We start from the raw sequence: 52,443 nt of genomic DNA, 5'->3' as shown, positions 1-52,443 counted from the left end.
GGGGGGGGCTTCGTACAGTTCAATATCGTCATCGTTAACTTGGTTTGCAGGGAAAATTCCGTAGATTCCTTTGGCTGTCAGTTTCTTTTCTTTCAAAATGACCCCTAACATTTCATTGGCATCTGCAAAAACAGAAGTCGCCTGTTCTCCAACCACTTCATCCGTCAAAATCGCTGGGTATTTACCAAACAATTCCCAAGTTCTAAAAAATGGAGTCCAGTCAATGTAAGGAACCAATACGTCTAATTCTACTTCGATCACTTGTTCACCCAATACATTTGGTTTCACAGGAGTAAAATTATCCCAATCCAATTGCAATTTATTTTTACGAGCTTGTTCAATGGTCAAGAAATTTTTGTCGCGCGAACGGTTCAAAAACGTCTCTCTAAACGCATCATATTCTGCTCTAATATCACTCGCATATATTTTTTTATCCTTGTTCAACAAACTTCCAGCAACCGTTACGGCTCTCGAAGCATCATTAACATGAATAACTGTTTCTCTATATTGAGGCGCAATTTTCACGGCAGTGTGCGCACGCGATGTTGTTGCTCCACCTATCATTATTGGAATTTTCATCCCTTTTTTATCTAATTCCTTAGCGAGATAAACCATTTCATCAAGTGAAGGAGTAATCAAACCACTTAAACCAATAATATCTACATTGTGCTCTATCGCAGCTGCAATAATTTTTTCAGGAGGCACCATAACTCCTAAATCTACGATCTCATAGTTATTGCAAGCTAACACTACAGAAACAATATTTTTACCAATATCATGTACATCTCCTTTTACAGTTGCCATCAAGATTTTACCATTCCCTTGTTTGTCACCAGCTTGTTTACTTGCTTCAATAAATGGCAATAAATACGCCACGGCTTTTTTCATCACACGTGCCGATTTCACCACTTGTGGCAAAAACATTTTCCCTGAACCAAATAAATCTCCAACTACATTCATTCCAGTCATCAAGTTAATTTCGATAACTTCGATAGGTTTTGTAGCTGCAAGTCGGGCTTCTTCAATATCTAACAGAATAAATTCATCCACTCCTTTTACCAATGAATGTGTCAATCGTTCCTGAATCGTTCCCGAGCGCCATTCTTGGATTGCCTTTTCATTACTCTTTATATCTCCTTTTACATTTTCAGCAAAATCCAATAATCTTTCAGTAGCATCGTCTCTTCTATTCAGAATTACATCTTCAACGCGTTCCAATAAATCTTTTGGAATTTCATCATAGATAGAAAGCATTTCTGGATTTACGATTCCCATCGTCATTCCGTTTTGAATTGCATGATACAAGAAAACCGAATGCATCGCTTCTCTAACTGTATCATTTCCTCTAAATGAAAATGAAACATTACTCACTCCACCACTAATATGTGCGTGAGGTAAATTTTCGCGAACCCATTTGGTTCCTCTAAAGAAATCCAAAGCATTCAAGCGATGCTCTTCCATTCCAGTCGCAACCGGAAATATATTTAAATCAAAAATAATATCCTGTGGAGGAAAACCCACTTTGTTTACCAAAATATCATACGAACGCTGGCATATTTCAACTCGACGATCGTAATTATCCGCTTGCCCCGTTTCATCAAAAGCCATAATAATTGCAGCAGCACCGTATCGCTTGATCAACTTGGCATGATGGATAAACTGTTCTTCACCTTCTTTTAACGAAATCGAATTCACAACACTTTTCCCCTGCACTACTTTAAGTCCTGCCTCGATGATATCCCATTTTGAACTATCAATCATGATAGGCACACGAGAAATATCGGGTTCAGCTGCAATCAAATTTAGGAATTTCGTCATGGCATATTCGCCATCAAGCATTCCTTCATCCATATTAATATCGATGATTTGCGCGCCGCCTTCCACTTGCTCCTTTGCGACGCTAAGTGCCTCTTCGTATTTTTCTTCCTTAATTAATCGAAGGAATTTTCTAGAACCTGTAACATTGGTACGTTCCCCAATATTCACAAATACGCTATCTGGCGTAATGATTAAAGGCTCTAATCCTGATAATACAAGGTTTCTTCTAGTTTCTGCTTGTGCCATTTTTTATTTTTATTTGTCCTGCAAGGTTTCCAAAACCATGTAGGTGTAACTATTTTTTTTTTGGGGCGTGACCCTTCGTAAAAACCACGGGTCGGGCTATTCACTTCAAGTCCTCGCACTTCCTACGTCAGGCTGTGGGCTTTCCGCTGCTATCCCTCACGTATACATTACACTTCAATTGTCTTAGCGAGGAACGAGGCAATCTGATCTAGTAACTCCTCCAATAACATCTTCATTTTTGTTATTCCTCTTTCGAATGAATGACAAAATCATACTGTATCTAATATTCTATTTGTATGCGCGGATTGCAAATACGCGCTATCTGTTTAAATACAACTTATTTAATTCAAAATAGTTCAAAGAAATAACTAACAAATCCGAAGAATCCTATAATAATAAATAATGAACCCGATAAAAACATTTTCAGTTTAGTTGCAAAAAGCATGTCATCTGCATCATACTTATAAAACTTATTTTTCAAACAAATAACTACTCCAACTAAACAGAATAAAATACCAACAATTAATTTTAATATTGGATATATCGAAAAGATGTCTTCTTTCATTTTAAATTTTCCGTCTCTTTTTATTCTCTTAAAAATAATCTATAATTAGATCATAATTTCTTCCCTTACAAAAACCTACATCGTAGCCGTCGATACTCTTGGTTTGTAATCCTTGGCAATATCAGCAATCAATTTAATATGTTCTGGGGTTGTTCCGCAACATCCACCGATGATATTAACTAAATTATCATCTAGATAAGTTTTGATTTGTGATTGCATTTCTGCTGGTGTTTCATCATATTCTCCAAATGCATTAGGCAATCCTGCATTAGGATGTGCTGAAACATTGAATGAAGTATTTTGTGATAAAGTCTGCAAATACGGTTTTAACAAATCAGCTCCAAGAGCACAATTAAACCCTACACTCAACAATGGAATATGAGAAACCGAAACCAAAAATGCTTCTACCGTTTGCCCAGAAAGTGTTCGTCCTGAAGCATCAGTAATTGTACCCGAAACCATGATGGGAATATCTATATTGCGTTCGTCTTTTACTTCTTCTATTGCAAAAAGTGCTGCTTTAGCATTTAAGGTATCGAAAATAGTTTCTACTAATAGCAAATCACTTCCTCCATCAATTAAAGCTTCTACTTGTTGCTTATAAGCAATGCGCAAATCATCAAAAGTTACTGCTCTATAACCAGGATCATTTACATCTGGTGACATACTTGCTGTACGGTTTGTTGGTCCTATTGAACCGGCTACAAAACGAGGTTTGTCTGGATTTTTAGCTGTAAATTCATCGGCTACTTCTCGAGCTAATTTAGCCGACTCGTAATTTAATTCGTAAACAATATCTTCTAGGTGGTAATCGGCCATTCCGATGGTTGTTCCTGAGAAGGTATTGGTTTCAACAATATCAGCTCCTGCCTCAAAATAAGCAGCATGCACCGCTTTTATAGCTTGTGGTTGTGTGAGTGATAATAAATCGTTATTCCCTTTTAGAGAATGTGGAAAATCCTTGAAACGTTCTCCTCTAAAATCTTCTTCGGAGAAATTGTAACGTTGCAACATGGTTCCCATGGCTCCATCGAGGATGAGTATGTTTTTTTTGATGGCTTCGTGAATGCTTGACATAACTTTTTATTTCTTGTAAATCACAATATGAATTGGGATCTATACTTTTGATTATTAATTCCAAAAGTTCACTATTGTTTCTCTTTAGCCCCGATTGCAGTGAAAATCCTTTTTATTTTTTCTTTAAAAATAAAAAGATTGCAACGCAAAGCGGGAGGGATGATGGCAAAAAAGCACCAATCATTCGCTCTAAAAAAAATATCGATATGTTGTCAAGAAAAGGTTTGAGAAATACTGTGGAAGTATTCTTGTGTTATCTATCTTAGATGCTGAAACAAGTTCAACATAAAGTAGAATGTAGCACCTTCTTTAAAGATAAAGGGTTGCTAAGGTTTCATTGGGTCATTCCCTCCGCCTTTCGTGATAACTGTCAATAAATATATGAACACTGCAAAGAAAAGACATAGCGCTAATACTTGCAAGTATTAACGCTATATTTTTCTATTACTTTATTGCTAACATGTTAAACTATTGCTTTCACAACAGCTTTTGGTGCTTCTTTACGAGTTCCATCAAATCCGTCAACACCTGAAACTGTAGTATATTTCAACACATAACGTTTCCCTGGATTGATAATTTGGTATGCTGCCTGACACATTAATGTTGCTTCGTGGAAACCACAAAGGATTAATTTCAGTTTACCTGGATAGGTATTAACATCTCCAATGGCAAAAATACCTGGAATATTAGTTTGATAATCTAAGGAGTTGTTCACTTTGATTGCGTTTTTCTCTATCTCTAATCCCCAGTTTCCTATTGGACCTAATTTTGGCGTAAGACCAAAAAGCGGAATAAAATAATCTGTAGGAATGGTTCTTTGTGCTCCATTTTCCTCGATAACGATCGACTCGATGTGCTCTGCCCCGTTTAATCCTATTACCTCAGCTGGTGTAATCATTCGGATTTTTCCTGAGTCTTTTAGCTCCTGTACTTTTTCAACAGAATCTAATGCGCCACGGAATTCGTTACGACGGTGAATCAAAGTCACCTCAGAAGCTACATCTGTTAAGAAAATACTCCAGTCAAGCGCTGAATCTCCTCCTCCTGCAATTACTACTCTTTTATCTCTAAACTCTTCTGGATCTTTGATAAAGTATTTAATCCCTTTATTTTCATAGAAAGCGATTCCATCGATCAATGGTTTTCTAGGTTCAAAACTTCCTAAACCACCTGCAATAGCTACTACTTTAGCATGAAATTCTGTTCCTTCGTTTGAAGTTACAATAAAACTTCCGTCTTCTTGTTTTACGATTGTTTCAGCACGTTCTCCTAAAGTAAATCCTGGCTCAAATTGTTTAATTTGTTCCATTAGATTATTTACTAAGTCTCCCGCTAATACTTCCGGAAATCCTGGAATATCGTATATTGGTTTTTTAGGGTATAATTCAGATAACTGCCCTCCTGCTTGTGGCAAAGCATCTAATATATGGCATTTTAATTTTAATAATCCTGCTTCAAAAACTGCAAATAAACCAGTTGGACCGGCTCCTATTATAAGGATATCTGTTTCAATCATTTTATATTCTTTATATGTATTATGCTTAACTATTTTTGATGTAAAGTAACGAACGATTCTTAGTAAATTAAATGATAAATATCATTCAAACTCTTTGATCTATATTCTATTTTTCTTTGCTCTACCTCTACTCACTTTATTATTTATTCTTCAAAGAAGCTGTAATCTCATTCATTTTTTGAACTTTTTCTTCGAAATCTCCTTTTAATGTTTTGCGATATTCGTTTAAATTTTCGACCATTGTATTAATGTCCTCTGGAATAACTTCTTCAAAAAACTCTCGCAATCTTTTGGCTGTTGTTGGTGATTTTCCATTTGTTGAAATAGCAATTTTCACATTCCCTTTGGTTACGATTCCTCCCAAATAATAATCACATAATGGCGGTGTATCGGCAATATTGCAAATCAAGTATCTTTTTCGAGACAAATCATAAATTCTTTTATTCACCTTTAAATCATCCGTACAAGCAATCACCATGTGGCGTTTGCGAAGCATCCAGCGATTAAACTTCCTATAAGTCAGTTTTACTGATGCGTGTTTTCCAGCTAAACTTTCTAATTCCGGCAAAAACCGAGGTGCTATTACCTCAACATTAGCATTAGGACTGGATTTTAATAAAAATGAAAGTTTTTCTAATCCTACATTTCCGCCTCCTACAATCATTACATTAAGATTGTTGAGTTTTAAAAATATGGGATATAATTCATTCCTTTCCATAAACTAATTCTTTATTGTGAATGGATTTTAACTCTTTGTAAAACCCTTTCCTTTTCTTGCTATCACCTACTACCGCTCCAATTACAATAATGGCTGGTGAACTTAAATTCTGATCAGCAACTACTTTTTGAATGGTATTTATTGTACCGATTCCTACTTTCTCTTCAGGAGTTGTTCCGTTTTGAATAATTGCAACGGGGATTTCTCCTTTTGACTCTTTTTGGAAAATAGCAACAATTTCTTCTAATTTACTCATTCCCATCAACACCACTACAGTAGCTGAAGATTGTGCCGCCAAGGCCACATCTGTTGATAATTGTCGGGCCGAAGTTGTTCCTGTTATTACCCAAAAACTCTCCGAAACACCTCTTTTTGTCAACGGGATACCTTGATATGCAGGAACCGCAATTGACGACGAAATTCCTGGAACAACAAATGTAGGAATTCCAAAACTTTCTACATAGTCTATTTCTTCACTTCCTCGTCCAAAAATAAAAGGATCTCCACCTTTAAGACGAACGACATGACCATAAGTCAAGGCGTTATCTACAATTAGTTGGTTGATTTGGTCTTGCGTATAAGCGTGACATCCTTTCCTTTTTCCGACAAATATTTTCAATGCTTTTTTAGGAGCATAGCTTAATAGTTCTTCATTAGCTAAAGCATCATATAAAACCACATTGGCTTCAGCAAGTACTTTTGCTCCTTTTATGGTCAACAAATCTGGATCTCCAGGACCTGCTCCTACTAAAGTTACTATGGGTTTTATTGTTTTATGCATTAGCTAAGTCTTTGGCTCTGTATGTTTCTATATTTTCAAAAAACGCAATTGCTTCTTGAATGTATTTTTGTGCAAATACTTCAGATGGTTCGTTTTGATTGATTTGGTATACCAAGTCTTTAAAATTAGTATCTAAAATAATTTTATTTGTTTCAACAAAAACAGTATCGAACAAATTGATGATACCAGCATGGTGATTTGTTTTTTGGTTTTCAGCCAATAACAATGCTTTTGCTCCATTTACAAAACCTGCATAAGCAAGGTAAATCGCATCAGCCCAATTTTTATCTTCAAAAGCTTCTTGAGCGAAAGTCAATTTATCTTTGGCTTCCAAGATTAATGTAGCAACTAAATCAATTACAACTCCAGCACATTCTCCTACTCCAACTGCTTTTACATAATTATCAGCATTTCCCCAGTCAATGAAATCCTCATCTGTTAGGTTAGTGACATCTGCCAATGGTTTCAATAATTCGTAAAAATACTTCTCTCCTTTAGCATCGTAATAATCTAAAAACGATAATCCGTTCCCATTTGTCTCAAAATCATTTAAGATATAACGCAATGCATCTGGTCCTCTTCGGCTTGGCACTTTGATTACTTTATCAGAAAAACGTCCTTTACCGTCTCCTAGAATTCCACCACCAAGCAATACTTGTAAGGCTGGAGCTACCAATTTGCCTGAATTGATAGACATTCCTTGAAAACCAATTTGAGACATATTATGTTGCCCACAAGCATTCATACAACCACTAATTTTAATAGTAATTTCGCGATTGTCTTTGTACTGAGGAAATTCTAATTTCAAAACTCTCTCTAACTCTTCCGCAATTCCAGTACTACTTGCAATACCTAAATTACAAGTATCTGTTCCTGGACATGCTGTAATATCTCCAATAGTTTCATATCCTAAGGCTACAAAATCTAATTTGGCTAATTCTTGGTAGAAGAAAGGTAAATTTTCTTCTTTTATATTTCTTAGAACAATGTTTTGCTTTAGTGAAAAACGCAATTCATTAGCTCCATAATTTTTAATTAATTCGGCCAAAGCTCTCGCCTTATCTGTATAAAAATCCCCTAAAAGAACTTTAATACCAATCGCAACATAACCTGCTTGTTTTTGAGCGATTACGTTTGAATGTTTCCAAGCTTCAAAAGCAGCGCTATCTTCGATAGTTACTTTTGGCACTTCTAATAAAGTAGCTGGAATAGCACCATCAAAATCAGTAGTGTCAATTTCATATGATTGGTAAGACAATGCTTTTTTCTCTTCGTCAACCAATCTCAAAAATTCGTCTCTTCCAATATCTTTAATTAAGAATTTCATACGTGCTTTTAAACGTTTAGCTCTTTCACCATAACGATCAAAAACTCTTAAAACACCTTCAGTTGTTGGAATAATTTGGTTCACCGGAATAAATTCTGATAATAATTCCGCATGATGTGGCTGTGAACCCAATCCTCCACCTATCATTACTTTAAATCCACGCTCACCATTCACGATTTTTGGAATAAAACCTAAATCATGCAAGTAACTCAAGGCCGTATCTTTATCAGAAGATGAAAACGACATTTTGAATTTACGTCCCATTTCTTGACAAATAGGATTTCTCAAGAAAAACTGAAACATGGCGTGTGCATACGGCGACACATCAAAAGGTTCATCAACATCAACACCAGCTAATTCACTAGCTGTAATATTTCTTACTGTATTTCCACAAGCTTCACGCAATGTGATATCATCGATTGCTAATTGTGCCCAAAGTTCCGGAGTTCTATCTAAACTCACATAGTGAATTTGGATATCTTGACGTGTTGTAATGTGTAAACGCCCCGTCGAATACTTATCAGAAACCTTGGTAATACGCACTAACTGCTCGCTACTCACTTTACCAAATGGCAACTTGATACGAATCATTTGTACCCCTTCTTGACGCTGACCGTAAACACCACGTGCTAAACGAAGACTACGAAAACGTTCGTCATCAATTTTACCGTCTTTAAATAAGGCTATTTTTCTTTCTAAATCGATTATCTCTTTTTGAACAATCGGATTCTCTATTTCGGTTCTAAAACTTTCCATTTGTATTGGCTTATTAGCTACACGCTATAATTCTTAAATGTGGATTTTTTATTGGCTAAAGCCAAAAACTAACGGATAAATCCAACTCCCGCTGTTGTATTGGTTGCCGCATCAATTAAGATAAAGGCACCATTTGATTTATTATCGTTGTAAGCATCAAAATAAATTGCTTTGCTTAACTTGATGTTTACTTCTCCTATTTCGTTAATTGCTAATTGAGTTGCTTCTGTAGTTCCTGAGAAATCAGTGGCAATTACGTTTTTCACGCTGTCAATTTTGGCCAAAACTCTGTTGGTGTTGTGTTGCACAAAATACTTTGCCCCTGGAACCAACTTTTTAGTGTCCATCCAGCATACTGTTGTATTGATGTCTTTCTCCACTTTAGGCAATTCAGATGATTTTACGATCATATCACCTCTAGTCACATTAATATCATTTTCTAATTCAATTGTAATCGATGAACCAACTGAAGCTTCATCAAATTGTTGATCAAAAAAGTGGATATTAGTTACTTTCGATTCAGTTAAAGAAGGTAATACTGTTACAGCATCTCCAACTTTAATATTGTTCCCATATAATTTTCCAGCATATCCTCTAAAATCATGGTATTCTTCTGTTTTTGGTCGGATAACAGTTTGTACCGGAAAACGTGCCTTTCCTTTTTCATAAACATCTGCTGGCTCTAAAGCTTCTAGGTGTTCTAGGATTGTTTGGCCTTCATACCAGGGCATTCCTCCTAATGATTCAACAACATTATCTCCCGTCAAAGCACTCAACGGAATGTAACTTACGTTTTGTTCTTTGAAAGTACTTTTTGCATTTAGCGCTTTAAAGTCGGCTTTGATTTTATTATAAACTTTTTCCGAATAATCAACCAAGTCCATTTTATTAACAGCAACAATTACCTCTTTAACTCTCAATAAATTATTGATAAAAAAGTGACGGTACGTTTGCTCAATTACTCCTTTACGAGCATCAATTAAAATAATAGATACTTGCGAAGTTGAAGCTCCTGTCACCATGTTACGCGTATACTCAACGTGACCTGGAGTATCAGCAATAATGTAACTTTTCTTAGCAGTCGAAAAGTAAATATGCGCTACGTCAATCGTGATTCCTTGTTCTCTCTCAGCAACTAAACCATCAGTAGCCAAAGAAAAATCTAAATAATCGTATCCTTTTTGCTTGCTACTTTTTTCTATTGCTTCCAGTTTATCTGTTGTCAAAGATTGTGTATCGTATAATAATCTCCCGATTAATGTACTTTTCCCGTCATCTACACTTCCTGCTGTTGCTATTTTTAAAACTTCCATTTGTTTTTTGTTTAAAGTTTAAAAGTTTACCGTTTCAAGTTTCATTGAATATCGCTATACAAACTTTTAAATCTGACTGTTTTATTTTTTATTTTATCTACAGATTACTTAGTCTGTATTATATCTTAACTTTATGAATGAAACTAAATCTGATGATATCTCTATTAAAATAATCTATTCCGTTTGCTCTTTCTTGAAAACTATTTAAGTAACCTAATTCTAATGCAACTGCTGGACTCACTCCTACTTGCATTGCTACATAAACTCGGTTTTGATCAAATGTGTTTTTGATAATTTTGTTTCCGCCATTAATCATTATTTCATCGGATAGAATTCCTTTTAGATATTGTTTTTCTTTTTTCCAAAAAGTATAATCTCCTTGAATACGATATCTAAATCTGAGATAAAACGTAGTTCCATCTTCAAGCATTACTTTACTCGCCTTGTGAACAAATCGTTCTTCTATCATGTACCGATGCGTCAAATTCACTTTTCCTAAAGTTTGCCTCACGGTTGCATCTTGCTGCAAACGATATTCGGGAATATGAAAACCAGTTTTAATATCAGGATCTTGTGTTGCCACTGAGAAATAAGCAAAACCTGCTCCTAACTCTACCTTATCTGTGACCTTATCTCTAACTTGAACCCGACTCACAAAAATATTTTGCGTTACTGGATTTATAAAAATCCTATTATCAACCTCAGTATGAACAGACCATTTGTTATTTAATTCCAGCTGATTGCAATATCGTGTCCAGAGTAAGCTTTGTTTGTCAATCTTTTTCTCTGTTTGTGCATTTATACCAATACTAAAAAGAAATATACCGCAAAGGATTTTCAAGAACTTCATGCTAAAAGTACCCTTGTTGTTTTCTTTTCTCCATTGCTGCCTCAGAACGTTTGTCATCAATTCTAGCACCTCTCTCTGATATAGTAGACATTCTAATTTCACCTACAACTTCTGAAATTGTTGCAGCATGTGAGTCAACTGCCGCTGTACAACTCATATCTCCAACTGTTCTAAAACGAACAATGCGTTCTTCGATTTCTTCATTTTCTTCTTGGTAAACAAATGGAGAGTGCGACCAAATCATACCATCTCTTAAAAAAACTTTACGTTTATGTGAAAAATAAATGGATGGAATCTCGATTTGTTCTTGTTCGATATAACTCCAAACATCTAATTCTGTCCAGTTTGAAATAGGAAAAACACGTACGTTTTGTCCGTTTTCAATTTTACCATTCAATAAATCAAACAATTCAGGACGTTGATTTTTTTCATCCCATTGACCAAAGTCATCACGAACCGAGAAAATACGTTCTTTAGCTCTAGCTTTTTCTTCATCTCTACGTGCACCACCAATACAAGCATCAAACTTGAATTCCTCAATCGCATCAAGTAAAGTGGTAGTTTGCAAACTATTTCTACTAGAATATTTTCCAGTTTCTTCTACTACTTTACCTTCGTCAATAGCATCTTGCACATTTCGAACGATTAACTCTAATCCTAATTCTTTAACCAATCGATCTCTAAATTCAATAGTTTCTGGAAAATTATGACCTGTATCTATGTGCAATAATGGAAAAGGAATTTTAGCAGGGAAAAATGCTTTTTGTGCTAATCTTACCAAGGTAATTGAATCTTTCCCTCCAGAAAAAAGCAATACAGGCTTATCAAATTGAGAAATAACTTCTCTGAAAATGTATATTGCTTCGCTTTCTAATGCGTTTGTTTTTAATATTGAACTCATTTTTATTATTTTAAGATTAAATGATTTAAGAATTTAAAGATTCCAACAATCATTTATAATTTATAATTCACAATTTATAATTACTTCTGGTGCAACCCACATTCTTTATGACTTGATTCCCACCACCATCTTCCTGCTCTTATATCTTCACCCTCTGCAATTGCTCTGGTACAAGGTGCACATCCAATGCTTACAAATCCTTTTTTGTGCAATGCATTTTGTGGTACATTATTTTCTTCTAAATAATCCTCAACTTCTTTCAAAGTCCATTTTAATAATGGATTGAATTTGATAATTTCGAACTTCGCATCGTATTCAAAAAGATCTAAATCATTTCTATTTTCTGATTGCTCAGCTCTTAAACCTGTAATCCAAACTGAATTTCCTTTTAAAGCTTTGGTTAATGGCGCTACTTTTCGAATAAAACAACACTCTTTTCTATTTTCAACCGACTCGTAAAAGCTATTTGGTCCTTTTGCATTCAAAAGATTTTGAACATCAGTCGCTTCAGGAAAATAAACTTCAATGTGTTTTTTATACTTCTTTAATGTTTTGTGAAAAACATCATAGGTTTCTTGAAACAAACGACCTGTATCTAAAGTAAAAATTTTAATTTCCGCATCACTTTTAGCAATTAAAGCCGTTATCACTTGGTCTTCTTGTCCAAAAGACGTCGAAAACACCACTTTATCTTTATATTCATTTGCCAAAAAAGCAAAAGTTTCTTCAATTGTGAAGTCTTTTGTTTTCTCTATTACTATTTGAACTATTGCTGTACTCATTGTATCATTTTTTTATAAAATCCATTACCCTATCGGTTTAGTAGATTACTACGCAAAAGTACTACTTATTTCCAAACTACAAAACAAAAAATTACTTTTCTGCATTAAAAGGCAACAGCAGCTTAGCGACTCGACGAAAGCACGTTAGCCCTTAAGGAAATAAAATTACTGAATACAAGAATAATCTTAATTCCGCTACTATTATTCTTAATTAAAACCTATAAACACTAATAATTATTTAATTTTTCAATTATGTTTCACTTAGTCTACCTTCCCTATAGGATAATTATAAAATAATTGTAATTTTGTCCCAAAAACTTCATTTATGGATTTTCAAATAGGATTAGTCATCGCCGGTTTAACTGTAGGTTTCATTGTTGGCTTAACTGGTGTAGGAGGCGGCTCTTTGATGACCCCTATATTGTTATGGTTTGGTATTCCGCCAACAACAGCTGTTGGTACTGATCTATTGTACGCGGCTTTTACAAAAATGGGAGGTATTTACGTGCATCACAAAAAAAAGAACATCAACTGGACCATTACTGGTTGGCTATCCTTAGGAAGTGTTCCTGCGGCATTACTAACTTTGTGGATTTTACATAGTATCAAAACAGATATCACTGCTTTAAACTCAGTAATTAAATATAGTCTGGGTTGGGCACTACTCTTAACCTCGATAGCGGTTTTGTTCAAAAAGAAACTATTGATAATTTCTCAAAAACATTCTGGTGATAAATTTCATAGCGAGAGTAAAACACAAAATGTTCTCACCGTTGCCATTGGTGTATTGCTAGGAGCAACAGTTACGCTGACTTCAATAGGCGCAGGAGCTCTAGGAACGGTCACTTTATTTTTCCTATACCCTATTTTAGCAACTCCAAGACTAGTTGGTACTGAGATTGCTCACGCTGTCCCTTTAACTCTTGTAGCAGGTTTAGGACACGCTACCATGGGGAATTTAGATTTAGGTCTTCTAGGGCAGCTATTAATAGGATCACTTCCTGGGATTTTCATAGGAAGTATGTTAAGTGGAAAAGTGCCTGATTTATTCCTTAGAAATGCAATAGCGATAATGTTGTTTTTTGTAGGCTATAAACTAGTTTTCATAGGTTAAACTTCTAATTACAAATTCAAAAAAGAGACCCTTTTATTGTTAATACAATAAAAGGGTCTCTTTTTTTATCAGCAATTTACTTTAATCGAATTGCTTAAAAAGCAATATCTGCCAGCGTATTATTTTCTAAGATTTTCAGTGTATTGTCTCGTACTTCAGTCATTAATTTACGTACTGCGCAGGCCACCTCATCTTTACAGTCATCACATTTCTCATAAAAATTATGACTGGCACAAGGTAACAAAGCAATTGGACCTTCGAGAATACGATATACTTTGGCCATATTAATATCTTTCGGGTCTTTTATCAAATAATAACCACCTCCCTTTCCTTTCTTGGCACCCAAAAAACCGGAATGACGCAAAAGGAGTAAAATACTTTCTAAAAATTTAACAGAAATATTTTCGCTTTTTGCAATATCAGCAATAGCGACCGGTGTTTGATCTTCTTGGCGAGCCAAAAAAGTCAACGCTTTAATTCCGTATTTTGTTTTCTTTGAAAGCATGGTACAAATTTTTGATTCTTGATTGAAGAATAATGATTTCTGATTTAAAAAAATCATTTAACTGTTCAATAACAACAAAAATATGCTATTTTACATCTAATTCACATAAAAAAACGATTTTTGATTTACAGAGAATCTGAAACCAAAAATCGTTAATAGAATTTCATAAATCTTTAAGCTAAAGCCTGCTCTAAATCTGCAATAACATCCGCTACTGTTTCTAATCCTACTGAAACACGTACTAAACCATCTGTAATACTTACCGCTAATCTTTCGTCAACTGATAATTTACTATGTGTTGTTGATGCTGGATGCGTCACAATAGTTCTTGTATCTCCTAAATTTGGCGACAGCGAACAAAGTTTTATTCTATCCAAAAATGCTCTTCCCGCTTCTAGTCCACCTTTTATTTCAAAAGCCACAATACTACCACCCAATTTCATTTGCTTCTGTGCAATTTCATATTGAGGATGCGATTTCAAAAACGGATATTTCACCTTATTCACATTAGGGTGCTGTTCTAAAAACTCCGCTACTTTTAATGCGTTTTCACAATGTCTGTCTAAACGAATCGCTAATGTCTCTAAACTTTTAGACAATACCCAAGCATTAAACGGAGATAAAGAAGGACCTGTAAGTCGAGAAAACAAATAGATTTTTTGGATCAATTCGGGGTCACCAACAGTTATTCCACCCAGAACTCGCCCTTGCCCGTCCATTAACTTTGTAGCAGAATGCACTACCAAATGCGCTCCCCATTTTATAGGTTGCTGTAAATAAGGTGTTGCAAAACAGTTGTCGATTATTAAAATCAAATTATGCTTTTTAGCAATATTTCCTAGCAATTCCAAATCAATAATATCGACCGCTGGATTTGTAGGCGATTCCGCAAAAAGAATCTTTGTATTAGGAGTTATAAAAGTTTCAATAGTTTCTGGCTTATTGATGTCAAAATATGAGGTTTCGATATTCCACTTTGGAAAATAATTCACAAACAACGAGTGCGTCGCCCCAAAAACACTACTAGAAGAAACGATATGATCCCCAGATTTCAATAATGCAGCCATGGTTGAATAGACGGCAGCCATTCCAGAGGCAAAGGCAAAACCAGCCGTTGCGCCTTCCATCTTACACACTTTTTCTACAAACTCATTGGTGTTTGGATTGCTGTAACGGCTATAGATATTTCGGTCTTTCTCTTCGGCAAATGAAGCACGCATGTCTTCGGCATCTTCAAATACAAAACTAGAAGTTAAGTATAATGGAACTGAATGTTCTAAGTATTGCGTACGTTCTAATTGGGTACGGATGGCTTCGGTTTCAAAACCAAATTCTTCTTCGTTCATTTTATATTTTTGTTTCAAGTTTAAGGTTTCAAGTTGTTGGAATTAATCAATTCACACAACATTTTCTTAAACAATAATTTTTATTTTTAAATTTTAGCTAATTCAACATTATTCAAAACTACTTTATAGTGTATTGTTGCCGTAGGTTCTAAAGTTTTAGAAACCGAGCAATATTTATCAAACGAAAGCTGGGCTGCTTTTGCGGCTTTGTCTTCTTTTATATTTCCTTCTAAGTAAAAAACCAAATGAATGTCCTTAAACGGTTTTGCTTCGCCTACTTGAACACGTTCTCCCTCAACCTCTGCTTTGAAAGAAGAAATTTCTTGGCGTTGTTTTTTTAGAATCGAAATCATATCAATGGCGCTACAACCCGCAACTCCCATTAATACTAATTCCATTGGGCTTGGTCCTTGATCATCGCCACCAAATTCTGGGCGGCTATCTACATTTACAATATGACCACGTTCGTTTTTTAATTCAAAATGGAAATTGTCGTTTACTCTATTTAATGTGATTTTCATTATTTGTTTTTTATTTGAACGCGGATAAAACGGATTTTAAACGCGGATTTTTATTTTTTTTAAATATGACATCAAAATAGTCATTCTACAATCTTAAATCATTAGCCTTTATCCGACAATCTCAAGATATCTCCAAAAACTCCTCTGGCAGTAACTGCTGATCCGGCTCCGGCTCCTTGAATTACAATCGGTCGGTCTCCGTATGATTCGGTGTAGATTTCGAAGAAAGAATCGGAACCTTTCAAACCACCTAAAGCGGTATCCGAAGGTACGGAAACTAATTTTACTTCCAAAATTCCTTTATCATGCTGTAAATCTCCAGACAATTCTCCGATGTATCTCAACACGTGATTGGGCTTTTGATCTTTTTTTATTTTATCATAAATAGGATCAAACTCTTTCAACTTAGTCAAGAAATCGGCTGCACTTCCTTCACGTAAGTGTTCTGGAATTAAATTTTGAATATCAATTTCTTCAAACTCATTTTGTAAGTCTAGTTCTCTTGCTAGAATCAATAGTTTTCTTCCTACGTCATTACCGCCTAAATCTTCCCTAGGATCGGGCTCAGTAAATCCGCTATCGATCGCTTCTTTCAATATTTCACTAAATGGAACATCCTTAGCTGAGAAATTATTGAATAAATAACTCAATGTCCCAGAGAAAACGCCTTTAATTTTTGTGATATTTTCACCCGAAAGATGCAGTAATTTTATCGTATCAATTAATGGTAACCCAGCTCCTACATTAGTTTCATACAAATAGTTTTTTTGATTGTCAGCCAATACTTTTCTTAACTCTTTATAAAAACCATAACTTAGCGTATTTGCCACTTTATTAGATGAGATCAAATCAAAACTACTTTCAGCAAGTGGAATATAATTCTCCACAAAAGCAGCACTAGCTGTATTGTCAATCGCAATCAAGTTCTCCAAGTGGTGCTCATTTGCGTAAGCGATAACATCATTAATAGTGTAAGAAGAGCCGTTGGTTTGAATTTCGTTTTTCCAGTTAGCCGAAACTCCATTTTTATTCAAAAGAACACTTCTAGAATTAGCAATAGCAAAAACATTCAATTTGATGTCTTTTCTTTTTTCGATGGCTTCCGCTGATTCTAAAATTTGATTGATTAAGGTTCCTCCCACTAATCCGTGCCCAAAAATGGCAATGTTGATTTTCTTTGCAACTCCAAATATCTCTCCGTGAATCACATTTAATGCTTTGTTTAGTTCTGATTTTTTCACCACTAAACTTACGTTCTTACCTGTAACCGTATTATTGAAAAGAATAGGAACAATTTTATTTTTAATCAAAGCCGTATAAGGCTTATGGAATGTGCTTAAATCTTGACCAATAATCGAAATCACCGATACATTGTCTACAACTGTAATCTTATTGACATCCTTAGAATAGAAATCATTTTCGAACTCTTTCTCTAATTCGATCATTGCTTTTGTAGCTTTATCAGCGGCGACAACAAGTCCAATTCCTCTTTCTGAAGAACCTTGAGAAATGATACTTACACTGATATCATTATCCCCCATCACTCTAAAAATACGGGCATCAACACCTGTTTTTCCTAATAGCCCTCTTCCTTCTAAGTTTACCAAAGACACATTCTCTAATACAGACAATGTTTTAATTCCGACTGCATTCGAATTTGAAGTGATTAACGTTCCATTGTTTTCGTGATTGAATGTATTCAGAATTCGAAGCGGTATATTTTTTTCCAACAACGGAACAATCGTTTTTGCATGTAAAATGGTCGCACCAAAATTAGCCATCTCGTTTGCCTCGTTATACGACAACGATTCAATTTTCTTCGCGTCTAGAACCAACTCCGGATTGGCAGTATAAATTCCGTCCACATGAGTGAAGTTCTGCAATTCCTCGGCATTGATATAATTAGCAACCAATGATGCGGTATAATTACTTCCGTTTCTTCCCAAGGTAGTGGTTTCGTGTTTCACATTCGAACCAATGAAACCAGTAATCACCAAAACAGAATCTTTGTTTTCTTTAAAAATCTGGATGATATTTTTCTTTGAAACAGCATCTAATGGTTGCGCATCTCCAAAATTAGAATCGGTAATAATTAATTCTCTGGTGTCTGCTAGTTTCGCAGAAATGCCTTTTTGATTCAACAAAAACACTAATAATTTAGCTGAAAGCAATTCACCATGTGCTAAAATCTGGTCTTGGATCTTAACGCTATAATCGCCAATCAGGCTCACTCCTTCAAAAAGTTTATCTAATTTATCAAATTCTATCGAAAAATCAACCGCATCAAAACCATCTTTTTGATAGGTTTTAAAACTTTCTAATAGTGGCTTATAGTTTCCGTTTTTGGCTGCAATAGTAAGAATGTCGTCCAGCTCATCTGTTGCTTTTCCTCTTGCCGAAACTACGATTGCAATTTTCTCTTCTTGTTTTATTTTACCCTCAATAATATCCAAAACTTTATGGATACCATCACCGTTAGCTAAAGATTTACCGCCAAATTTTACTATTTTCATTTGTTTTTTATTTTTGAAAACAACTTCTAACAAATTGTCTAATTGTTCGTATTCCATCAAGAAAGCATCGTGCCCATGTTGTGAGTCAATCTCACTATAGAATACATTATTTTTAAATTTTTTAATCTCGTTGTACGTATCTCTATTCTCCTTTGCTGTAAAAAACAAATCCGAATTGATTCCTACAATGTATATGTTTGCATCCACTTTTGAAATAACCGATTCTAAAGACTCATGATTCCTAGTTATATCAATCGTTTTCAACAATTGGTTCATCATTTTATATGCCGAAAGCTGAAACCTTTTTTCTAATTTTTCTCCATGGTAATTCAACCAACTTTCTACTTTGAACGTTTCTAGTTGTTCATTGAGATTTCTATTAAATTTTTCTTTAAAAGATTCAGGCGTTCGGTAACACAACATGGCGTGAATACGTGCGTCTTCAATAGGTTTTTTAGAATTATTAAGGATTTGTTCTTGCAAATAGCAATTAGCAATCAACCAGTCAGTCGCTTTCCAATCAGTAGCAATGGGAATAAAGTTTTGCGCGAGTTTAGGCTCTAAGGCCAAAATTTCCCAGGCAATCCCTCCACCAACAGAGCCACCAATAAGTGCAAATAAATTATCGATTTTCAAAAACCGAAGTCCTTCAATAAAAATTCTTGCAATATCTCTTGCAATAAAATCTCTGTAATTCTCGATGGTAGGTGCGTTGAAGCCATTACCGGGAACGTCAAAAGAGACGATGGTATATTTTCTAGTATCAATTGTTTTATCGACACCCACGATATCATTCCACCAACCTGATTCTCCAATAACTTGGGAATTTCCGGTCAAGGCATGATTAATTACAATAATGGGAGCGGTATGCAGTGGAGCGCCAAAAACTTGATAACTTAAGTTAATGCTAGCGTATAATGCACCATTATGAGTGGTGAAATTTTGTATGGTAATATGTTTTGGTTTATTTTCCAATGTCAAATCTTTTATTGATTTTGATTTTGATTTGGAAATATTAGAAAGAAAAAACTAGACAGATACTAGAGAAATTCTTGTTGTTATCTTTCCACTTTTGGGAGTGGTAGAATGCAGCACCTTCTTCGATTTCTCAAAGGGTTGCTAAGGCTTCATCGGGTCTAATCCCTCGTCCTTTCTTTATAACATTTCAATACGTTGATGAACTTAATACGACAAATTAACTACTATTTTTCTAAACAACCAAATATTAATACGAATTGATTTTTGTTTTTACGAAAAAACAAATCCAATAACTCTAAAAAAAATAATACCCCAAAAACAATATCGTTTTCAGGGTATTATTGTGAAACTTCAGACATATTACATTTATCATCTTCCATATAGAAATATTTTATTTTACTACGCTTACCAAATAAAACTTCTAAATCATATCTATTTGATTTAGATAAAAAGAATCTCATTTTCTTGAGAATACATTTGGACTAATAATGGATTTGAAGCTTTTTTGTGTTTAAAACTAGGGCTTGATTTTATTTCGAACCTCGGGCTAACCAATTCGCTTGTTGCTTTATTATCGTCAGCTCTTGTTTGCCTGACTAGAAGATCGGGGAGCAATTTTTTTGGTGTTTTCATGATAATTATTTTTTAGTTGTTTGTTTTCTTACGAATTAAATCTATGAACAGAACCGAAAGCACTTACAATCAAATTTATTGCCAAGAATTGAATTTTCAAAAAAAACATCAAATGTATTTTGCCTTGTTTATGAACTATGATTCTTTTATACCAGCGCACTTAATAGTCTATTATATCAACTTCTTCTATGTTGCTAAAAGTAAATCTTAACTATTTTCATATTTATATTAACCACTTTTTGAATTTGCTTCTTGGTCAATGAATTATTGCTATGCGCTTTAATAATACGTTCTTTTAGGACTTCCCATCTAGCTCTCATATATGGATATTGAGACAATGAAAATTTATCTCCATTTTGAGAGTTTTTGTAATGCTTTTTATATTCCTCAAAATAATTCTTGTAATCCGTAAGACATTTATCCCATTTATTACTTTCTGTTTTACGTTTCTTTTTATTGGTGGTTTCCAATACAAAACCGTCTTCGATTGCTTTCATAATTAAATTATTTTTTAGTTAAACAATTATTTTAACGATTTGGACACTGCTGCTTTAAAAAAGAAAATTAACCTTGAAAAACTATTTTACCATTGTTAATTTCTGTGCTTAACAAATTTAACAAAACATAGGTCTTACAATAAAACAAACTCGACTAACTAACACAATATCAGTTATAAAGCATTTTTTAAGAGATTTACTTAAGAAAAAAGTCATAAATAATAATATAATTTAATAAAAAGCTAAATTACATACAATATCAATTAATAGAAGTTTCATTTGGCAAAAGGCTTTCAAACAATAAAACTAAAACCCTCATTAAAAAAAATAGCTGTTTTCCGGTATAAATAACAGCAGCACAAAGATGTAATTACTATAAAAAATGGTCGTAACCATTTACGAATTAAATGAAATAGCTAATTATGACTTAACAAATATTTATTAGCTCTCCTCAACATTGCTCAAAAAAAAATGACAAGATTAATTTGCAATTCAAAATCGTTTCATACATTTGCACGCGAATACAAGAGGAAAAATTTGAACTGATTGCAACCTCTTCATAATGAACCAAATTCATTATGAATACTGAATATTTTCAGTAGAAAAAATGCTAAAGCAGAAACTCTCCTTTAGTATTTCTAGCAATTATTTTTTCTCACCTAATTTTAAATTTATATTTATTATGGCATATTTATTTACGTCAGAATCTGTGAGTGAAGGACATCCGGACAAAATTGCAGATCAAATTTCAGATGCATTAATTGATAACTTTTTGGCATTTGACGCCAATTCAAAGGTTGCTTGTGAAACATTAGTAACTACAGGACAGGTAATTCTGGCTGGTGAAGTAAAATCGAATACGTACTTAGATGTACAACAAATAACACGTGATGTCATCAAGAAAATTGGTTACACCAAAAGCGCATACATGTTTGAAGCAGATTCATGTGGCATTTTATCCGCCATCCACGAGCAATCTGCTGACATCAACCAAGGTGTTGATAGAGCGAATCCTGAAGACCAGGGTGCTGGGGATCAAGGAATGATGTTTGGTTACGCAACTAATGAAACTGAAAATTACATGCCATTGGCACTTGATTTATCACATAAATTATTGCAAGAACTGGCTATTCTAAGACGTGAAAACAATGAAATTACTTATTTGCGTCCAGATGCAAAATCACAAGTAACATTAGAATATAGCGACGATAACAAACCAACTCGCATTGAAGCGATTGTCATCTCTACGCAACATGATGATTTTGATGAAGAAGGCACTATGCTTGCAAAAATCAAAAAAGACATCCTCGAAATTTTGATTCCAAGAATCATTGCAAAAAACCCTTCAAGCGCACATTTATTCAACGATAAAATCAAATATCACATTAACCCTACTGGGAAATTTGTAATTGGTGGACCTCATGGAGACAGTGGTTTGACGGGAAGAAAAATCATTGTTGATACTTACGGTGGAAAAGGGGCTCACGGTGGTGGAGCTTTCTCTGGTAAGGACCCAAGTAAAGTAGACAGAAGCGCTGCTTATGCTACACGTCATATTGCTAAAAATCTTGTTGCTGCAGGTGTTGCTGAGGAAATATTAGTTCAGGTTTCATATGCTATTGGTGTAGCGAAACCAATGGGTATTTTTATTGATACTTACGGGACTTCAAAAGTAAACTTGACTAATGGTGAAATTGCTAAAAAAGTAGAAGCTATCTTTGATATGCGCCCTTACTTTATTGAGCAACGTTTAAAATTAAGAAACCCTATCTATAGCGAAACTGCTGCTTACGGGCACATGGGACGTACTCCAGAAACGGTTACAAAAACTTTCTCAGCTCCAGGTGGAAACGAAAAAACAGTTACTGTTGAATTGTTTACATGGGAGAAATTAGATTTTGTTGAGCAAGTTAAAACTGCTTTTGGATTGTAATATGCAGACGAGAATTGATCTACATAAAAAAAACCTGACTATTGATTTAGTCAGGTTTTTTTAGTTTTAGCCCCGACGGTAAAGGCATCCTTTTACTGGCTTCTTTAGACAGTAAAAGATACAGTGTACAGCGGGAAATAGCTACAAATTATATTTCAAACTAAAAATAACATATCGGGGCTGGACTGCATATTGTGAGGTTCTTGTTGCAAACTGAGAGAAATTATCATCGTTTAAAGTCTGCGTATTTAGAATATTAGTTGCCGCAACTTTATACTCCCACTTACTGTCTTTCTTTTGATAAATCAAACTCGAGCTCAAAAAATCATATTCGTTTTCAACTGTTTTCGCTTTATTGTAATAATGATAAAATTCATATTCGGTCACAAAGGAAAAACTCTTGAAGAAGTAGTAATCCAGTTTAGCAAATGGCTTCTCAGTTGTAAAAGTGGAACTGCTATATTTATTAGCAACCATATTATATCCAAGCTCTATATTAGGCATATTCTTATAATTCGTGGATGCTTTCACGGTGTAACTTTGGGTGTAACTATCGATTCTTTTAGCATCTCAAGATCACTCAAGAAATTAGTTTTCTTTTCCTTGTCCTCTGTTTTCACCGCTTCCTTTTCTTCTCTTTTAGGTCTAAAGTTTCTAAAATCAGACTTGCTTACGGCAAGAGCTACTGTTGCTTTAAAACAGTTATACCTACCAATTACGTGGGTTCCTCCTTCCATTTTAAATTTTAAATTTGGTAACGCATCTTTTACTAAAAATTCCTTTCCCATAAATTCCTTGTCAACCGTATATGCTTTCTCTTTTATGTTTTTGTAATAAGTTCCGCCACCACCCATCATAGAGCTCATCATTCTCATTCCTCCTCCACCCTGCCCAGGTGATTCTAACTTTTCTTCCTCTTTATAAATAGAGGCCGATTTATCAAAATTGAGTATCAATGTTTTTTAGAACATGGACTTCATTCTGTCCTTCATCATTTTTTTCATATCTGGAGTCATGTCTTTATTCCCGTCCATTCTGGTTTTGAAATCGGCAGTACTGGTTTTAGACTCGTATACAGCCATTCCTTGAAATTCCTGAGCATGAACACCCAAATAGGAAACAGCAGCAAATACTAAGGTAAAAATGATTTTATTCATAATAATTTTGTTTTAATTTTCAGATAATCAATTGGACAGCAAATTTGTTTTATTGTCACATCACTTAATTAAATAATTTAGTAATGACATTAGTAATTACAAAAGGTTTAAGCGTAAATTAGCCCTCTATGAAAAACATATTAACATATCTATTATTAATCTCGTTTTCAATTGCATTTGGGCAAAGTGACAGCCTAACTACTACAAAAATCAATGATATTAATTGTGAGGCTGATTTCTTTTTAGGCTTCGATCAATTTGGCTTCTATTATTCAATAACCAATAACGTTTTATATAAGATAAAAGAAGATGAAACTTTTGAATATAAAAACCCCACTTTAGGAAAAATAACCAAGATCGACTTACAGAATCCGTTAAAAATTGTCGTCTTTTACGAAAGTTTTAATTCAGTTGTCCTACTTGACAATCAACTAAATGAAGTACAGAAAATAAATTTCACAGAAAACACGACTCCCATAATTGTGGCAGCAACCGGGATAGCTTCTCAAAATCAACTGTGGGTTTACGATAGTTTGAATCAGCAAATTGGACTTTTTGATTATTTGAAAAACAATTACAGAGCCATATCGACCTCTTTCCCTGAAAGCATAAAACAATACCAATCAGATTTCAATACTTTCAATTGGATTGATGACAATAACAATTTGTTCTCCTGCGATATTTTTGGAAAAATTGCAACTAAAGGAAAGATCCCCAACTTTGATTTTATCGAGATCATTAATGATCAGCAGTATATCTTCTCCAAAAACAGTATTTTGATTTTTGAAGATCTTACAAAAAATGAAAAGTATAAAATTGAAATTTCAGAAAAAACGTTTCAAAAATTCTATTACAAAGACCAAATTTTATCTATTTTTACATCGAAGGGAATTATAAATTATAAAATCACAACACCGTAATGCACATAGCAGTAGCAGGAAACATCGGATCAGGAAAAACAACTCTAACGCGTTTATTGGCAAAACACTTTAAGTGGGAACCTCATTTTGAAGATGTCGTTGACAACCCTTATTTAGATGATTTTTATCATCAGATGGAACGTTGGTCCTTTAACTTACAGATTTATTTCTTGAACAGTCGTTTTCGTCAGGTGATACAAATTCGCGAAAGCGGTAAGAAAATTATCCAAGACAGAACCATTTACGAAGATGCACATATATTTGCTCCCAATCTTTATTCTATGGGATTGATGACCAATCGTGATTTTCAGAACTATTCCAGTCTTTTTGAATTAATGGAATCAACAGTTAAAGCCCCTGATTTATTAATCTATTTAAGGAGCTCTATTCCCAATTTAGTTGGACAAATTCACAAACGCGGTCGCGAGTATGAATCTACAATTTCTATCGATTATCTAAGTCGTCTGAACGAACGTTATGAAGCCTGGGTACATACTTACGACAGAGGAAAAATACTTATCATAGACGTAGACAATATCAACTTCGTTGATAAACCCGAAGATTTAGGGAATATTATCACTAGAATAGATGCGGAAATAAATGGATTATTTTAGCTCTCTTCCTACGGACCTATTCGAAGCAGAGGACATCAAAAACAAGATTAAAATCATTTTATAAAACAATAAAAAAAGCCTCGCAATTGCGAGGCTTTTTTTATTTATACTTTTACACTAATTACTTTAAGGCATCAATTTTTGCTTGAACCTCAGCGTCAGTTCCTTCAAAGACTTGAATCTCTACTTTACCGTTTACCTTTGTTGTGATAGTAGCTTTTACTACACCGTTCTCAGTAGACTTTTCAATCGTTACTTCCTTAGAAACTTCATGCATCATCTTATCTCCATACATCATGTGTTCACAAGCGATATTAGTACATCCTTTTGCTATGCATTCCTCTTTTGACATGGAACTACATGCTCCAGTTGTCGTACAACAAGTCGCTTGATTTTGGGAAATAGTATGACTACCACTTCCTAAAATAGGCGCCATAACTAATCCTATCAAACAAGTCAGTTTTATTAAAATATTCATTGATGGTCCAGAAGTATCTTTGAAAGGATCTCCAACAGTATCTCCAGTTACGGCTGCTTTGTGAGCTTCAGAACCTTTATACGTCATTTCTCCATTGATTAAAACTCCCGCCTCAAATGATTTCTTAGCGTTATCCCAAGCACCACCCGCATTGTTTTGGAAAACAGCCCAAAGTACACCAGAAACAGTAACTCCAGCCATATAGCCTCCTAACATCTCTGCGATTAATTGATTGTTGTCCCCGTATACTAATTTACCCAGCAATACGATTGCTATTGGGAACCCAATGGTCAAAACTCCTGGCAACATCATTTCGCGTAAAGCGGCTTTAGTAGAAATATCTACACATTTTGCATATTCAGGTTTTCCAGTTCCTTCCATAATTCCTGGAATTTCCTTGAACTGACGACGCACCTCATACACCATGTCCATAGCTGCTTTTCCAACAGAATTCATCGCCAAAGCAGAGAAAACTACAGGTATCATTCCACCCACAAAAAGCATAGCTAAAACTGGCGCTTTGAATATATTAATTCCGTCAATTCCTGTAAAAGTTACATAAGCTGCAAATAAGGCCAATGAAGTTAATGCCGCCGAAGCAATTGCAAAACCTTTTCCAGTTGCGGCAGTTGTGTTACCTACAGCATCTAAAATATCAGTTCTTGTACGTACTTCTTTTGGCAGTTCACTCATTTCGGCAATTCCACCAGCATTATCAGCAATAGGTCCGAAAGCATCAATAGCCAATTGCATCGCTGTAGTAGCCATCATAGCGGATGCAGCCAAAGCTACTCCGTAAAATCCTGCAAGGGCATATGAAGTCCAAATTGCTGCAGCAAATAATAAAACAGTTGGAAAAGTAGAAATCATTCCTGTTGCTAAACCTGCAATTACGTTTGTTCCCGCTCCTGTACTAGATTTTTGAACGATTGCCATAACAGGCTTTGTTCCCAAACCAGTATAGTATTCCGTTACTGATGAAATAACAGCTCCCACTACTAATCCAACGATTGTTGCATAGAAAACTCTCATCGATGAAATGTCTTGCATTCCTTCTCCAAAGAATTCCATTTTCATAGTTGCAGGCAACATATATTGAACCAAAAAGAAACATGCAATTGCAGTTAAGACAATTGAAACCCAGTTTCCAATATTTAATGCCTTCTGTACTTGTTGTTCCTTTGCATTAGGATCTGTAATTTTAACCAATAAGGTTCCGATGATGGAGAATAAAATTCCAAAACCAGCAATTGCCATTGGTAATAATATAGGTCCTATTCCGCCAAAAGCGTCTTCAATTCTTCCGCCCATATCTTTGATTACATAGTTCCCTAGAACCATGGCTGCCAAAACCGTTGCCACATAAGAACCGAATAAATCGGCACCCATTCCCGCAACGTCTCCTACATTATCTCCTACATTATCTGCGATTGTAGCAGGATTACGCGGGTCATCTTCTGGAATGCCCGCTTCCACTTTTCCCACTAAATCAGCGCCCACATCAGCCGCTTTTGTATAAATTCCACCACCAACTCTAGCAAACAAAGCAATAGATTCTGCTCCAAGAGAGAAACCCGTCAATGTTTCAAGAACTATGGTCATATCCTCATTAGTAGTCCAAACGCCATTCATGAAAAAATGGTAAAAGAAAATAAAGAAAGAGGTAAGACCTAACACAGCCAAACCAGCCACGCCAAGTCCCATAACAGTTCCACCACCAAAAGAAACATTGAGTGCTTGTGGTAAACTAGTACGAGCGGCTTGTGTTGTTCTAACATTTGTTTTTGTAGCAATTCTCATTCCCATATTCCCCGCCAAAGCCGAAAAAAAGGCACCAACCACAAAAGCTATTACGATGAATAGGTGGGTTGAAGTCCCCGGTATAAAAGTAATTGCAGCTAAGACTAAACTGGCGGCAATTACGAAAAAAGTCAATAACCTATATTCTGCTTTTAAAAACGCAAGCGCCCCTTCATAGATATAATCTGAAATCTCTTTCATTTTACCGTCCCCAGGGTCTTGCTTCAATACCCAAGTTCTCTTAACCGACATAAATATAAGTCCTATAATCGCCATTATAATTGGCAAATAAATCATAATTGTATTCATAGATTTGGTTTTTTGTATTTGGTTAATTAGTTAATATTTAAACAGTAACGAAACGAATTTAAACAAAAAAGCAATACTCTTGGTAGAATATTGCTTTTTTTACAAAATATGTGAAGAAAAATTATTTAATACTAAATAATCCTTCTGGTTTGTTTTCTATCGCGTTAAAACGTTCTGTGCATTTTTTTATGATATCATAAGCTTCGCCTACATCACCCCATCCACCTACATCAACTGTCTTGTTTTCAAGATCTTTATACACTTGAAAGAAATGTTCGATTTCTTTAAGTAAATGTGGATTCATGTCAGACAGGTCATTTAATGAATTCCAAATTGGATCTGAAACTGGTACACAAATCACTTTTTCATCTGGCCCTTTATCATCTGCCATATGGAAAACACCGATAGGCTTAACTTCCATTACACATCCAGGAAAAGTTGGTTCGTTTACTAAAACTAATACATCTAATGGATCTCCATCAAGCGCTAATGTTTCAGGAATAAATCCATAATCAGCTGGATACATCATTGAAGAAAATAACATTCTATCAAAACGCATTCTTTTAATTTCAAAATCGTACTCGTATTTGTTTCTACTTCCTCTTGGGATTTCGATTAATACATCGAAGGTAGTTAATTTGTCTGCAGTCATTTATTTATGTCTTAAATTCTATTTTTCGATTGCAAAAGTAGTCTAAAAACCTAATTTTTACAAGTATAATTCACCTTAAAACAGAAGAAAAAATCAGGTTTACTATTTATTAATACAAAATCGTCTTTCCTCTTTTCTCAATATAATAATGCCATAACAGAAATATAGCTACTTAGCGATAAGAACACTATCGTAAAGCATGAATTTCCATATCTTCTTTACTGTCAGTCTGAAGCAATTCTTACATAGCATTAACCGCTGCAATATCAGCTAAGAAGAAAAAAACTGGCTCTTGAAGCAAAAAAAACAAACAACTATTTTACATTTCCCTATACCCTTTGTTTTATGCGTTCTCATAAGCCTTGTAGAGTTGTTCTGGCTGAAAGACTATCAATCAATATCGCTACAACCATGCTTTGCGATAAGAAATTTTTTGTTGGCTTACGCCAAGTTGGCTCGACGGAATCTATAGCGTTTTTTGGGGATTTTTAGGACCCTGTATTTTGCTTAAAATGGATTCCTTAGTCAGACCAGTCTGCCGGATGGTCGCTGTTTACTATATCTTTTATGCCGGGGTTCGACATAAAAAATACAGTGTAAAGCTGGATATAGCTCCTAGAAATAAAACCCAAACGATCCTTTAACTGAAAAACGCTGTGCGTCTGGTGTATTTAAATAATTCCCTCTCCAAGTAAAATCGATGCGGAATACCTTGAAGATATTCCCAATTCCAGCGCTATATTCCCAATACCCTTTTTCAGGAGCACTGTAAACCAATCCTGAAGCATTGATTGCACGGTTTTCATCTGAAATAGTTCCGTAAACCCCTTTTACTCCAATAATTTCTCTCCAATTAAGTTTTCTCATAAAAGGAATCCTTGCAAAAAGTCTTCCGCTGAAGTTGTGGTTCCATTCCAAAGTCGCATATTGATCGGTCACAAATTCATAAAAATTAAGGTTACTAAATGTATTCTCAATCGTGAAATACGTTTGGTTTCCTGGAATAACACTCATCAAGCCCAAAGGAATTGTTCCAAAAGTTTTCCCCACTTCCATAATTATGTTAGTGCGTCCTAATGGCCCAATCATTATAGGCTGTTTGTAGTACAATTGTATTTTTTCATATTTGAAATCACTGTCTAAAAGTCCTTTAAAACCATGACTGTAATTGAGGTAAAAACGACTGAACGGACTGTCGACATTATCTCTTTCTACAGCATATCCAATTGTCTTTCTGTTGGGCGTATACTCGACCTGGAAATTAACTTCAGATTGCTTCACGTCACTTTTGGTAGCCGTATGCGCGTCATCCGTATAATAATCTAAACTGAAAGTCTCCGAAGCGGACTCCAAAGTCCTAAAAGAGAATCCAGACTGAAAAGTCAAATTCTTAATTGGCTCTATCTCGACACCAACGTTAGTAAGGTTGATATTCGTAAGTTTTCCATTACTGCCAGACGAAAAAACGGATGATGAAGCAAAACTCCTACCTAAGACATCATTTGTCGTGGTCAAACTAGCACCTATTTGCTCTATATCACGTCTATTTCCTCCTGATAAAATAATTCTGTTTTTCTTATCTACCATCCATTTACCAGAAATTCCATATTTGAATTTATCATCGTTAAATCCATAAGCAGTATACCCCTGTAAACGCCAAGTATCATTAGGTCCAAAATAGGTCCTTCCTCCAGCTCTTAGCCGTACACCTTCTACTTCATTATACCCAAATGATGAGAAAATAGGACCATAATCAAAATTACCTATCTGTACATAACCACTACCGAGAATTTGGACCAAATTATATATTTGCTTAAATTTATTTACGGTTTGCAGGGTATCAAGCATTTTATACACGCCCAATTCGTCTTTATTCAAGTGTTCAAAACGATTTTCTCGCCAATATTCATCTGATTTATTGTAAACTGTATTATCTATATAGCTTACTTCTTCTTTATAAAAGGCTGCAGGTTTCTCCTTATTAAATACGTGATTATCATAAAGGGTAGTTCGTTTACCATAAACCCCTTTGGATTCTTCCTTCTTATTTAAAGCAAAATCTGACATCATATAATCCCTCGTCAACAAAAAGATGGAGTCATTTTGTACATCAAACTCTTGTTCGATGTAAATATCCTTTACCCAGTTAATATTAGCACTTTTTGTAACTGCCATATTAATTTTCTTGATGGCAAATGTGCTGTCATTTACCCAAAAATCCCCCTTAAAAGTCAATTCATTTTTTCTTCTTGGATAAAAGACAATGTTATAACACCATTTATCACCTATGTAAGCACTGTCCTTTAGAACATAATTATACACATCAATCCCAGTTTTAGATAATGGACTAGTGAAGCTTTTATCAAAAAAGACCATATGATTATTATAAATATCATAATCGGAATACAAATCTTTCACGAAAGACATGATTTGTTGATTATTACTAAATCCGGAATTTTTATTCGCCGTTAACTTTTCCTTTACCTTATTCAACTTATTGTTTCCATAAACATCAGACAAGGATTCGTTTATAAATATTGGCAAATAGGTTTTTCCGGTAACTCTGGATGTGTCTACGTGGTCAAATATAAATTCCATTCCCTTGAACAGTTTACTTTTCATAAAAGCACTATCAATTGTGTTCATATCAAACTCCACTTTCTCGTACTTTTTCATCTCGTATTGGTCAAATTGACTCAAGCCGTTTTTGCGCTTTCTTTCCCAGATTTTCCTGAGAATATCAAGGGCTGGATTGTCTTTTTTAGACGTCTTTCCAGTAAAAATAACGACTTCCTTCAAGTTTTCAGCTTCGTTTAACATAATCCTAAAATTATAATTAATTGCCTTCTCCAAAGTAATTTCCCTGTCAGAAAATCCTACAGAAGTAACTACTACTGCAGTATAGGCCTTAGAGGATTCCAGGTAAAAACGACCGTCTTCATTTGCAACAGTCCCTTCATTAGATCCTTTGAAGGCTATATTTGCAAATGGAACAGGCAGGTTTGTTTTATCCACAATTATCCCGCTCACTTTAGTTTGAGCAAAGAGAGCGCTCACTTGTAGGAACAAACAAAAGAAACTGAATACTATAATCTTTTTCATAACTTACTTTAAAAAAAAACTTCATCATACTAACGCATGATGAAGCCTTTACAATATAATCAATGTATTATTTATACATTACTTTTTTAACCGCTTTTATTACATCATCAGCATTTGGCAACCATTCTTTCAACAATACTGGAGAATAAGGTGCTGGTGTATCAGCAGTCGTAATTCTTTGTATTGGCGCATCAAGAAAGTCAAAAGCACGCTCTTGAACGATATAGGTAATCTCAGAAGCGACACTTGCAAAAGGCCAAGCCTCTTCAAGAACTACTAATCTATTTGTTTTTTTAACAGAAGTTAAGATTGTTTCGTAATCCATAGGGCGTACGGTTCTTAAATCTATAATCTCACATGAAATTCCTTCCTTAGCTAATTCCTCTGCAGCAATATGAGCTTCTTTAATAATTTTTCCAAAAGAAACGATAGTTACATCTGTTCCTGGACGTTTAATATCAGCAACACCTATTGGAATTACATATTCTCCATCTGGAACTTCACCTTTGTCACCATACATTTGTTCTGATTCCATGAAAATCACAGGATCATTATCACGTATTGCCGCTTTCAAAAGTCCTTTAGCATCATAAACAGTAGAAGGAACAACTACCTTAAGACCTGGAGTGTTAGCAAACCAGTTTTCTAATGCTTGAGAGTGTGTTGCTCCCAATTGCCCCGCTGAAGCAGTTGGTCCACGAAAAACAATAGGCACATTAAATTGTCCTCCTGTCATCTGACGCATTTTCGCTGCGTTATTTATAATTTGATCAATTCCAACAAGACAGAAATTGAAAGTCATATATTCCACAATTGGTCTACAACCATTCATTGCTGAACCTACTGCAATCCCTGTAAATCCAAGCTCGGCAATAGGAGTATCAATCACTCGTTTCGCTCCAAATTCCGCAAGCATACCTTTTGATGCCTTGTAAGCGCCATTATATTCGGCAACCTCTTCACCCATTAAGTATATAGACTCATCATTGCGCATTTCTTCGCTCATCGCTTCACAAATGGCCTCTCTAAATTGTATCGTTCTCATATTTGATATTGTAAGTGTAATTTTCGAAAAGCAAAAATAAATATTTTATATCATTTAAATGCATAAAATTCCCTAAAATAATAAGAAGCCATTTCCGGCTATTCGCTATATCTTCCTGTGACTAAAGGAGCCACAAGAAGGATGCCGCTGCTATCCGGGCTACGAAATCGTAATAGCTATTAAAAATTATTATGCACGCATAGTATATTATTCAATTTATTATTTTAAATTTGTAAAAGAAATTAAGTAAAATAAAAAATATAACCATGAAAATATTAGTTTGCATCAGCCACGTTCCTGATACTACTTCGAAGATAAACTTCGTTAATGGCGACTCAGAATTTGATACTAACGGAGTACAATATGTAATCAATCCAAATGATGAATTTGGTTTGACACGAGCTATCTGGTTCCAAGAACAACAAGGAGCAACAGTTACTGTAGCCAATGTTGGTGGACCAGAAACCGAACCTACCTTAAGAAAAGCATTAGCAATTGGCGCAAATGAAGCCATCCGCGTAAACGCAAATCCAACTGATGGTTTTTTTGTAGCAACACAACTTGCCGAAGTAATTAAAAACGGTGGATATGATCTTGTCATCGCAGGAAAAGAATCATTAGATTATAATGGCGGAATGGTTCCCGGAATGATTGCTGCAATTTTAGGCAACAACTTCGTAAATTCCTGTACTGCAATCACGGTGGAAGGAACAGCTGTAAAAGCGGTTCGTGAAATTGATGGTGGTAAAGAAACCGTTTCAACTACTTTACCATTAATTATTGGTGGTCAAAAAGGTTTAGTCGAAGAAAAAGATCTGCGTATCCCAAACATGAGAGGAATTATGACTGCAAGATCTAAAGCCTTAACTATTGTAGAGCCTGTTGCAGCTCCTGTAAATACAAAAGCGGTGAAATTTGAGAAACCAGCAGCTAAATCTGCAGTGAAATTAATTTCTCCAGATAATTTAGATGAGTTAATCGATCTTTTACACAACGAAGCTAAAGTAATATAACCGTCGTAAAGTCAAATGTCGAAAGTCGCGGGGAAAGAAGTTAACAGTAATTTCTCTTTATGACTTTAGACTTTAAAACTTGAAGACTAAAATAAAAAAATTATGTCAATATTAATATATGCAGAATCTGCTGAAGGAAAATTCAAGAAAGTAGCTTTCGAATTGGCTTCATATGCAAAAAAAGTAGCCGAATCATTAGGAACCACTGTAACAGCAGTAACAGTTAATGCTGGAGATGTTTCTGAATTATCAAAATACGGAGTTGATAAAGTATTAAAAGTAAACAACGACAAATTAGCAGGCTTTACCGCTAAAGCATATGCTGATGTCATCAAACAAGCAGCACAAAAAGAAAATGCTAAATTAGTTTTACTTTCTTCGACTACAGACAGCATTTATCTTTCTTCATTAGTAGCAGTAGCTCTAGAAGCAGGTTTTACTTCAAATGTGGTAGGATTGCCTGTTAGCACTTCTCCATTTCAAGTAAGAAGAAATGCTTTCTCAAACAAAGCTTTTAATATAACAGAAATATCAACTGATGTAAAAGTACTTGGTCTTGCCAAAAACTCTTACGGACTTGTCGAAACTGCATCTGCATTAACCGAAGAAGATTTCGATCCATCAATTGGAGAAAGTGATTTTGGAGTAAAAGTAGAATCAGTAGAAAAAGTATCTGGAAAAGTATCCATAGCTGATGCTGATATCGTAGTTTCTGCAGGTCGCGGATTAAAAGGACCTGAAAACTGGGGTATGATTGAAGAACTAGCGACAGTTCTTGGAGCAGCTACAGCCTGTTCTAAACCAGTTTCTGATTTAGGATGGAGACCACACGGAGAACATGTGGGGCAAACAGGAAAACCAGTTGCTACTAATTTATATATTGCTATCGGTATTTCTGGAGCGATACAACATATTGCTGGAATTAGTTCATCAAAAGTAAAAGTAGTCATCAATAGTGACCCTGAAGCTCCTTTTTTCAAAGTAGCCGACTACGGAATTGTGGGAGACGCCTTTGATGTTGTGCCAAGATTAATTGAAAAATTCAAGACTTTCAAAGAGCAGCAATCATAAATCAATAAATCTGTTGAAAAACTAATGCCTAAAAACAAGATATTCGTACCTTTGCTTTTAGGCATTCTTTTTTAACAATAGAATTGGCCTGATTTTCATTAAAAACATTTAGTACATCGTACTTCTCCATTTCACAAAATATGAGCTTAGTTAAACTATCCATAAAAGGAATTTCATACAGTCAAACACAAAACGGGGCATACGCACTGATTTTGAATGAAGTTGACGGCGAAAGAAAGCTACCCATTGTTATAGGTGCTTTTGAGGCGCAGTCAATCGCTATTGCCTTAGAAAAAGAAATTAAGCCACCACGTCCCTTGACACACGATTTGTTTAAAAACTTTGCAGAGCGTTTTGATATTGTTGTAAAGCAAGTCATCATTCACAAACTTGTCGATGGTGTATTTTATTCCAGTATCATTTGCGAAAGAGACAAAATAGAAGAAATTATCGATGCGAGAACTTCAGATGCGATTGCACTGGCTTTACGTTTCAACGCACCAATCTTTACTTATAAAAACATTTTAGACAAAGCTGGTATTTATCTCAAAGCGAACTCTCAAGAAGAAGACAAAGATTCACAAGATATCGATGACATTCTGTCTAATCCAGAAACTTTTGGGAAAGAGGAAGAGGGAAGTCAATCCGGACGAATGTATATCAAACATAGCTTAGAAGAATTAAATGACTTACTAGGACAGGCTGTAGCACATGAAGACTATGAGAAAGCAGCGCAAATAAGAGACGAAATTTCAAAAAGAGAATCGTAGTAAATTGTCTACTCTTTAATTTGGTTATTTGTACATTCGAAACCAAATTAACTCATTATCGAATTACCAAATAAACCTTTCAATGAAGCAATATTTAGATTTAGTGCAACACGTAATGGAAAACGGTTGTCAAAAAGGAGACCGAACAGGTACTGGCACAAAAAGTATTTTTGGACACCAAATGCGTTTTGATCTAAGTGAAGGTTTTCCGATGGTCACCACAAAAAAACTACACCTTAAATCTATTGTTTATGAACTGCTTTGGTTCCTTAAAGGAGATACTAATATTAAATACCTTCAAGAAAACGGAGTAAAAATATGGGACTCTTGGGCGGATAAAAATGGAGACTTAGGCCCAGTATACGGACACCAATGGCGCAACTGGAACAGTGAAGAAATCGATCAAATTAAAGATTTAATTAAAGAATTAAAAAGCAATCCCAATAGCCGCAGAATGATCGTTTCCGCTTGGAACCCATCAGTATTACCAGACACCACAAAATCATTTGACGAAAACGTTGCAAATAATAAAGCAGCTTTACCACCTTGCCATGCATTCTTTCAATTCTATGTAGCAGACGGCAAACTATCCTGCCAGCTATATCAAAGAAGTGCCGACATCTTTTTAGGCGTGCCTTTTAATATTGCGTCATACGCACTGTTGACAATGATGATTGCTCAGGTATGTGATTTAGAAGCTGGAGAATTTATCCACACTTTTGGAGACGCACATATTTACAATAATCATTTTGAACAGCTCGAGCTGCAATTAGCAAGGGAGCCAAAACCATTATCAAAAATGATATTGAACCCTGCAATAAAAGACATATTCGAATTTGATTTTGACGACTTCACCCTTGAAGGATATGAACCACATCCAGGAATAAAAGGCAGCGTTGCCGTTTAAAACAAAAAAGGTGTTTTAACTATACAGTCAAAACACCATTTTCATTACCTGCAAATTCATTCCATAGGAAAGAATCTGATTCTGTTTCATTAACAAAAGCACCGTCAATTACATATTTAAATTCATAAGATGCATCTTTATTTATATTAAAAACACCTTTAAAAGTTCCGTTTTTCAACTTATTTAAAGCTCCTTCCTCTGGGTTCCAATTGTTAAAATCACCAATAACCGAAGCTACATTTGCTTCCTTAGCCTCCACCGAAAAAGTAACTTTACAAACCGGTTTTGTTTTTATAAACTGTTTTTTTATCGACATAACTATTTCATTTTTAGATTTATGTAACAAAGAAAACAAATTCCATCGAACTTTTTATGTACAGTATGAAGTTTTAAGACAATGACCTAAACTATGTTAAATTTTAGCAAAATTGTTAAATTAACACATGCTAAATTTTATTAAATAAAAAAGAAAACGTTTTAACAATAAATATTACCAATCCTAAATAGTGACTTAACAAATTAAATTTTATCTTTATAAACTAAAATTTATCTAATGGAAAGAGAGCAACATGAACTCTACGAATATGCCCGTAAAAGAATAAAACAAAAGAAAGGGCTCTATTTCCATTTTGTCCTTTTGTTTTTAGTGAGTTTATTTTTGTTTATTTCCACAAATATTTTCAATTTTAGTCCTGAATCAAACTGGTATATATGGTTAATTACAGCTTGGTTATTCCTCTTTCTTTTACACTTTATCAAAGTATACATTACGGATCGTTTTATGAATAAAAACTGGGAAAGAGAACAAATAGACCGTCTTGTCGCTTTACAGAAAAAAAAAATAACTGAGTTAGAAACACATATTACTGAAGACACTTTAAAACAAGAACAACAATTATGATAACAATAATTGCGGCTGCATCTGAAAACAATGCACTTGGAAAAAACAACGAATTAGTTTGGCATTTACCAAATGATTTCAAACGATTTAAAAGCCTTACTTCTGGACATCATATCATTATGGGAAGAAAAACATTTCAAAGCTTCCCCAAACCACTTCCTAACAGAACCCATATTGTCATAAGCCGTCAAGAAAACTACAATCCAGAGGGTTGTATTGTTGTAAATAGTATGGAAAAAGCATTAGAAATTTGCCCCAAAGATGAAACATGCTTCATTATTGGTGGTGGAGAAATATATAAATTAGGAATTTCATATTCAGATAAAATTGAACTCACAGTTGTACATCACAATTTTGAAGCTGATGCTTTTTTTCCGGAAATAAACTTAGAGGAATGGGAAATCACAAAATCTGAATTTCAATCAAAGGATGAGAAACATCTTTTTGATTATACATATCAAACATATTCTAGAAAATAAAAACACCCCAACAAGTTGGGGTGTTTTTTTACATCAATGATCGGGAAAATGACCTACTCTTGAAAGAGAATTTGATAACATAATACAAAAACAACAAATGCTAAAAATACTCCAGAAATGAAGATGATAACATTTGATGTTTTTTGAGAGTACATCTCAAAAAAGCCTTTAATACCAAATACCACGAAGGTACTAAAGACAAAGAAAATTAAAATTTCCAAAAACAAATTTAATCCTAAGAACGTATGTTGCGCTAAATATGCACTACTGCTTTTTAATACAGCACCATCAAAAAAGCTAACAAGAACAAGTGATATGATTAGCGCAAGAAGCAACCACTTGATTTGGTTCATTAATTCCCTTTTAATCATTGAATAAATCATTCTATTTAACTTTGTAAAATTCGTCATAATTATCCTATGCCACAATACCCACATTTAGTGATATTTCAATTAATTTCACGATAACCTTTCTTACCTATTTTTATATACCTTGAATAAAAATTTTGCATTTACGAATAATTTTCTCTTCCTTTTCTACAATCTAGTTTACAGTTCAAAATAGATTGTATTATATTTGTGGAAATAAAAAAAAATGTCAAAAAACATAACACCCTATAAAAATTCAGCTCTAGGCAAAAAAGAACAAGTTGCAAAAATGTTCGATACCATATCTGGCAATTATGACAACTTGAATCGCGTCATTTCTTTTGGAATAGACATCAAGTGGCGTAAAAAGGTATTACAAATTGTAGCTGAGTCGAATCCAAAATCAATTTTGGATATCGCAACAGGAACTGGTGATTTGGCTATTTTAATGGCACAAACAAATGCTGAAAAAATTATTGGCTTAGATATTTCTGCGGGAATGCTTGAAGTGGGCGTTAAAAAGATTGCTGATAAAAACCTTTCTAATACAATAGAAATGATTTTGGGTGATTCAGAAAACATGCCATTTGCTGATAATTCCTTCGATGCTATAACCGTTGCTTTTGGAGTTAGAAACTTTGAAACCCTAGAAAAAGGATTGGCAGATATACTAAGGGTTTTAAAACCTGATGGAGTATTTGTGATCTTAGAAACTTCTGTGCCAGATAAAACACCATATAAACAAGGATATAATTTTTACAGCAAAAAAATACTACCTATTATTGGAAAGTTGTTTTCAAAAGACGATGTAGCATACGGCTACCTGTCTGAATCGGCAGCAGCCTTCCCTTATGGAGAAGCTTTAAACAATATTTTAAAGAAAGTTGGGTTTATAGATGTAATAGCGATGCCTCAAACCTTTGGAGTAGCCACTATATATTCAGCATCAAAAAAATAACTACTAGAGGTATTTCTTATATGAAAAAAATTGTTGTCATTGTTTTACTCATTTTATCCGTCAAAGGCAATTCACAGTTTAAAAAAAGCATGTTTGCGAAGGACCCTATAATCAATTTAGAGAATTTCCAAAAGTCTCGGGTATATTTTGGCTATTACCTAGGATTCAACTCTTTTGATTTCAAAATAGATTATAGAACGGTAGCTCCTGACATCTTAGTTACAAAAACAACTGGATTTAATGTGGGAATCGTGGCCGATTTAAAACTTCAGGAATACATTAACCTACGTTTTGAACCCGGCCTGTACTATTCAAAAAGAAATTTAAACTATCCTGATTCTTATTTTGAAGAGACCCCGACTCCTTCAGACAAAATAAGAGAGGTAAATAGTACTTATATCCACTTCCCGTTATTATTGAAGTTTTCCTCAATGCGAACAGGTAATATTCGACCTTATTTATTGGGTGGTGTTTCCACGACACTGAATTTATCTAGTAATTCAAAATCAAAAGACGACAATGCAGAACAGAGATTTAGAGCAAAATCATGGACTACCAACTACGAGCTGGGTTTTGGCATTGATCTTTTTTCGGAATATTTTATATTTTCCCCTTCAATAAGAGGTGTTTTTGGAATTTCTGATGAGTTAATCCGCGACAAAGACCCCAATAGCCCTTGGACCGGAAATATTGAATCCTTAAAGTCAAGAGCGATATTGATTAACTTTACGTTTCACTAAGAACTAGTGATTGCTAATTCCTTTTTTTAGTTTCCTGTCCTGGACCCCACTAACTAACCTCTTCTAAACTCGCTAAGGATAATTGCTGTAGCTGTTGCTACATTTAAACTCTCCGTTTTTTGCACTTCTCCAAAACGAGGTATTGAAAGTCTATTTTCAATTACTTTTTCAAGTTCTTCTGAAATACCGTTCGCCTCATTTCCCATTATAATTATTCCTTCTCGCGGTAAGCTGGTTTTGTAAATATTCAAGCCGTCCATAAAAGTACCAAAAACGGGCAATTGAGTCTCTGAAATAAACTCATTTAAATCCACATAGTTGACATTTACTCTCGCAATAGAACCCATCGTTGCCTGTACCACTTTTGGATTATATAAATCTACCGTTTCCTTTGAGCAAAGTAACTGCTCAACTCCAAACCAGTCACACAATCTCAAAATTGTCCCTAGGTTTCCTGGATCTCGTATTGAGTCTAGAGCCACCATTAAACCAGATTCCTTTATTTTCTTTTCAACAGGCATTTTAAAAACAGCCAAACAAGTGTTTGGTGTTGCCAACGCACTAATTTTTTTTAAATCCGTTTCATGCACTAAAGTCTTTTTTATAAATAAGACATCTTCAAAATCGTTTTGAGTAGTGTACAGATGTTCGAGTTCAAAATTAGATTCTAATAATTCTTGAATTACTTTTACGCCTTCGGCAAAAAACAATTGATGGGCAATTCGATACTTTTTTTGTTGTAAACTCGATATAAGTTTTATTTGGTTTTTACTAACCATAAAAATATGTACTTTTGAATTAAATATATTAGAACACTTGAGAAAAATTTCAACAAAAATAGCAGCATTTATCCTAATTGCAACACTAATTTCAGCGTGTAATGCTGAAAAAAGAGTTCCTGACGGAAAACAACTCCTGACGAAAAATCAAATTACGGTAAATGGCAAAGCTACTAAGGAAGAAAACATCTTTAATCAACTGTATCAAAAACCCAACAGCACTTTGTTATTGGGCTATCGTTTGCGTTTGAACCTCTACAATTTAGCGAACCTAAATCCTGACTCTACTTACCAAGCCAAATTTACTAATAATCCGGGGAAATACGAAAGAAAATCAAAGTGGCTATCAGCAAAACAAGTCGATCGCCTTGGAAAATCTTTTTGGTATCATGGAATTCATGATTTCTTAAAAACAACAGGGGAACCACCTGTTACTATTGAGAAAGAAAAAACTGACAAATCAATATTGCGCTTAAAATACTACTATTTCAACAATGGTTTTTTTGATGTAGAAGCAAACAACGAAATAGATACGCTAAGTATTAAAAGAGCAATAGTAAAATACGCAATTAACACTGGAAGCGGCTATTTACTTGATACTATAAAAACAAGTATTAGCACAGCTGTTTTAGACTCATTGTATGAAACCATCAGACCAAACAGTGTCATTAAATCTGGTAAACAATACAGAACAGTCGATTTTGAAGACGAAAAAAATAGAATTGCTACGCACTTTAGAAATAATGGCGTTTATTTTTTCCAGCCCACTTATGTTAATTTTGACATTGACACGATTAACAAAAAAAACAAAGCAGATGTAAATCTAATCATCAATGACTACTCCTATCAGGAAAAAGATTCAACCAGAACTGAACCTTTTAAAATATATAAAATAAGTGATGTTAATATTTATACCGATTACTCACCTAACAACACTAGTTTAAAAATAACCGATAGCACAACCTACAAAAACTTTAATTTCTACAGTCATGAAAAATTAAAATATAAACCGCATGCCATTACTGATGCTATTTTTATAACAAAAGGAGGGCTTTTTGCCGACAACAAAACTGTTTTAACGACACGGTATTTAAACAATCTAAAGATTTTTAATTACCCGAGTATCCAATATGAAATCGATTCCAGAGACACAACAAGCACCTCCTTAATCGCTAAAATTTATTTAACACCCCGTAAAAAATATAGTTTTGGGACGTCACTAGACGTCACGCATTCTAACATTCAAGACATCGGAATTGCATTAAGTATTTCTGAAACTATTCGAAATGTTTTTAACGGTGCCGAAACACTCGAAATATCAGCACGTGGCAATATTGGATCATCTAAAGACTTAGCAAACCCAAACAATCAATTCTTTAATGTTTCCGAATACGGACTTGATTTAAAATTAAATTTTCCACGAATTTTCATGCCTTTCTCTACAGAAAAAATCATCAAGAAAAGCATGATTCCATCAACCCTTATGGCTGTAGGTTTTGCTAGACAGCAAAATATTGGGTTAGACAAAGAAAATTTTACAGGGTCATTTTCTTATAATTGGACTCCGATGAAAAATACCACGGCACGCTTCGACCTTTTCAACGTGCAATTTGTTCGAAACTTAAACCCTAAAAATTACTTCAATGTATATGGATCTTCCTATGATGCCTTGAACGCTATTGGAAAAATATACAATACGGAGTCAACATATTTTGACAACGACACCAAAAAAAATTTAATAATTGAAAGTGGAACTTCAGGTTTCATAAATGATGTTTTATCATTAAGAACAGATTTGCTTCCTTCTGACGCCTTTTATGCAGACGTAAAAAGCATCGAGGAAAGAAGAGTGAGACTTACAGAGAATGATTTTATTCTTGCAACCAACTTCACTTTTACTAAAACAACTAAAACAGATTTACTAGACAATACCTTTTATCTATTTAAAACAAAAATTGAATCTGCAGGCTCATTACTGTCTCTAATTTCAAATACCACAAACCAGAGCGTAAATGAAAATGGCAAATATGAACTATTTAATCTAGAATATTCAGAATACATAAAAACGGAATTTGACTATATCAAACATTGGGATTTAACCAAGGAAAAAGTGTTTGCTGTACGAACCTTTTTTGGAATCGCCATACCATTTGGAAATTCTGATAACGTTCCTTTTTCGAGAAGTTACTTCTCCGGAGGGTCAAACGACAATAGAGCGTGGCAACCTTATAGTTTAGGACCTGGAAGCAGCGGAGCTACGAATGACTTTAATGAAGCAAACATGAAAATTGCATTAAGCAGCGAATTTAGATTTAAAATTTTAGGGGACTTAAAAGGAGCACTTTTTGCTGACGCAGGAAATATCTGGAACGTCTATGATAATGTGGTTGACGAAAAGTCCACATTCACTGGTTTCAAAAGTCTAAAAGACATCGCTTTGGGTACTGGCTTTGGATTAAGATACGATTTAAATTTTTTTGTTCTTCGTTTTGATTTTGGTTTTAAAACTTACAATCCCGCGAATGAAACTGGTGAAAAATGGTTTCGTGAGTATAACTTTGCCCACTCAGTTTTAAATTTTGGGATAAATTACCCCTTCTAATGCTAATTAATTCTTATTTTTGCAGTCTTAAACTAAAAACTAGAAGAACCAACTAAAAAAAATTAAAATGGCACACAATATCAAACCGGGCGTAGCTACAGGGGATCAAGTACAGGAAATTTTCAATTATGCGAAAGAAAAAGGATTTGCTCTACCTGCAGTAAATGTTACGGGATCAAACACAATAAACGGCGTTCTTGAAACAGCTGCAAAGCTTAATGCACCAGTTATTATCCAATTTTCTAATGGAGGCGCACAGTTCAATGCAGGAAAAGGACTTTCTAATGTAGACGAAAAAGCAGCAATCGCTGGTGGAATTGCAGGAGCAAAACACATCCATACTTTGGCAGAAGCTTACGGAGCAACAGTAATTTTACATACTGACCATTGTGCAAAAAAATTATTACCTTGGATCGACGGTCTTTTAGATGCTTCAGAAGAAAATTTTGCAGCAACTGGAAAACCACTGTTCAGCTCACACATGATTGATTTATCGGAAGAACCGATTGAAGAAAATATTGAAATCTGCAAAGGATACTTAGCCAGAATGAGCAAAATGGGAATGACACTAGAAATCGAACTTGGAATTACTGGTGGTGAAGAAGATGGTGTTGACAACTCAGATGTTGATAGTTCAAAACTATATACTCAACCTGATGAAGTAGCGTTTGCATACGAAGAGCTTTCAAAAATAAGCCCTCGTTTTACAATTGCAGCAGCTTTTGGAAATGTACATGGTGTTTACAAACCAGGAAACGTAAAACTAACTCCAAAAATATTAAAGAACTCTCAAGATTTCGTACAAAAGAAATTCAACACCGGTCCTAATCCAGTTGATTTTGTATTTCACGGTGGTTCTGGATCTACTTTAGAAGAGATCAGAGAAGGTATTAGTTATGGTGTGATAAAAATGAATATTGATACTGATTTACAGTTTGCATTTACTGAAGGTATTCGTGATTACATGGTTAAAAATATTGATTATTTAAAAACACAAATCGGAAACCCTGATGGTTCTGATATTCCAAACAAGAAATATTACGACCCAAGAAAATGGTTACGTGAAAGCGAATTGACTTTCAACGCAAGACTTGAGCAAGCATTTGCTGACTTAAACAACGTGAATACACTATAATTAAAAAGTTTCAAGTTTTAAGTTTCAGGTTTCAAGTTCCATAACTTTAAACCTGAAATCTAAAACAAATAAATAAGAAATTTATGGCTTGGTTTAAAAGAAAAGAAAAAGGAATTACGACGGCTACTGAAGACAAAATGGATGTTCCAAAAGGTCTTTGGTATAAATCACCTACCGGAAAAATCATTGATGCAGATGAACTCGAACGCAACTTATTCGTAAGTCCCGAAGACGGTTTTCACGTTAGAATTGGTAGCGCTACCTATTTTGAAATTTTATTCGACAACAATGAATTTGTTGAATTAGATAAAAACTTAACTTCAAAAGACCCTTTGCACTTTGTTGATACAAAGAAATATGCAGACCGACTTAAAGACGTGATGGAAAAGACCAAACTTAAAGACGCCGTGCGTACTGCAGTTGGAAAATCAAAAGGTAAAGAATTAGTGATTTGCTGTATGGATTTTGCCTTTATTGGTGGATCTATGGGAGCTGTAGTAGGTGAGAAAATTTCGAGAGGAATTAATCATTCTATCAAAAACAACATTCCTTTTGTAATGATTTCAAAATCAGGTGGAGCGAGAATGATGGAAGCGGCTTATTCTTTGATGCAATTAGCTAAAACGTCTGTAAAACTTGCCCAACTTGCTGAAGCACAAATTCCTTACATTTCATTATGTACTGACCCAACAACAGGAGGCACAACTGCTTCTTACGCAATGTTAGGAGATATCAATATCTCTGAACCAGGTGCATTAATTGGGTTTGCAGGACCACGTGTAGTAAGAGACACAACAGGTAAAGATTTACCCGAAGGATTCCAGACTGCAGAGTTTCTTTTAGAACATGGATTCTTAGATTTTATAACGCCAAGAAAAGAATTGAAAGACAAGATTAACTTGTACATAGATTTGATTCAAAATAACGATATTAGATAAATAAAAAATCCCGATATAAATCGGGATTTTTTTTGCTTTAATAGCAGCTATTTAATAACTAATTATTGCTTCAAAGAAGCCATATCAATCACAAAACGATATTTGACATCACTTTTATTCATACGCTCGTAAGCTTCATTAATATAATCCATATTGATCACTTCCACATCAGATGTGATATTATGTTCTGCACAATAATCCAACATTTCTTGAGTCTCTGCTATTCCACCAATTAAACTTCCCATGATACTTCTGCGTTTCATCACTAAAGTCGCTGCAGGAATAACTGCTGGAGTAGATGGAATTCCAACAATAATCATTGTTCCGTTAGTATTCAATAAATTTAAGTATGCATTGTAATCATGATCTGCTGAAACGGTGTTCAGAATAACATCAAATTCATTTGCTAATGACTCCATAACTTTAGGATCAGAAGTTAAAGCAAAACGGTGTGCTCCTAATTTTTTGGCATCAGCTTCTTTGGATGGAGAGTGGCTCAACATGGTAACTTCGGCTCCAAAAGAGGCCGCAAATTTAACAGCCATATGTCCTAAACCTCCTAAGCCCAGAACTCCTACTTTGTGTCCTTTACCTACTTTTAAATAACGTAATGGAGAATAGGTCGTAATACCTGCGCATAACAAAGGAGCAACTCCTGAAAGCTCTAATTTGTCTGAAATATGCAATGTGTAATCTTCATCAACAGTAATACTTGTTGAATACCCTCCATAAGTAGGTGTTTTAGTGCCTCTTTCATAACTGTTGTAAGTTCCAGTCATTCCTTCGTCACAAAGTTGTTCATCACCTGCTTTGCAACTATGGCAAGTTCTACAAGAGTCTACAAAACAACCTACTCCGGCTAACTCTCCGACTTTAAATTTAGTTACTCCACTACCAACTGCTGTAATTTTACCAACAATTTCATGTCCAGGGACTAATGGATAAATAGCCGGTCCCCAATCTCCTTTTGCCGTATGTATATCTGAATGACACACACCACTATAAAGTATCTCTATTTGCACTTGTTTCTCTCCAATATCCTTTCTTTCAAAAGAAAACGGTTTTAGTGGAGTTTCCGCATCGTACGCTGCATAAGCTTTAATTGCTGTCATAATTTCACTTTTTTATTAGAAATCAAAATTACAAAAATGAAAGCCCTTGTGTGTTAAGAATAGTATAAATGAACTACAACAAATCCCAATGTTCACAACAATACTGGTCGTTTAGTTATTTACATTCCAGTCCTGATGGCCTCGACAGGATCTAATCTTGATGCAGAAATAGCTGGAAGAATTCCTGAAATCAACCCGATTATTGCCGCTAACAATGTTCCCAATAGAACATTACCCATACCTAAAACAAATTCAAACTCCAGTACATTAGTTAATACCAAAGCAATAATCCACACTAAAAGCAGCCCTATTATTCCACCAATAACCGATAGTATGATGGCTTCGAATAAAAACTGAAACAATATGAATCTATTTTTGGCACCCAATGATTTTTGAATCCCTATCAAGTTTGTACGTTCTTTCACTGACACAAACATGATATTGGCAATTCCAAAACCACCAACTAATAGAGAAAAAAGGCTTATCACCCATCCACCAAATTTCATATTTAATATAATACCATCAATTAAATCAGTAAAACCAGAGAAAACATTTATAAAAAAATTATCAGAATCTCCCGCCTTCAATCCTCGGAAAGCTCTCAGTTTTTGAGAAATCTCTGCCTTATAGGCACCCATATCCACTCCTTTATTAGGCTTAAAAACGATCACATTAGTCAGGGAAGTATTGTTATCACCATACAACTGCCGTATGAAATTAACCGGTATGAAAGCAGAGGTGTCATTACTATCTCCAAATAATCCAGCACCTTGTTTTTTCAAAACACCAATAACGGTAAAACGCTGACCATATACCCTTACATTTTTTCCAATGGGTTCCGATTCGTCAAATAGAGACTTTGCAATTTCATTTCCCAGAACAATGACCTTTGACCCAGAATTTGCTTCTGATTCATTGTAGAACCTTCCTTTTTCAAACTCTAATCCTTGAATATCGATAAATTCATAGGAAACAGGTACCATATTAACGTCAGTTACAGTTTTTGAATCGTATTTTATAGATTCTCTTTTAGTGAAAATTTGGTAACCTAATTCATCGGTATTAGTCATAGCCCCTTTCATATAGGTATATTCATCATACTTAACATTAGGAAATTGTTCTCTTTTCCATTGCGGAACATCTGTTGGACCAAATGAAAATTTAATTAGATAAATGGTGTTTTTATCTAAACTACTCAAATCTTTACTTATTTTCCTATCCAAAGAATCCACAGCGGCTAGGACAGCAATAATTGAAAAAATCCCAATAGTTACGCCTAATAAAGATAGCAAAGTCCTTAAAATATTACTGCGCAGTGCATTCAACGCAAAGGCAAAACTTTCTTTTAATAAACGAAGATATACTAACATAAAATTATTTTTGCGATATGGTAAAATTCTGTAAATATTATTCAAATTCCTAATAAAAACTAGAACTATAGATTGGTATAACTATTTAAGAAAATGTTACAACTCTACATTGAAATTTGTAATCAAAAAAAAACTATTTTTGCACTTTATAATTATAACTACATAATGAACACAACTAAAACGATTCAATCTGCATTAATTTCTGTATTTTCAAAAGAAGGTCTTGAACCAATTGTAAAAAAACTACATTCTCAAAATGTAATTTTATATTCTACAGGCGGAACAGAAGATTTCATAAAAAACTTAGGAATACCCGTTGTTCCAGTTGAAGATGTCACTTCTTACCCTTCAATACTTGGTGGAAGAGTAAAAACATTACACCCAAAAGTTTTTGGAGGTATATTAAACCGTCAAGATAATGAAAGTGATGTGCAACAAATGGAGGAATTTAATATTCCCCAAATTGATTTAGTTATTGTTGATTTGTACCCTTTTGAAAAAACGGTTGCCTCAGGAGCAAATGAAGCTGACATCATTGAAAAAATAGATATTGGTGGAATTTCACTAATTCGTGCTGCCGCAAAAAACTTTAAAGACACTGTAATTATAGCTTCAGTTGATGAATACGCAATGCTATTGGATTTGATCACAGAACAAAATGGAGCGACTACTCTTGCTGAAAGAAAATTATTAGCAACAAAAGCTTTTCATGTTTCTTCACATTATGACACTTCCATTTTTAATTATTTCAATACTGATGAAACTATCTTCAAAGCCAGCGTTGCTAATGGGCAAATATTGAGATACGGAGAAAACCCACATCAAAAAGGATTTTTCTTCGGTGATTTTGATGCTATGTTCAAAAAATTACACGGAAAAGAATTATCATACAACAACTTACTTGATGTAGACGCTGCTGTAAACTTGATCAACGAATTTAAAGTTGACGGACCTACTTTTGCCATCTTAAAACACAACAACGCTTGTGGTCTGGCTACAAGAAAGTCAATAAGCGAAGCTTACGTTGCTGCATTGGCATGCGACCCAACATCAGCATTTGGTGGTGTCCTTATTGCCAATACTAAAATTGATGTCCCTACAGCAATCGAAATAAACAAATTATTTTGTGAAGTAGTTATCGCTCCTGAATATGATGCAGAGGCAATTACCATCTTACAAGAAAAGAAAAATAGAATTATTTTAGTTCAAAATGAAGTAGAATTACCTCAAAAACAAGTTAGATCTTGTTTAAACGGACTTCTTATTCAAGAAAGAAATAATATTACAGACAATAAAGAAGATCTGAAGACCGTTACTATAACCAGTCCTACAGAACAAGAAGTTGAGGATTTAATTTTTGCTTCTAAAATCTGTAAAAACACAAAATCAAATACGATTGTGTTTGCGAAAAGCGGAACACTTATATCATCAGGAACAGGACAAACGTCAAGAGTTGATGCCTTAATGCAAGCAATTGAAAAAGCAAAAACTTTTGGGTTTGACTTAAACGGAGCTGTGATGGCAAGTGATGCTTTTTTCCCTTTTCCAGATTGTGTTGAAATTGCAAAGAACGCTGGTATAGCTGCCGTAATTCAACCTGGAGGATCCATAAAAGATGAATTGAGCATCAATTACTGCAATGAAAATAAACTTGCTATGGTATTTACAGGCACACGTCATTTTAAGCATTAATTTGTTTAACTTTGCGCGTTGCTATTTTATAACTTTTAACCCTAAATAATTTATGGGATTTTTTGATTTCATGACCGAGGATATTGCGATAGACCTTGGTACCGCTAATACTTTGATCATACACAATGACAAAGTTGTAATTGACAGCCCATCGATCGTTGCCCGCGATAGAATATCGGGTAAGATCATTGCAGTTGGTAAAGAAGCCAACTTGATGCAGGGAAAAACACATGAAAACATTAAGACAATTAGACCTTTGAAAGATGGTGTAATTGCTGATTTTGATGCATCTGAAAAGATGATCAACATGTTCATCAAAAGCATACCTGCACTAAAAAAGAGAATGTTTACGCCAGCCCTTAGGATGGTGGTTTGTATCCCTTCTGGCATTACTGAGGTTGAAATGAGAGCGGTAAAAGAATCATGTGAAAGAGTTAACGGGAAAGAAGTTTATCTAATTCACGAGCCAATGGCAGCAGCTATCGGTATCGGTATTGACATTATGCAGCCTAAAGGAAACATGATTGTTGATATAGGTGGTGGAACAACTGAAATTGCGGTAATTGCATTAGGCGGAATTGTATGTGACAAGTCCGTTAAAATTGCAGGTGACGTTTTTACAAATGACATTGTATATTATATGCGCACTCAACACAACCTTTTTGTTGGAGAAAGTACTGCAGAAAAAATAAAAATTCAAATTGGAGCAGCTATTGAAGACTTGGAAACACCTCCTGAAGACATGTCTGTTCAAGGAAGAGATCTACTTACAGGTAAACCAAAACAGGTTGAAGTTTCCTACAGAGAAATAGCAAAAGCATTGGACAAATCAATTCAAAGAATTGAAGATGCAGTTATGGAAACTCTATCTCAAACCCCTCCTGAATTAGCAGCAGATATCTACAACACTGGGATTTATCTTGCAGGTGGAGGATCTATGTTAAGAGGATTAGACAAAAGAATCTCTCAAAAAACAGACTTACCTGTATATATTGCAGAAGATCCGTTAAGAGCAGTAGTTCGTGGAACAGGAATGGCACTTAAAAACCTTGCTAAATTCAAAAGTATCTTAATAAAATAAGATCTTTAGAATATTGCGTACAAAGGGGTATCCTGAAACAAAATAATCAAACAAGAGAATGCAGCAAATATTTAATTTTATATTCAAAAACAGTAGTAGACTACTGTTTTTGCTGTTATTATGCATTTCGTTTTTGCTTACGATACAAGCACATTCTTACCATAAAAGCAAAATAATTACTTCCGCTAATTTTTTAAGCGGTGGTGTTTATGAAAAAATCAACAACGTCAGTGAGTATCTAAATTTACGATCTCAAAATGACGCCTTGGCCATTGAAAATGCCAGACTAAAAAGCATATTGTTTAAAACCAAAGACTCTGTTGCAATAAAGAATTTTAAGAATTTAAAGGTGGAACTACCAGAAGATGTAGTAGTGTCTAAAGTAATTCATAATTCCTATAACGTCCATGAGAACTTTTTAACATTAAATTCAGGCTCTTTACAAGGTATAAAATCTGATATGGGAGTTGTCAATAACTTAGGACTTGTGGGTATAATAGATAAGACATCTCCTAAATATTCGACAGTTATCAGCATCCTAAATGTTAGGTCCCAAATCAACGCCAAAATAAAAAAATCCAATCATTTTGGATCATTAGTCTGGAATGGAAAAAGCACTGGTTTTGTTCAGTTAATAGATGTACCTCGATTAGCATCGGTAAGAAAAGGAGATACCATCGTAACAGGTGGGCAATCTGTAATCTTTCCAGAAAACATCAACATTGGTACAATTAATAAAATTTACATCGATAACAAAACAAATTATTATACTTTAGATATAAAGCTTTTTAACGACATGACTAATTTGGGCCATGTATACATTATAAAGAGCAAAGATCGTGACGAACTTAATAATCTAGAAAAAGGAAAGAAGGATGAATAGCACTTTTTTACTCAATATTTCTCGGTTTATTTTGTTATTGGCCGTTCAAATAGTTATATTCAACAATATGAATTTTTTGGGATACATAATCCCATTACCATACATACTGTTTATAATACTATATCCAGTTAATGGAAATAGGTCTGGTCTATTATTAGCCAGTTTTCTGTTGGGCTTGACTATGGATTTGTTTTCTAATTCAGGAGGAATTCACGCTACGGCTTGCCTAGTTTTAGCATATGTGCGACCTACAATATTTAAATTTTCATTTGGTGTTAGTTATGAATATCAAACCATAAAATTAAATGATGTTTTAACACCTGAACGTTTTTCATTTATACTGATGTCCGTTGTTATCCATCATATTACACTGTTCATTTTAGAAGCCTTTCAAGTTAGTTTCTTTTGGGACATCCTACTAAGAACAGTTTTAAGTACAGTATTTACGATCATTAGCTGTATTATAATAATATACCTTATTAAGCCCAATAAAAGATGAGAAAACTCCTGCTGCCTTCTATCATTATTGTTGCAGCATTATTGCTAGTGATACGGATTTTTTATTTGCAGGTCATAAATGACACCTTCAAATTAAAATCAGATAATAACGCGATTAAAATAAAATATGACTACCCAGAAAGAGGTTATATTTATGACAGAAACGGGAAGTTATTAGTAGCAAATCAGGCATCTTATGATATAATGGTAATTCCAAGGGAATTAAAAAATATCGATACTTTAGAATTTTGCCAATTATTAAACATAACAAAAGAGGACTTTATAAAAACAATGGCCAAAGCCAAGGTATACAGTCCCCGCCTGCCATCCGTTTTTTTACCCCAATTAAACAAAAGTGAATTCGCTGCATTTCAAGAAA

The 52,443-nt window shown here is 34.5% G+C and carries 49 protein-coding genes and 2 riboswitches (1 of these 51 running past the window's edge); of the genes, 20 read left to right on the top strand and 29 right to left on the bottom strand.

The features are described 5' to 3' along the window. The 11 genes from HJ01_RS05320 to HJ01_RS05270 form a co-directional block, all read right to left on the bottom strand. The coding region (locus tag HJ01_RS05320; RefSeq protein ID WP_081478702.1) for a dihydropteroate synthase at nt 1–2,064 on the bottom strand (2,064 nt) is incomplete at its 3' end. 346 nt (nt 2,065–2,410) lie between these two features. Beyond that, a complete protein-coding gene (locus HJ01_RS05315; RefSeq protein WP_007137294.1) occupies nt 2,411–2,629 on the bottom strand; it encodes a hypothetical protein in 219 nt (72 codons plus the stop codon). 75 nt (nt 2,630–2,704) lie between these two features. Further along, nucleotides 2,705–3,706: a homocysteine S-methyltransferase family protein gene (locus tag HJ01_RS05310; protein WP_007137293.1), complete on the bottom strand. Its 1,002-nt coding sequence runs from the start codon at nt 3,704–3,706 to the stop codon at nt 2,705–2,707. A gap of 250 nt (nt 3,707–3,956) precedes the next feature. After that, nucleotides 3,957–4,076, bottom strand: a riboswitch (SAM riboswitch). A gap of 93 nt (nt 4,077–4,169) precedes the next feature. Then, nucleotides 4,170–5,222 (bottom strand): NAD(P)/FAD-dependent oxidoreductase, encoded by a 1,053-nt coding sequence (locus tag HJ01_RS05305; RefSeq protein ID WP_007137291.1) that lies wholly within the window; start codon nt 5,220–5,222, stop codon nt 4,170–4,172. A gap of 139 nt (nt 5,223–5,361) precedes the next feature. Continuing rightward, entirely contained in the window at nt 5,362–5,940 is a 579-nt protein-coding gene (locus HJ01_RS05300) for a bifunctional precorrin-2 dehydrogenase/sirohydrochlorin ferrochelatase (protein ID WP_007137290.1), read from the bottom strand. Beyond that, a complete protein-coding gene (gene cobA / locus HJ01_RS05295) occupies nt 5,927–6,721 on the bottom strand; it encodes a uroporphyrinogen-III C-methyltransferase (RefSeq protein ID WP_007137289.1) in 795 nt (264 codons plus the stop codon). The genes HJ01_RS05300 and cobA overlap by 14 nt, the downstream gene beginning before the upstream one ends. Continuing rightward, a complete protein-coding gene (locus HJ01_RS05290) occupies nt 6,714–8,804 on the bottom strand; it encodes a HEPN domain-containing protein (RefSeq protein ID WP_007137288.1) in 2,091 nt (696 codons plus the stop codon). The genes cobA and HJ01_RS05290 overlap by 8 nt, the downstream gene beginning before the upstream one ends. 68 nt (nt 8,805–8,872) lie before the next feature. After that, complete coding sequence (locus HJ01_RS05285; RefSeq protein WP_007137287.1) at nt 8,873–10,117, bottom strand: sulfate adenylyltransferase subunit 1; 1,245 nt, start codon at nt 10,115–10,117, stop codon at nt 8,873–8,875. 118 nt (nt 10,118–10,235) lie between these two features. Beyond that, complete coding sequence (locus tag HJ01_RS05280; protein WP_238531069.1) at nt 10,236–11,024, bottom strand: DUF2490 domain-containing protein; 789 nt, start codon at nt 11,022–11,024, stop codon at nt 10,236–10,238. After that, complete coding sequence (cysD, locus tag HJ01_RS05275) at nt 10,969–11,868, bottom strand: sulfate adenylyltransferase subunit CysD (RefSeq protein ID WP_007137285.1); 900 nt, start codon at nt 11,866–11,868, stop codon at nt 10,969–10,971. The genes HJ01_RS05280 and cysD overlap by 56 nt, the downstream gene beginning before the upstream one ends. Nucleotides 11,869–11,948: 80 nt before the next feature. Further along, nucleotides 11,949–12,650, bottom strand: a complete 702-nt coding sequence (locus tag HJ01_RS05270) for a phosphoadenylyl-sulfate reductase (RefSeq protein WP_007137284.1) — start codon at nt 12,648–12,650, stop codon at nt 11,949–11,951. Between the two features lie 325 nt (nt 12,651–12,975). On the opposite strand from HJ01_RS05270, the gene HJ01_RS05265 reads away from it, so the two are divergent. After that, a complete protein-coding gene (locus HJ01_RS05265) occupies nt 12,976–13,764 on the top strand; it encodes a sulfite exporter TauE/SafE family protein (protein WP_007137283.1) in 789 nt (262 codons plus the stop codon). Nucleotides 13,765–13,858: 94 nt separating this feature from the next. On the opposite strand, the gene HJ01_RS05260 is transcribed toward HJ01_RS05265, so the two are convergent. The 6 genes from HJ01_RS05260 to HJ01_RS05235 form a co-directional block, all read right to left on the bottom strand. Continuing rightward, nucleotides 13,859–14,269, bottom strand: a complete 411-nt coding sequence (locus HJ01_RS05260; RefSeq protein ID WP_007137282.1) for an RrF2 family transcriptional regulator — start codon at nt 14,267–14,269, stop codon at nt 13,859–13,861. A gap of 173 nt (nt 14,270–14,442) precedes the next feature. Continuing rightward, nucleotides 14,443–15,615: a trans-sulfuration enzyme family protein gene (locus tag HJ01_RS05255; RefSeq protein ID WP_040473709.1), complete on the bottom strand. Its 1,173-nt coding sequence runs from the start codon at nt 15,613–15,615 to the stop codon at nt 14,443–14,445. Nucleotides 15,616–15,701: 86 nt separating this feature from the next. Continuing rightward, nucleotides 15,702–16,136: an OsmC family protein gene (locus HJ01_RS05250; protein ID WP_007137280.1), complete on the bottom strand. Its 435-nt coding sequence runs from the start codon at nt 16,134–16,136 to the stop codon at nt 15,702–15,704. A gap of 101 nt (nt 16,137–16,237) precedes the next feature. Further along, nucleotides 16,238–19,624, bottom strand: coding sequence for a bifunctional aspartate kinase/homoserine dehydrogenase I (gene thrA, locus HJ01_RS05245; RefSeq protein ID WP_007137279.1), 3,387 nt, complete (start codon nt 19,622–19,624; stop codon nt 16,238–16,240). An 80-nt stretch (nt 19,625–19,704) separates the two neighbouring features. Then, a riboswitch (SAM riboswitch) is annotated at nt 19,705–19,813 on the bottom strand. Between the two features lie 255 nt (nt 19,814–20,068). Continuing rightward, the gene (locus HJ01_RS05240; protein WP_007137278.1) at nt 20,069–20,260 is read right to left on the bottom strand and encodes a hypothetical protein; all 192 of its coding nucleotides are present in this window, start codon (nt 20,258–20,260) and stop codon (nt 20,069–20,071) included. Nucleotides 20,261–20,454: 194 nt separating this feature from the next. Then, entirely contained in the window at nt 20,455–20,757 is a 303-nt protein-coding gene (locus tag HJ01_RS05235; RefSeq protein WP_007137276.1) for a hypothetical protein, read from the bottom strand. Between the two features lie 682 nt (nt 20,758–21,439). On the opposite strand from HJ01_RS05235, the gene metK reads away from it, so the two are divergent. Next, the gene (gene metK, locus HJ01_RS05230; RefSeq protein WP_007137275.1) at nt 21,440–22,690 is read left to right on the top strand and encodes a methionine adenosyltransferase; all 1,251 of its coding nucleotides are present in this window, start codon (nt 21,440–21,442) and stop codon (nt 22,688–22,690) included. A gap of 141 nt (nt 22,691–22,831) precedes the next feature. Here the strand turns inward: metK and HJ01_RS05225 are convergent, their stop codons facing one another. From HJ01_RS05225 to HJ01_RS18015, 3 genes are read right to left on the bottom strand one after another with little or no spacing between them, the layout of a single operon-like run. Further along, a complete protein-coding gene (locus HJ01_RS05225) occupies nt 22,832–23,221 on the bottom strand; it encodes a hypothetical protein (protein WP_238531068.1) in 390 nt (129 codons plus the stop codon). Further along, on the bottom strand, nt 23,218–23,646 hold the full coding sequence (locus tag HJ01_RS18020; RefSeq protein WP_007137273.1) for a GLPGLI family protein: 429 nt from the start codon (nt 23,644–23,646) through the stop codon (nt 23,218–23,220). Before HJ01_RS18020 ends, HJ01_RS05225 begins: the two co-directional genes overlap by 4 nt. A 6-nt stretch (nt 23,647–23,652) precedes the next feature. Beyond that, a complete protein-coding gene (locus tag HJ01_RS18015; protein ID WP_007137272.1) occupies nt 23,653–23,847 on the bottom strand; it encodes a hypothetical protein in 195 nt (64 codons plus the stop codon). Nucleotides 23,848–23,975: 128 nt separating this feature from the next. On the opposite strand from HJ01_RS18015, the gene HJ01_RS05215 reads away from it, so the two are divergent. Beyond that, a complete protein-coding gene (locus HJ01_RS05215) occupies nt 23,976–24,767 on the top strand; it encodes a hypothetical protein (RefSeq protein ID WP_007137271.1) in 792 nt (263 codons plus the stop codon). Further along, nucleotides 24,767–25,381 carry a deoxynucleoside kinase gene (locus tag HJ01_RS05210; protein WP_007137270.1) on the top strand — a complete coding sequence of 205 codons (615 nt, stop codon included), beginning with the start codon at nt 24,767–24,769 and terminating at the stop codon, nt 25,379–25,381. Before HJ01_RS05215 ends, HJ01_RS05210 begins: the two co-directional genes overlap by 1 nt. Before the next feature lie 121 nt (nt 25,382–25,502). Here HJ01_RS05210 and HJ01_RS05205 read toward each other — a convergent pair whose 3' ends face one another. The 4 genes from HJ01_RS05205 to HJ01_RS05190 all read right to left on the bottom strand — a co-directional run bounded on the left by HJ01_RS05205 (nt 25,503) and on the right by HJ01_RS05190 (nt 32,767). Then, entirely contained in the window at nt 25,503–27,968 is a 2,466-nt protein-coding gene (locus HJ01_RS05205; RefSeq protein WP_007137269.1) for a sodium-translocating pyrophosphatase, read from the bottom strand. A 121-nt stretch (nt 27,969–28,089) separates the two neighbouring features. Further along, nucleotides 28,090–28,620: an inorganic diphosphatase gene (locus HJ01_RS05200; RefSeq protein ID WP_007137268.1), complete on the bottom strand. Its 531-nt coding sequence runs from the start codon at nt 28,618–28,620 to the stop codon at nt 28,090–28,092. Between the two features lie 615 nt (nt 28,621–29,235). Next, nucleotides 29,236–31,722, bottom strand: a complete 2,487-nt coding sequence (locus HJ01_RS05195) for a DUF5686 and carboxypeptidase-like regulatory domain-containing protein (protein ID WP_007137266.1) — start codon at nt 31,720–31,722, stop codon at nt 29,236–29,238. Between the two features lie 67 nt (nt 31,723–31,789). Beyond that, nucleotides 31,790–32,767, bottom strand: a complete 978-nt coding sequence (locus HJ01_RS05190) for a pyruvate dehydrogenase complex E1 component subunit beta (protein ID WP_007137265.1) — start codon at nt 32,765–32,767, stop codon at nt 31,790–31,792. A gap of 266 nt (nt 32,768–33,033) precedes the next feature. On the opposite strand from HJ01_RS05190, the gene HJ01_RS05185 reads away from it, so the two are divergent. The 4 genes from HJ01_RS05185 to HJ01_RS05170 all read left to right on the top strand — a co-directional run bounded on the left by HJ01_RS05185 (nt 33,034) and on the right by HJ01_RS05170 (nt 36,528). Further along, complete coding sequence (locus HJ01_RS05185; protein WP_007137264.1) at nt 33,034–33,780, top strand: electron transfer flavoprotein subunit beta/FixA family protein; 747 nt, start codon at nt 33,034–33,036, stop codon at nt 33,778–33,780. A gap of 102 nt (nt 33,781–33,882) precedes the next feature. Further along, on the top strand, nt 33,883–34,851 hold the full coding sequence (locus HJ01_RS05180; protein ID WP_007137263.1) for an electron transfer flavoprotein subunit alpha/FixB family protein: 969 nt from the start codon (nt 33,883–33,885) through the stop codon (nt 34,849–34,851). A 140-nt stretch (nt 34,852–34,991) separates the two neighbouring features. Next, nucleotides 34,992–35,621 carry a bifunctional nuclease family protein gene (locus HJ01_RS05175; RefSeq protein ID WP_007137262.1) on the top strand — a complete coding sequence of 210 codons (630 nt, stop codon included), beginning with the start codon at nt 34,992–34,994 and terminating at the stop codon, nt 35,619–35,621. Between the two features lie 82 nt (nt 35,622–35,703). Next, complete coding sequence (locus tag HJ01_RS05170) at nt 35,704–36,528, top strand: thymidylate synthase (protein WP_007137261.1); 825 nt, start codon at nt 35,704–35,706, stop codon at nt 36,526–36,528. 19 nt (nt 36,529–36,547) lie between these two features. On the opposite strand, the gene HJ01_RS05165 is transcribed toward HJ01_RS05170, so the two are convergent. Beyond that, complete coding sequence (locus HJ01_RS05165; RefSeq protein ID WP_007137260.1) at nt 36,548–36,844, bottom strand: isoamylase early set domain-containing protein; 297 nt, start codon at nt 36,842–36,844, stop codon at nt 36,548–36,550. A gap of 237 nt (nt 36,845–37,081) precedes the next feature. Between HJ01_RS05165 and HJ01_RS05160 the strand changes: the two genes are divergently transcribed. Together HJ01_RS05160 and HJ01_RS05155 are read left to right on the top strand one after the other, a co-directional pair. Beyond that, complete coding sequence (locus HJ01_RS05160; RefSeq protein WP_007137259.1) at nt 37,082–37,429, top strand: 2TM domain-containing protein; 348 nt, start codon at nt 37,082–37,084, stop codon at nt 37,427–37,429. After that, nucleotides 37,426–37,908 (top strand): dihydrofolate reductase, encoded by a 483-nt coding sequence (locus tag HJ01_RS05155; protein ID WP_007137258.1) that lies wholly within the window; start codon nt 37,426–37,428, stop codon nt 37,906–37,908. Before HJ01_RS05160 ends, HJ01_RS05155 begins: the two co-directional genes overlap by 4 nt. Nucleotides 37,909–37,961: 53 nt before the next feature. On the opposite strand, the gene HJ01_RS05150 is transcribed toward HJ01_RS05155, so the two are convergent. After that, entirely contained in the window at nt 37,962–38,261 is a 300-nt protein-coding gene (locus tag HJ01_RS05150; RefSeq protein ID WP_007137257.1) for a hypothetical protein, read from the bottom strand. 241 nt (nt 38,262–38,502) lie between these two features. On the opposite strand from HJ01_RS05150, the gene ubiE reads away from it, so the two are divergent. Both ubiE and HJ01_RS05140 read left to right on the top strand, forming a co-directional pair. Then, nucleotides 38,503–39,234 carry a bifunctional demethylmenaquinone methyltransferase/2-methoxy-6-polyprenyl-1,4-benzoquinol methylase UbiE gene (gene ubiE, locus HJ01_RS05145; protein ID WP_007137256.1) on the top strand — a complete coding sequence of 244 codons (732 nt, stop codon included), beginning with the start codon at nt 38,503–38,505 and terminating at the stop codon, nt 39,232–39,234. 20 nt (nt 39,235–39,254) lie between these two features. Next, complete coding sequence (locus HJ01_RS05140) at nt 39,255–39,974, top strand: porin family protein (RefSeq protein WP_040473707.1); 720 nt, start codon at nt 39,255–39,257, stop codon at nt 39,972–39,974. 53 nt (nt 39,975–40,027) lie between these two features. Here HJ01_RS05140 and HJ01_RS05135 read toward each other — a convergent pair whose 3' ends face one another. Then, the gene (locus HJ01_RS05135; RefSeq protein ID WP_007137254.1) at nt 40,028–40,753 is read right to left on the bottom strand and encodes a TrmH family RNA methyltransferase; all 726 of its coding nucleotides are present in this window, start codon (nt 40,751–40,753) and stop codon (nt 40,028–40,030) included. 37 nt (nt 40,754–40,790) lie between these two features. Here HJ01_RS05135 and HJ01_RS05130 point away from each other — a divergent pair, with 37 nt between their 5' ends. The 3 genes from HJ01_RS05130 (at nt 40,791) to accD (ending at nt 45,428) form a co-directional block, all read left to right on the top strand. Continuing rightward, nucleotides 40,791–43,355, top strand: a complete 2,565-nt coding sequence (locus tag HJ01_RS05130; RefSeq protein WP_007137253.1) for a BamA/TamA family outer membrane protein — start codon at nt 40,791–40,793, stop codon at nt 43,353–43,355. A gap of 67 nt (nt 43,356–43,422) precedes the next feature. Next, entirely contained in the window at nt 43,423–44,490 is a 1,068-nt protein-coding gene (gene fbaA, locus HJ01_RS05125; RefSeq protein WP_007137252.1) for a class II fructose-bisphosphate aldolase, read from the top strand. 83 nt (nt 44,491–44,573) lie between these two features. After that, nucleotides 44,574–45,428: an acetyl-CoA carboxylase, carboxyltransferase subunit beta gene (gene accD, locus HJ01_RS05120; RefSeq protein WP_007137251.1), complete on the top strand. Its 855-nt coding sequence runs from the start codon at nt 44,574–44,576 to the stop codon at nt 45,426–45,428. 62 nt (nt 45,429–45,490) lie between these two features. On the opposite strand, the gene HJ01_RS05115 is transcribed toward accD, so the two are convergent. Both HJ01_RS05115 and HJ01_RS05110 read right to left on the bottom strand, forming a co-directional pair. After that, complete coding sequence (locus tag HJ01_RS05115; RefSeq protein ID WP_007137250.1) at nt 45,491–46,540, bottom strand: NAD(P)-dependent alcohol dehydrogenase; 1,050 nt, start codon at nt 46,538–46,540, stop codon at nt 45,491–45,493. Between the two features lie 119 nt (nt 46,541–46,659). After that, on the bottom strand, nt 46,660–47,910 hold the full coding sequence (locus HJ01_RS05110; protein WP_007137249.1) for an ABC transporter permease: 1,251 nt from the start codon (nt 47,908–47,910) through the stop codon (nt 46,660–46,662). A 165-nt stretch (nt 47,911–48,075) separates the two neighbouring features. Here HJ01_RS05110 and purH point away from each other — a divergent pair, with 165 nt between their 5' ends. The 5 genes in view from purH to mrdA are tightly spaced (at most 58 nt apart) and all read left to right on the top strand, a layout consistent with a single transcriptional unit that may run on beyond the window. Beyond that, nucleotides 48,076–49,602, top strand: a complete 1,527-nt coding sequence (gene purH, locus HJ01_RS05105; protein ID WP_007137248.1) for a bifunctional phosphoribosylaminoimidazolecarboxamide formyltransferase/IMP cyclohydrolase — start codon at nt 48,076–48,078, stop codon at nt 49,600–49,602. Nucleotides 49,603–49,654: 52 nt separating this feature from the next. Next, a complete protein-coding gene (locus tag HJ01_RS05100; protein ID WP_007137247.1) occupies nt 49,655–50,683 on the top strand; it encodes a rod shape-determining protein in 1,029 nt (342 codons plus the stop codon). Nucleotides 50,684–50,741: 58 nt separating this feature from the next. Next, a complete protein-coding gene (mreC, locus tag HJ01_RS05095; RefSeq protein ID WP_007137246.1) occupies nt 50,742–51,566 on the top strand; it encodes a rod shape-determining protein MreC in 825 nt (274 codons plus the stop codon). After that, nucleotides 51,559–52,065 carry a hypothetical protein gene (locus tag HJ01_RS05090; protein ID WP_007137245.1) on the top strand — a complete coding sequence of 169 codons (507 nt, stop codon included), beginning with the start codon at nt 51,559–51,561 and terminating at the stop codon, nt 52,063–52,065. The genes mreC and HJ01_RS05090 overlap by 8 nt, the downstream gene beginning before the upstream one ends. Then, nucleotides 52,062–52,443: the start of a penicillin-binding protein 2 gene (mrdA, locus tag HJ01_RS05085; protein WP_007137244.1), read on the top strand. 1,550 nt of this gene lie beyond the right edge of the window; 382 of the gene's 1,932 nt are visible here — the first part of the coding sequence; it begins with the start codon at nt 52,062–52,064; the stop codon falls past the right edge of the window. The genes HJ01_RS05090 and mrdA overlap by 4 nt, the downstream gene beginning before the upstream one ends.

It is taken from the genome of Flavobacterium frigoris PS1 (assembly GCF_000252125.1).
GTDB classification, from domain to species: Bacteria; Bacteroidota; Bacteroidia; order Flavobacteriales; family Flavobacteriaceae; genus Flavobacterium; species Flavobacterium frigoris_A.
Note: the sequence above shows the minus strand (reverse complement) of the source record. Positions and strands in the feature narration are given on the sequence as shown.

Excerpts from the sequence above, each read along its gene's own strand:
- HJ01_RS05315 (WP_007137294.1), bottom strand. The coding sequence starts at position 2,629 with ATGAAAGAAGACATCTTTTCGATATATCCAATATTAAAATTAATTGTT.
- HJ01_RS05310 (WP_007137293.1), bottom strand. The coding sequence starts at position 3,706 with ATGTCAAGCATTCACGAAGCCATCAAAAAAAACATACTCATCCTCGAT.
- HJ01_RS05305 (WP_007137291.1), bottom strand. The coding sequence starts at position 5,222 with ATGATTGAAACAGATATCCTTATAATAGGAGCCGGTCCAACTGGTTTA.
- HJ01_RS05300 (WP_007137290.1), bottom strand. The coding sequence starts at position 5,940 with ATGGAAAGGAATGAATTATATCCCATATTTTTAAAACTCAACAATCTT.
- cobA (WP_007137289.1), bottom strand. The coding sequence starts at position 6,721 with ATGCATAAAACAATAAAACCCATAGTAACTTTAGTAGGAGCAGGTCCT.
- HJ01_RS05290 (WP_007137288.1), bottom strand. The coding sequence starts at position 8,804 with ATGGAAAGTTTTAGAACCGAAATAGAGAATCCGATTGTTCAAAAAGAG.
- HJ01_RS05285 (WP_007137287.1), bottom strand. The coding sequence starts at position 10,117 with ATGGAAGTTTTAAAAATAGCAACAGCAGGAAGTGTAGATGACGGGAAA.
- HJ01_RS05280 (WP_238531069.1), bottom strand. The coding sequence starts at position 11,024 with ATGACAAACGTTCTGAGGCAGCAATGGAGAAAAGAAAACAACAAGGGT.
- cysD (WP_007137285.1), bottom strand. The coding sequence starts at position 11,868 with ATGAGTTCAATATTAAAAACAAACGCATTAGAAAGCGAAGCAATATAC.
- HJ01_RS05270 (WP_007137284.1), bottom strand. The coding sequence starts at position 12,650 with ATGAGTACAGCAATAGTTCAAATAGTAATAGAGAAAACAAAAGACTTC.
- HJ01_RS05265 (WP_007137283.1), top strand. The coding sequence starts at position 12,976 with ATGGATTTTCAAATAGGATTAGTCATCGCCGGTTTAACTGTAGGTTTC.
- HJ01_RS05260 (WP_007137282.1), bottom strand. The coding sequence starts at position 14,269 with ATGCTTTCAAAGAAAACAAAATACGGAATTAAAGCGTTGACTTTTTTG.
- HJ01_RS05255 (WP_040473709.1), bottom strand. The coding sequence starts at position 15,615 with ATGAACGAAGAAGAATTTGGTTTTGAAACCGAAGCCATCCGTACCCAA.
- HJ01_RS05250 (WP_007137280.1), bottom strand. The coding sequence starts at position 16,136 with ATGAAAATCACATTAAATAGAGTAAACGACAATTTCCATTTTGAATTA.
- HJ01_RS05240 (WP_007137278.1), bottom strand. The coding sequence starts at position 20,260 with ATGAAAACACCAAAAAAATTGCTCCCCGATCTTCTAGTCAGGCAAACA.
- HJ01_RS05235 (WP_007137276.1), bottom strand. The coding sequence starts at position 20,757 with ATGAAAGCAATCGAAGACGGTTTTGTATTGGAAACCACCAATAAAAAG.
- metK (WP_007137275.1), top strand. The coding sequence starts at position 21,440 with ATGGCATATTTATTTACGTCAGAATCTGTGAGTGAAGGACATCCGGAC.
- HJ01_RS18015 (WP_007137272.1), bottom strand. The coding sequence starts at position 23,847 with ATGAATAAAATCATTTTTACCTTAGTATTTGCTGCTGTTTCCTATTTG.
- HJ01_RS05215 (WP_007137271.1), top strand. The coding sequence starts at position 23,976 with ATGAAAAACATATTAACATATCTATTATTAATCTCGTTTTCAATTGCA.
- HJ01_RS05210 (WP_007137270.1), top strand. The coding sequence starts at position 24,767 with ATGCACATAGCAGTAGCAGGAAACATCGGATCAGGAAAAACAACTCTA.
- HJ01_RS05205 (WP_007137269.1), bottom strand. The coding sequence starts at position 27,968 with ATGAATACAATTATGATTTATTTGCCAATTATAATGGCGATTATAGGA.
- HJ01_RS05200 (WP_007137268.1), bottom strand. The coding sequence starts at position 28,620 with ATGACTGCAGACAAATTAACTACCTTCGATGTATTAATCGAAATCCCA.
- HJ01_RS05195 (WP_007137266.1), bottom strand. The coding sequence starts at position 31,722 with ATGAAAAAGATTATAGTATTCAGTTTCTTTTGTTTGTTCCTACAAGTG.
- HJ01_RS05190 (WP_007137265.1), bottom strand. The coding sequence starts at position 32,767 with ATGAGAACGATACAATTTAGAGAGGCCATTTGTGAAGCGATGAGCGAA.
- HJ01_RS05185 (WP_007137264.1), top strand. The coding sequence starts at position 33,034 with ATGAAAATATTAGTTTGCATCAGCCACGTTCCTGATACTACTTCGAAG.
- HJ01_RS05180 (WP_007137263.1), top strand. The coding sequence starts at position 33,883 with ATGTCAATATTAATATATGCAGAATCTGCTGAAGGAAAATTCAAGAAA.
- HJ01_RS05175 (WP_007137262.1), top strand. The coding sequence starts at position 34,992 with ATGAGCTTAGTTAAACTATCCATAAAAGGAATTTCATACAGTCAAACA.
- HJ01_RS05170 (WP_007137261.1), top strand. The coding sequence starts at position 35,704 with ATGAAGCAATATTTAGATTTAGTGCAACACGTAATGGAAAACGGTTGT.
- HJ01_RS05165 (WP_007137260.1), bottom strand. The coding sequence starts at position 36,844 with ATGTCGATAAAAAAACAGTTTATAAAAACAAAACCGGTTTGTAAAGTT.
- HJ01_RS05160 (WP_007137259.1), top strand. The coding sequence starts at position 37,082 with ATGGAAAGAGAGCAACATGAACTCTACGAATATGCCCGTAAAAGAATA.
- HJ01_RS05155 (WP_007137258.1), top strand. The coding sequence starts at position 37,426 with ATGATAACAATAATTGCGGCTGCATCTGAAAACAATGCACTTGGAAAA.
- HJ01_RS05150 (WP_007137257.1), bottom strand. The coding sequence starts at position 38,261 with ATGAACCAAATCAAGTGGTTGCTTCTTGCGCTAATCATATCACTTGTT.
- ubiE (WP_007137256.1), top strand. The coding sequence starts at position 38,503 with ATGTCAAAAAACATAACACCCTATAAAAATTCAGCTCTAGGCAAAAAA.
- HJ01_RS05140 (WP_040473707.1), top strand. The coding sequence starts at position 39,255 with ATGAAAAAAATTGTTGTCATTGTTTTACTCATTTTATCCGTCAAAGGC.
- HJ01_RS05135 (WP_007137254.1), bottom strand. The coding sequence starts at position 40,753 with ATGGTTAGTAAAAACCAAATAAAACTTATATCGAGTTTACAACAAAAA.
- fbaA (WP_007137252.1), top strand. The coding sequence starts at position 43,423 with ATGGCACACAATATCAAACCGGGCGTAGCTACAGGGGATCAAGTACAG.
- accD (WP_007137251.1), top strand. The coding sequence starts at position 44,574 with ATGGCTTGGTTTAAAAGAAAAGAAAAAGGAATTACGACGGCTACTGAA.
- HJ01_RS05115 (WP_007137250.1), bottom strand. The coding sequence starts at position 46,540 with ATGACAGCAATTAAAGCTTATGCAGCGTACGATGCGGAAACTCCACTA.
- HJ01_RS05110 (WP_007137249.1), bottom strand. The coding sequence starts at position 47,910 with ATGTTAGTATATCTTCGTTTATTAAAAGAAAGTTTTGCCTTTGCGTTG.
- purH (WP_007137248.1), top strand. The coding sequence starts at position 48,076 with ATGAACACAACTAAAACGATTCAATCTGCATTAATTTCTGTATTTTCA.
- HJ01_RS05100 (WP_007137247.1), top strand. The coding sequence starts at position 49,655 with ATGGGATTTTTTGATTTCATGACCGAGGATATTGCGATAGACCTTGGT.
- mreC (WP_007137246.1), top strand. The coding sequence starts at position 50,742 with ATGCAGCAAATATTTAATTTTATATTCAAAAACAGTAGTAGACTACTG.
- HJ01_RS05090 (WP_007137245.1), top strand. The coding sequence starts at position 51,559 with ATGAATAGCACTTTTTTACTCAATATTTCTCGGTTTATTTTGTTATTG.